Below are 57,671 nucleotides of genomic sequence, written 5' to 3'. Positions count from 1 at the left end.
TATATCTTGTTCTATTTTATATACTTATTGATAAAAAGAAAAGAAATTATGTATACGTATAATTTTATAAAAAAATTATTAAAGGTATAAATTATCTTTTTACATGGGGGAGTCAATTATGAGAGGAATCATTTTAGCAGGAGGAAGCGGAACACGCTTGTATCCTTTAACGAAAGCAACATCAAAACAATTAATGCCGATTTACGATAAACCGATGATTTATTATCCTATGTCCACATTAATGTTAGCAGGTATTAAAGATATTTTAATTATTTCAACACCAGATGATACACCACGTTTTAAACAATTATTTGGAAATGGTTCAGAATTAGGAATAAATTTAGAATTTAAAGTACAAGACCAACCGAATGGGTTAGCAGAAGCTTTTATTATAGGTGAAGATTTTATTGGAGAAGATTCAGTTTGTTTGATTCTAGGGGATAATATTTACTATGGTGGTGGGTTATCTAAATTATTACAACGAGCTGCTGAGAAAGAAAAAGGGGCAACAGTCTTCGGATATCATGTGAATGATCCTGAACGCTTTGGAGTGGTTGAATTTGATGAGCATATGAAAGCATTATCAATTGAAGAAAAGCCAGAAAAAGCTAAAAGTAATTATGCTGTAACAGGTTTATATTTCTATGATAACAAAGTTGTTGAGATTGCTAAAACTATCCAACCCTCTCATAGAGGTGAACTTGAGATTACAGATGTCAATAAAGCTTATTTAGAAGCTGGTGAATTGGATGTTGAAGTAATGGGTCGTGGCTATGCATGGCTAGACACAGGAACTCATGAATCATTATTAGAAGCAGGAACTTTTATTGAAACTATTGAAAAGCGACAAAATCTTAAGGTAGCTTGTCTAGAGGAAATTGCTTATCGTATGGGATACATATCTCATGAACAGTTAATTGAACTGGCACAACCATTGAAAAAGAATGGATATGGTCAATATCTGTTACGAATTGCAGAAGAAGATAGATAGAAAGGAGTTAAATAAAGTGAAAGTATTAGATACAAATTTACAAGATGTAAAAATCATCGAGATGGCTGTTTTTGGCGACCATCGTGGTTTTTTCACTGAAAGCTACACAAAAGAAAAATTTTTAGAAGCAGGAATCATTATTGATTTTATTCAAGACAATCACTCATTATCTGTTGAACCCGGAGTATTGAGAGGGATGCACTTTCAGACTCTTGAAAAAGCTCAAACAAAATTGGTACGTGCAACCACTGGTGTCATTTATGATGTTATTGTAGACATGCGCGTGGGGTCCCCAACATATGGACAATGGGAAGGATACATACTAAGCGAGTTTAACCATCGCCAATTATTAGTACCTAAAGGATTCGCTCATGCTTTTGTAACACTTACGCCAAACTGTAACGTGCAATATAAAGTGGATGAGTATTTTTCAAGTGAGCATGATGGGGGAATCGCTTTTGATGATCCAGCATTAAATATTCAATGGCCAATGCCTATCGATAAGCTAGTGTTATCTGAAAAAGATACTAAACATCCAAAATTAGCAGAGTTTAACAATCCGTTTGTTTATAAAAAATTTAAATTAGGAGATATATGTAATGAAAAATATGATTGTTACTGGTGGAGCAGGTTTTATTGGTTCAAATTTTGTCCATTATGTAGTTGATAACTATACTGATGTTCACGTTACGGTGTTGGATAAGCTGACCTATGCAGGAAATAAAGAAAATTTAGCAGGACTGCCAGCAGATCGAGTAGAATTAATCGTAGGAGATATCGTTGACGCTGAATTAGTAGACCGTCTTGTAAAAGATGCAGATGTCGTTGTGCACTATGCTGCAGAATCACATAATGATAATTCTCTTAATGATCCGTTTCCTTTTGTTCAAACGAATATTATGGGGACGTATACGCTGCTTGAAGCTTGTCGGAAGTACGATGTACGATATCATCATGTTTCAACTGATGAAGTCTATGGCGATTTGCCATTACGTGAAGATCTTCCTGGAAATGGAGAGGGACCAGGTGAAAAATTCACATCGGAAACTCCTTATAATCCATCTAGTCCATATTCATCCACAAAAGCAGGTTCAGATTTATTAGTGAAAGCTTGGGTACGTTCTTTTGGATTAAAAGCGACTATTTCAAATTGTTCAAATAACTATGGACCTTATCAACACATTGAAAAGTTTATACCTCGCCAAATTACAAATATCTTATCCGGTATTCAACCAAAACTTTATGGAGAAGGCAAGAATGTAAGAGATTGGATTCATACAAATGATCATTCTTCAGCTGTTTGGGAAATTCTAACAAAAGGCCGAATTGGGGAAACTTACTTAATTGGTGCTGACGGCGAAGAAAACAACAAGCAAGTTCTCGAGATGATTCTTGAACTATTGAATAAGCCAAAAGATGCATATGAACACGTAACAGATCGTGTAGGTCATGATTTACGTTACGCGATTGATTCAAGAAAGCTTCGTGATGAATTAGGTTGGACACCTCAGTATACTAATTTTCATGATGGCCTAGCCGATACGATTAAATGGTACACAGATAATAAAAACTGGTGGTTAGCTGAAAAAGAAGCAGTTGAGGCTAGTTATTCAAAAAATGGCCAATAATAAAATATAGTTAAAAAAGATAGGAGATTTCCTATCTTTTTTCATATAGAGGAGGAGATCAAATGATCTTAATTACAGGAGCAAATGGGCAACTGGGAACAGAGTTGAAAAAAGTATTGGATGAGAAAGACCTAACTTATGTAGCAACTGGTTCGAAAGAATTAGACGTTGCAGACAAGTCCGCTGTTCATCAGTTTGTATCGGCATTAAAACCGTCGGTGATTTATCATTGTGCGGCCTACACAGCAGTGGATGCTGCTGAAGAGGAAGGGAAAGAATTTAATCAGTTAGTAAATATCATAGGAACAAGAAATATAGCAGAAACTGCTGAAGAAGTAGGCGCTGAATTAGTTTACATAAGTACGGATTATGTTTTTGATGGAACCAACCAAGACGAATACAGAGTAGATTCGCTACCTAATCCTAAAAACGAGTATGGCCGTGCAAAACTTGAAGGCGAAAAAATTGTTCAAGAAATATCAACTAAAGCCTATATCATTCGTACATCTTGGGTTTTCGGAGAGTTTGGAAAAAATTTCGTGTTTACCATGCAACATTTAGCTGAAACACATTCTCGTTTAACAGTTGTCAGCGATCAAGTAGGACGACCGACCTGGACACGAACTCTTGCAGAGTTTATGCTACATTTGACAGCTACTCATCAAGAGTATGGACTTTATCACTTGTCAAATGAAGGGGAATGCTCTTGGTATGAATTTGCAACAGAAATTCTAAAAGATACATCGGTAGAAGTTGCACCCGTTACTTCTGAAGAGTATCCACAAAAAGCGTATCGGCCAAAACATTCAGTGCTGGATTTATCTAAAGCTAAATCTACAGGGTTTAATATCCCGACTTGGCAAGAAGCGCTAGAGGAATTTATGAATGTAATGAAGTAATGAAGTATAATCATTTTGAATTTCAAAACCATTATATTATTTTATCTATACAATAATTTTTCAACTAGATAGTACTGTAATTATATTCTATAAAGGAAGTACCAAATAGATTGAGGGATAAAAAATGATTGATTTACACTGTCATATTTTGCCTGGTATTGATGACGGAGCAAAAAATATGGCGCGAGAAGCTGTTTCAGAAGGTATTACTCATATTTTGACTACACCACATTATAAGAATGGACTTTAGGATAATGAAAAAAAGGTATTTTAATTCTAGTAGATGAATTGCAGAAAGAGTTAGATGAATGAGGCATTCCGTTAACTATTTGTCCTGGTCAAAAGGTCCGAATTAATGGTGAATTATTTGAAGAACTAGATGAAGATAAGGTACAATTTATTGTTGAAGGCAATCAATATGTTTTAATTGAATTTCCAACACCTGCTATACCTGCGTATACAGAATCACTATTCTTTGAATTACAAAAATAAGGTATTACACCAATAATTGTTTATCCAGAGCGCAACCGAGAAGTGCTGAAAGATCCAGACGTATTGTTGCCATTTGTTGAAAAGTGAGTTTTGGCTCAACTCACTGCTGCTAGTTATACAGGTGGTTTTGGAAAGAATATACAGAAGTTGAGTAAACAACTCATTGAAGCAAATTTAGTGCTGTTTTAAAAAAAATTATAGATTTAATTAATTTGTAGGACATTATAGAATTAGAAAAGGAATCTTTAGCTGCCACACGCAGTTTCGAATGGTTAAAAATTCACTTTTTATTTATTAGTATGTAGCCTATAAGGGATGTAACTATAAACAAAACTCCAGATGGGGAAACATCTGGAGTTTTGTTTAATTATCTCTAAATAAATTCTTCTGGAAAATAATGATCAAAATTAGTAAAATAATGGGTAATTAATTCATCGGGAGGTAGAGCTATTTTTTCAGCAAAGCTTAACATGAGTTGAATCTTTTCGGTAGTAGATTCACATATCAAAACGTATCCGGTAGCAAATTCTTTTTTAGGAACAACAATGGCTGATGCATTTGCCATATTTACTACACGTATCAATCCTTTTTTAGCTAATACTTGTTGTTCATGTGTTTGTTTTCCCATATGCCCAATAACCGTATCTCCAAAGCCGTGGTAATCTACAGGACCTTCTTCAGAAATGAGAAAATCACAGCTGGTTAGGTGTGCTTTTAGAAATGTAATTAATGGATTTCTAGGTCCATAAATAACTGGATGAGAAAGAGACGTCACGCTCTCACTCTTAAGTGCTGTAGCCAATTCAGAAGTACTATTTTGTTCATCTAGTGTAAAGATTGATAGTCGTTTAGCATTTTTTACTGGTAGTTGTAATTCAGAAAACGTAGCAGTTAATGCGCGTTGCATTTCTTGAAAAGTCCGGGTGATATACCCAATCGAAACCGTAAAAGAAATGTTATCTGTTGAACGATTTACGAATTGTTTTACATGTTCTTCTTCAATCAAATTGCTAATAAAGCCAAAAAGGTTTACGGACATTGCGGGTGCTAATACTGATCCGCCACCATCCGTACCAATACCTAAATCGTTGATACCAACTAAGACGTTGATTGCAGTACCACTTGAAGAACCAGTCATAGGCTTTCCACTAATAGGATTTTTTAAAGAAATATCAACGGCTCTTCCGCCTAAACTGTAAGCATCCAGTGTATGTAAGAGATAATCCTCGTTTTTTGTTAACTTATCTAAAAGTGAATGAGGAATGTGTTTTTTATTTTTTACACCGATATAATGGTAGTTTGCATTCTCTTTTTCAAAATGATTCAAGGCTTCTGGGAAAACTTTTATTACAGATTGATAAGGATTTTTTAAAGCAATAAAGCTTTTTTTTGCTGCGATTATAATAATATCTTTATTCATAGTTGGACTCCTTTTTTAGACTTTAGCTTTATAGTACCTCTAAAAATTAAATAAGCAAATAATAAATTATGAACTAATACTTGTATCTCTTTAAAATGTCCGCTATACTCTTTTTAAAGAGAACGTTTTCTTTACCAATATACAAAAAAATGTATATTGGGAATTGAAAGGGGAGAGAACAATGAAAAGGATTGTTATCGGAGGACAAATTGATAAAAAAGAAGTAGCGGCACTAGTAGAAAAATATGGAGAAGGAAAATTTACGATAGAAACTAAAAGTGATTTAGAAGCAGCGATGGCATTGAAAAATGGGTTAGCTGACTATTACTTTGGTGCTTGTAACACGGGAGGTGGAGGAGCTCTTGCAATGGCAATTGCTTTAGTTGGAAGAGATGCAACCGTTACCGTATCTATGCCAAGCAATCTTATGTCTGATGAAAAAATCAGAGAGAATGTTAATAACGGCAAAAAAGCATTTGGATTTACAGCTCAACATAAAGAGACTGTTATTCCAATTATCATGGATGAACTAAAAAAAATAAATTAAAAGTTTAAGGAGGAGAAAGAAAAGTGGATATTATTGAATTAGTAGTTGTAGGGGCATTGGGAGCACTAGCAGCCATGATGGCCAATAAAGGAATTGCTGTTTTTAATGATGGGTTACGTCCGGTTATGCCAGAGTATTTAGAGGGAGTAATTGGAAAAAAGGAATTAGCCGCAACAAGTTTTGCTGTTAGTTTTGGGTTGGTTATTGGTTTTGGAATCCCAGTTTCACTTGGTGCGAGCGTTATTTTAGTTCATAGTATTCTTTTAATGACAGATATTATTGGTACTTGGGCTCCAGAAGGAAAAAAAGGAACAATCATTGCTGGAATCATTGGAGCCTTGTGGGGAATTGGAATTACGATTGGGTTACAAGTTGTAGTGGATTTATTTGGCTTAATGCCAGTTAACTTCTTAGATGCTTTAGGAGCAGTTGGAACACCGATCGTGATAGGTTTTGCTGTTTTCCCAGCACTAGCTATTGCCTATCAACATGGGTTTACAAAAGGAGCACTTACTTTAGGATTTAGTACATTAGCTTTGGTCTTGGTTAAGCGATTTGGAATAATTACATTAGCAAGCGGAACTACTTTTACATTAAGTGCTGAAGGTATGGCCTTATTGGTTGGAATGGTCTTAATGGTATTCTTTGCTGTTCGTGTAAAAGGCGAAGGAACAGACAATCAAAATCTTGTTAGTATTTTTGTAGAGCGTGTGACAAGAATCAAAAAAAATGCTCTTTTATTATCGCTTACTGGAGGGTTAGTGGCTGCTGCAACAAGTTTAGTAATTATTGCAGGTGACCCCATTTCACTGAACTTGATGAGTGAAGGTAAATTTGGTGAAGCAGCATTAGCTGCATTTGCTCGTGGAATTGGTTTCATTCCATTAGTATTTTCTACCGCTATTGTAACTGGAGTATACAGTCCATCTGGAACTACTTTTGTTTTTGTTATTGGTATTTTATTACAAGGTCATCCTATATTTGCTTTCATTGCTGGAGCCATTGTAATGTTTCTTGAAATTATGTTATTGAATGGTGCTGCTAAAGGATTAGATCGTTTCCCGGGAGTTAGAGAAATGGGAGAACATATCCGTACTTCGATGAATCGTGTGTTAGAAATTGCTTTACTAATTGGTGGGGCGTTGGCAAGTGAGCAAATTGCACCAGGAATTGGTTATTTCTGGCTGATTGGGGCTTACTTATTAAATCAAACAGCTAAAAAACCATTGGTTAATATGGCTGTTGGACCTGTAGCTGCTATTGTATTAGGAATTGTTGTGAATATTTTATATGTACTAGGCCTGTGGGCGCCAGTTGCTGGATAATGAATAAAAGTGAGGTGCTAAATGATCTATTTGTTTAGCACCATTATCTTTAAATGAAAAAAGAGGAGAGATGGCATGCCTTTAAAAGAAGGAATAACATATGCTCATGAACATACAACAATAGACTTATCTTCTTTAAAAAAAACGGAAGATACAAATTTGAATTGCTTTGACGAGACAGTTGCAGAGTATAAAGAACTGTACAAAAAAGGCGTTCGAAATATCATTGATGTGACTGTGATGGGAATGAATCGCAATCCAGATTATGTGAAAAAAGTTGGTGAATTATCTGGTATAAATATCATCCAGTCAACCGGATGGTATCAAGATAAATTTCTTCCGTCTTTTGTAGATGAACATACGGTAGAAGAAATGGCAGAGGTTATGATACAAGATATTACGGTTGGAATAAATGGGACTGATAGCCGAGCTGAGTTAATAGGCGAAATTGCAACAAGTAAAAATCAAATGACTGAACGAGAACATAAGGTTTTTAAAGCAGCTGTTATTGCCCACCATCAGACAGGAGTTCCTATTACGACGCATACAACTCTAGGAACTCATGGAAAAGAACAAGTTCAATTCTTTAAAGAGAACAAAGTTGATTTAAAAAAGGTTGTGATCGGTCATGTTGATTTAACGGGTGATTCTAACTACGTGTTGTCTTTACTGAAAGAAGGCGTGTATGTTGAGTTTGACACCGTGGGAAAAGAAAACTATATGCCAGATGAGAAACGACTGGAAATGCTATTAGCGATAGAAGCAGCTGGATTTACAGATAAAATTTTCTTATCAATGGATATAACGAGGAAATCCAATCTGAAATATAAAAATGGCATTGGTTACTCTTATTTATTGGATACTTTTGTCCCAATGATTTTAAAAGGTGGTATTTCAGAATTATTTGTTGAGAAGATGTTGATCAAAAATCCACAACAATTTTATTTATAAAGCACTAACAAAAAAGGTGGGAAAAAATGAAGACGTATCCTCTTACTAGTTTAAACATAGAAGAAGCTACAAAAAAACAATTTTCTTTAATTGATGAGATCACTAAAGTCTTTAGAGGAAGCGATATTTTAACTCGTGGCGATTTAGGAGTGATTCCTGGCTTAAATCAGCCTAGAACAACGAACAAAGTTGAAAAAGTTCTAGAGAATTACTTTAATGCTGAAGCAACGATGCTGGTTCGCGGAGCAGGAACTATGGCGATCCGAATGGCTTTACATGCCACAATGAATATTGGAGATACATTGTTAGTACATGATGCTCCCGTTTATCCGACTACAAAAGTATCTATTGATACTATGGGATTAAAAACAATTGCAACGGATTTTAATGATTTAGAAAAATTGCAAGTCACATTAAAAAATCAAGCTATTGATGGGGTGTTGATCCAGATTACGCGCCAAAAACCGGATGATTCTTATGATGCAAAAGAAGTGATACAGTGTATCCAAAATTACTTGCCAAATACACCAATTGTAACAGATGATAATTACGCGGTGTTAAAAACGCCGGAAATAGGCTCACAAATGGGAGCTACTTTAGCGTGTTTCTCGACTTTTAAGTTGTTGGGTCCTGAAGGAATTGGGTGTATCGTTGGAAATGAAAAAGCTATTGAAAAATTGAAAGCAGAAAATTATTCTGGTGGATTGCAAGTGCAAGGTCATGAAGCAATCGACGTTTTGAGGGGAATGATTTATGCGCCAGTAGCGCTAGCACTCTCAGCTAAAGTACTTGAAGAAGTAAAAAATAGCTTGAATGCTGGAGAAGTAAAGGGCGTAAAACAAGCCTACATTGCTAATGCTCAATCGAAAGTGATTTTAGTTGAGTTAGATGAACCCATAGCAAGTGCTGTCCTAGAAGAAGCTGAAAAACTGGGAGCAGCACCTAATCCAGTTGGAGCAGAATCACAATACGAGTTTGTACCAATGTTTTATCGTTTATCTGGAACTTTTAGAGCAGCCAATCCAGATGCAGAAAGAACCATGATTCGAATCAACCCAATGCGAGCAGGTAGTGAAACCATCATAAGGATTTTACATGAATCGATTATAGCTGTATCTAAACAAAGCAGGTAATAGTTTGAAATTGAAAGGATCATAGCATTATGAAAGAAACATTTTATCAAAAAAAAGGATTAGCTATTGAGAAAGTAGCAGCAGAATTATTTTTGCTATCAAAAGATGACAGAATGCCCAATATCAGTGAACTGCAAGAAAAATATGAATTGTCTAGAGGAACCGTACAAAATGCACTTTCATTTTTAAAGGAAATAAGTGCAATTGAAACTGAAAGTAAAGGGCATTTAGGAACGTATATCAAAAAAATGGATTATCAAATTCTTCAATCATATGTTGTTAAAGATCAATTAACAGCTACCATGCCATTACCTTACTCAAAACTTTATGAAGGCTTTGCTACAGGTCTTTATTTAGCTTTTAAAGAAAGCGATATTAAGCTAAATATGGTGTATATTCGTGGTTCAGAAGATCGGATAGATGCTGTTAAAAAGGGATTATATGATATGGCAGTAGTTTCTAGATTTGCTGCCGAACATGAGATAAGGACAAATGGAACTATTGATATAGCTTTAAGGTTTGGACCAAAATCATACCTTTCAGAACATGTTTTGTTATTGGCTTCAAAGAAACATGAGTCCATTATTGATGGTATGAGAGTTGGCATTGACAGAGATTCACTAGATCACCTTATGTTGACAAATGAACATATAGAAGGAAAAAATGTAGAGCTGGTAGAGGTTCCAGCTAACCAGTTGATTTATGCCTTACGGGAAAATCAGATTGATGCCGGTATTTGGAACTATGATGAAATTATAGATAAAAACTATGAAGATTTAAATGTTCAATTCATTTCTTTGAAAGAACAACACAAAGCTATGAACGAAGCTGTCATTATTTGCCAAAAAGATAACTTAGTCATTGAATCTATTTGTAGAAAGAACATAGAAGTAGAAAAAATGTTGGAAACTCAAAATAAAATAAAAAATGGGTTAATGACACCTCGTTATTAAAAGGAGAGATCTTTAAGATGATTCAAGAAAAACTAACGATTTTAAGAGAGAATAATGTAATCAATGATTCAGTATATGATTATGCGCAAGAAGTGTTGAAATTTATGAAAGCTCAAAATATCATTAGTAATGAAGATGAAGCAGATACTTTTATTACTCATTTAGTGATGGCAACTGCACGACAATATACAGAAGAAACAATTAATTCGGTAGATCAAATGATAAATGAACAAATAAAAGCGGATCAAAAATATGACGAAGCTTTAAACTACTGGAATAAAATTGCAGCATTAGCCCCAGTTTCTTTTAGAGAAAATGAGGCAGAATATTTTCATTTGCATTTGGTAACATTATTGAATCATTAATAGAAGTTTAGGGGGGAAAAGCATGTTTATGGATGTTGTCAAAAAAAGAAATCCTAAACTTATCCAAGAAGCCATAACGCTGCATCAATCAGAAAAAATTCTTCCAGATACGTATGTGCTTGATTTAGATATTATCCGTGAAAATGCCAAGAAATTAATAGAGACAGCGAAGAAAAATGATATTGAACTATTTTTTATGCTTAAACAAATTGGAAGAAATCCGACTATTGCAAAAATGTTGGTTGAATTAGGAATAAAGAATGCTGTGGTAGTGGATTTTCGAGAAGCAAAGATTATGATGGAAAATAATATTCCTTTGGGAAATGTAGGCCACCTCGTGCAAATTCCACAGATGTTACTGAAAGATATCATGATGTATGGCTCAAAATATTTAACCGTTTATTCACTAGAAAAATTACAAGCTATTAATGGTTTGGCAAAAGAAATAGGCATTAAGCAAAAGATTTTATTAAGAGTAGTAAGCGATGAAGACGAACTTTATCCTGGACAATACGGAGGCTTTACACTTAAAGAGTTGCCTTCGTTAATCAGCTTGTTCAAGGAATTAAAATATATTGAAATCTCAGGAGTAACTTCATTTCCATGTTTTTTATATAATGCTGAAAAAGAAATATTGGAACCGACGCATAATACAGAAACTGTAAAAGCGGCTAAAAAATTACTTGAAAAAGAAGGAATCACTATCCAAGAATTGAATATCCCTTCAGCTACTTCTGTATACACACTTCCATTCATCAAAAAAATAGGGGGCACACAGGGGGAGCCAGGACATGCGTTAACAGGTACAACACCCATGCATGCTGAAAAAGAATTAGCTGAAAAACCAGCAATGGTTTATGTAAGTGAAGTTTCCCATAACTTTAAAAGAAAAGGTTACCTTTTTGGCGGTGGATTTTACAGAAGAGGGCACCTGAAAAATGTTTTAATTGATAATCATGGAAAACAAACAGAAGCTCATATAAATGCTCTTTCAGATGAGAATATTGATTATTATTTAGAAATTGATGAAACAGAACCCATTGGTGCTACAGCTATTATGGCCTTTCGGACACAAATTTTTGTGACGAGAAGTGAAGTTGCTTTAGTGAGTGGCATACAAGAAGGCAAACCAACAATAGAAGGTATATACGATAGTCAAGGCAACTATTTGAGAGGGTGAAAAAATGGGTAAATTTATCGTCATCGTACTAGATAGCTTTGGAGTAGGGTATATGAATGATGTATCCAAAGTTCGTCCAGAAGATGTGGGAAGTAACACGGCCTATCATATTATTGAAAGGAAACCAGACATTCAAATAAAAAATTTAGTTAGATTAGGTTTAATGAATGCCATTGGTAAAGAAACAGAAAAACTGAAAAAATCAAAAAAAGCTAATTGGGGAACTTCTAATTTAGCTCATCAAGGTGCGGATTCTTTTCTAGGGCATCAGGAAATTATGGGCACAACCCCTCCGATTCCTTTTAATATGCCTTTTAATGAAGTAATTGATGAAGTAGAACAACAATTGGTAAAAAAAGGCTATTCTGTTCGGCGCGAAGGAAAAAATTCTGAACCTAAAATCTTAGTCATCAACGAATGTGCAACTGTTGGAGACAATTTAGAGACAGATTTAGGGCAAGTATATAATGTATCAGCTTGCCTTGATATTATGCCTTTTGAAGAAGTCAAACGGGTAGGCAGAGCTATCCGTGAAGTGGTAAAAGTATCACGTGTAATAGTATTTGGTGGAGAACATATTGTGTTGAATGATTTATTGAAAGCCAGAAAAGTGAAACAAAATAAATTTGCTGGTGTGGATGCTCCGGAGTCCGGCGTATACGATCAAGGGTATCAAGTTATTCATTTGGGATACGGGATAAACCCTGAGGTACAAATTCCAACGATTTTGAATCATCAAAACATTCCAGTGGCATTGATCGGTAAAGCAGCGGATATCATTCAGACTTCAAGTACTCACCTCTATCCTGGTGTCGATACACAGCAATTGTTCAATTCCTCATTGCAAGAGATAAGCGAGATGGACAATGGTTTTATCTGTTTGAACGTACAAGAAACTGATTTAGCAGGGCACGGAGAAGACGTTAATCGTTATGCTGATCGTTTGGAAGTAAGCGATACAAATATTGGTGAGGTAATGAAACGGTTAGATGAAGAAGATCTTTTAATAGTTATGGCTGATCACGGAAATGATCCAACTATTGGACATAGTCAACATACTAGAGAACGAGTTCCACTGCTGATTTACCGTAAAGGACTTGAAGGAAGAGAAATAGGAGAAAGAGAAACGATGTCAGATGTTGCCGCTACAGCAGCAGAGTATTTTGGCGTTAAGAAGCCACAACATGGCGAATCATTTTTAGGGAAATTAAGATAATTTGATGGAAAACCATACAACTCTTATTGTAGTGAGAGGTGTATGGTTTTATAAGTTTATCTATGGGATAAAGAGAGGGATTAAAGAATGTTGCTATTTGTACCTCAACCAGTAAAACCTTTAATACTTCTGGGTTGATAGGATCTTATGCGTTAATGAATTGAATGTGTATATCTCTGAAAAATGAATTTTACGTTTGATTACTTGAAACAAAAAATTCCGGAGATTAAGTTCACTATTCCAGAATCAACATTTTTAGCTTGGCTAGACATAAGTGAATTCCCTTTTAAAATGGAGGAGATTCAGCAAGCCTTAGTTAACATAGGTGGAGTTGCCATTATGGATGGGTCGATTTATGGCGGCCCAGATTTTCTGAGAATGAATATAGGGTGCTCCAAAGAAAAGGTAATAGATGGATTAGAAAGATTGAAAAGAGCAATTGATTATTTAAAAGCGGATTTAAATGTATTTGAACACTAAGTAATATAATAAACAAGTGAAATTTTTTTTAAAATACCCTAGAGCAGCTAATAATTTAACTCTCTCGGGTATTTTTATTATTGAAAACTAATAGCTTAAACTTTTATGAAAAATAATGATTTACTAATTGTTTAGGAGACAGAGCAGCTTTTTCTGATGTAGTCTCGCATATTAAAACATGACCAGTAGCAAACACATTTTTAGGCACGACTATAGCTATTGTATTTGCCAAGCTCAGAAATACATCATTTATTTCTAGCAATTGCTGAACATATTTTTTTACCATATGTTCGATGGCTGTATATTTAAAATCTAAATAATCAATAGGTCCTTCTTCTATGATCAAAAAAGCTCAATTAATTAATTTAGTATCCAAAAAAAATTAAAGGTTCTCTAAGTTCATATACATTGGACGAAGTATAGATATTAATTTGTTGTTTCAGATAACTTTGTAGTAAATGTAGTAACATTATTTATAGGAAGCATTCAAGTTTATTCATTACCCTAAAATTCACTTAAGCACTATTGGTCCCAAAAGTGAGTCTATAAACTAGGGCCCAATAATGGTTTTAAAAGTAAGCGTTTTATCATAAGATGATAAATGAAAGGAGAAGAGTATGTTAAATAATGAGTCAGTTTTTTTTATTCATTCTTTGATGGAAAATGATGGACGGTCTGTATCAAATATTTCAGGTATTCTTCAAATTACTAAAAAAAAAATTTTGGCAGGAGCTTAATAAAATTAACTCTGAATTTATAATGATGAAAATTCCAGAAATAGTTTTAGAAGATGAAAAAGTTATTTTTTCTGAAGAATCAAAAGTAGCATGGAAAGCTGAAAAGAAGAAACTACGAAAGAAAGATTTAATTTTACAAGATGAAAGGGTATACATGATTATTTTATACACGTTTATAAAAACGGATATTATTTCCAATAATCATTACCAAGAATTCCTTCAGTTAAGTAAAAACTCAGTGTTATTGGATCTAAGGAAAGTGAAAGAAATTTGTGAAAGATACAAAATTGATTTGATTTATAGTAGAAATAGTGGCTACGAATTGAAAGGAGAAGAATATGATATAAGAAGCTTAGTTTCTTATTCGATAGGAAAAATATTATCTTTAACCATTGGAGAATGGTTAATTAACTATATTTTTGAATCTTGGGAATACACGTCTAATAAAGAAATAATTAATAAAGTGATTATAAAGCTTTCGAAAGAATACAATGTGACCTTTACCTACGATAGAATAAAAGAAGTTATTTACTTTTTTGATTTTTTACAGAAAAGAAAAAATTCATTTAAGCTTAATTTTGATGATAAAGATATAAAGTATTTAGAACAACACCCTTTATACAAAATGAGTCATTTTATTGTAAAAGATATTTTTTATAAAAATTGTGAAAAAGAAAAAATATATATAACAATAAGGTTGTTGAGTGCTCTTCAGGGAAATGAAAAGGTTTACGAAGAAGAATTTTTTAAAGAAGTTACAAAAAATATTATTGCAAGAGTTCAAGCTATTACGGGTATCGTCTTTGAAAATCCAAAAGAATTATTTGATAATCTTTTTGAACACTTAGTGCCAGCTTACTTCAGAATAAAATTCGATATTGTTTCTAAAAACCCATATACAGCTCAAATAATGGAAGAATACAATGAATTATATTACTTAGTTGAGAAAGGATTAGAACCTTTAGCAGAACTTACTGGTAAAGCAATACCAGAAGACGAAGTAGCTTACTTTACAGTACATTTTGGTGGCTTTTTGTCTCTAAATAGGGAAGAAAAAAGAACTTATAAAGGGTTGTCTATTTGTCCAAACGGAATAAGTTCTTCTTTAATTATGAGAACACAATTGAAAGAGTTATTTCCTTCGATTGTATTTAGTAGTGTGCATAGTTTGGAGGAAGCAAAAGCATTACGTATAGAAGATTACGATATGGTTTTTTCTACAACATATTTTCAAACAGAGAAGCAACTTTTTTTAACGAAGCCAATTTTAAATAAAGTAGAACAAGAGATCCTGAAGACTGAAGTAAGCCAAAATTTTGATATTGAAGTTGGAATCCAAAATTTAGATATACAAAAATTAATAAAAGCAATCGAACAACATGCAACAATTGAAAATAGAAAAGAACTTTATGAAAGTATTTCTAACATTCTCTATGAAACTGATAGAAATTATGAAGGAGGTAAAAACTTGACAGAGTTATTACAGGAAGACTTAATAAAATTCACTAATAAAAAAATGGAATGGCAAGAGGCTATTTCAATAGCTGCTGACCCTCTTTTAAAAGAAGGATACATTAATGGAAATTATATTAATGCAATGATCAGCATGGTAAAAAAGATGGGAGCATACATTGTTTTAGCTCCGAAAGTGGCTGTTCCTCATGCTAGACCTGAAGAAGGTGTAGCAAAATTAGGTGTAAGTTTGCTGCATCTTGACCAACCAGTAGATTTCAATATGGATAGTGAATACGATGAAGATAAAGAAGTTAAACTAATATTTATACTTGCTGCTGTGGACAGTACAGGTCATTTAAAAGCTTTAAAGCAATTATCTAAAATCCTAGAAGATGAAGAAAATATTACTGAATTAATTGATGCAACAAATGCTAGAGAGTTATTTAATAAAATAAACGAAATTTTAGAGAGATAACAAGGAGGAAGTTAGGTATGTTAAAAGTTGTTACTGTATGTGGAAATGGTATTGGCAGTAGTTTAATGCTGAAAATGAAAGTTGAAGAGTTAGCGAAAGATAATGGTATAGAAATTGAAGTGGAATCAATCGATTCAAATGCTGCTATAGGTAAAGACGCTGATTTATTTATTACAGTTAAAGAATTTGCCGACATATTTACTAAAGATCAGAAAGTAGTTTTTACTAGAAGTTATATGAATAAAAAAAAGATTAAGGAGGATGTACTCCAAACCTTATTGGAAATGTCAAAAAATAAAAATAGAAATGAGGAATAAATAATGGCTATACTAGATTTTTTTAGAGATATATTAAAGGAACCTGCATTTTTAATGGGTTTAATTGCAATGATTGGTTTGTTAGCTTTAAAATCTCCCGGACATAAGGTTTTAACAGGAACGTTAGGGCCTATATTAGGTTATCTCATGCTTTCAGCGGGTGCTGATGTTATATCAGGAAATTTAACTCCGTTATCACAAATGATTGAAACAGGATTTAATATTAGAGGAGTTGTTCCTAATAATGAAGCTGTAACTTCTGTTGCTCAAGAGTTATTAGGTGTAGAAACTATGTCAATACTTATTCTAGGCTTAGTTTTTAACGTACTTATTGCTCGATTCACTCGTTATAAATATGTTTTTTTAACAGGACATCATAGTTTTTTTATGGCATGTTTATTATCTGCAGTATTAGGTGCTATAGGATTTGAAGGGTGGCAACTTATCTTAATTGGAGGCTTTTTCCTAGGATCCTGGAGTGCAATATCACCAGCAATTGGGCAGAAATATACTCTCCAAGCAACAGACGGTGATGAGGTAGCCATGGGACATTTTGGCAGTATTGGTTATTATATATCTGCAGCAATTGGAAGTCTTGTTGGGAAAAATAGTAAAAGTACTGAAGATATCAAAGTACCAGAAAAATGGAGTTTCTTGAGGAATACAACAATTTCTACTGCATTAACTATGGTTATTTTCTATCTTATTGCTGCAATAGCAGCTGGGCCTGACTATGTTTCGACAATTTCAGATGGAACATCGCCTTATATATTTGCTATACTTTCAGGATTGAAATTTGCAGTTGGTGTAACCATTGTTTATGCTGGTGTTCGTATGATATTAGCTGATTTAATTCCTGCTTTCCAAGGAATTGCGACTAAAATTATTCCAAATGCAGTACCAGCAGTTGATGCTGCAGTGTTTTTCCCTTATGCACCAACAGCAGTAATAATTGGATTTTTAAGTAGTTTTGTAGGTGGACTTATTGGCATGTTTATTTTAGGTTATGCTGGTAGCATTTTAATTATTCCTGGATTAGTACCGCACTTTTTCTGCGGGGCAACAGCAGGAGTATACGGTAATGCAACAGGTGGAAGAAGAGGAGCAGTTATAGGTTCATTTATTAATGGTTTAGGACTAGCATTCATACCCGCTCTTTTATTACCTGTCCTTGGAGATTTAGGCTTCAATAATACTACTTTTGGAGATGTAGACTTTGGAATTATTGGGATACTTCTAGGTAAAACAGGTGAATGGATGGGATCAGCGGGGATTTATGTCATTATAGTTATAGTTTTAATAGCATTGATTTTACCAAGTATCTTGAGACCATCTAAAGTAGCGATAAACAATATTGAAATAGATGAAGATTAATAGGAGGATGTTAATAATGGAAAATTTAACTGTAAAAATTTATTCAGATGGTGCTGAAATAGAAAAAATGAAACAATCTTATAAAAGTGGCAGAATTACCGGATTTACTACCAATCCATCTCTAATGAAGAAAGCAGGGATTAAGAGTTATACAGACTTCGCTAAAGCTGTGGTAGAAGAATTTCCAAATGTATCGATATCTTTTGAAGTTTTTGCTGATGATTTCGAGACTATGAAGAAGGAAGCGTTAAAAATATCAAGATATGGGAAAAATGTGTTTGTAAAAATTCCGATTACAAATACAAAAGGTGAGTCGTCTATTCCATTAATTAAACAGCTATCAGAAGAAGGATTGTCGTTAAATGTTACAGCTATCCTAACGTTAGATCAAGTAGTAGAAACAGTTGATGCATTTAGAGAAGGAACTAATAACATTGTATCTGTATTTGCAGGACGTATTGCGGACACAGGAATTGATCCTATTGAGACTATGAAAAAATCTGCAGAAATTTGCCATAAAAAAACTGGAACAGATTTGTTGTGGGCTAGTTCAAGAGAAGTTCTTAACATTTTCCAAGCAAATGATGCAGGGGCAGATATTATTACTTGTGCTCCAGAAATAATTGGAAAATTAAATAATATCGGTAAAGATTTAAAAGAAATGTCTTTAGATACAGTTAAAATGTTTAATGAAGATATAAAAACATTAGGATATAGTATCTTATAAAAGTAGTTTGTTTTGATTATAAATTTCATATTTATTTAGAGATAGCATGCTTTTTATTGAAAGCATGCTATCTCTAAACTTTTTTTATACTATATAAGTTATGTTGTATCAGGCAATGTAAATAGATATTTGGGAACCTATTTATCCAAAGAGTCGAAATTTCATCTATAGTGATGGTAACTCTCATCCTTTCAAAAATATTTCTTTCTTGTGTTATACTAATTGAAAACACATTGACGAGGAGTAATAGCATGATAGTAGTGATTATAGGAGCTTCTTTTGCTGGGGTAGCAGCGGCTTTAGAAGTGCGAAAAAAACAGTCTAATGCAGAAATTATTTTGCTGGAAAAGCAGCCTACTTTAGGTTATATTCCGAATGGACTGCATTTGTACTGGGAAAATAAAATCGCTAATTTAGGTGCAGCTTACTTCATCACGAAAGAGCAATTGGAAAAGCAAAACATCCAGTGCTATTTAGAAGCAGCTGTTGAAAAAATTGATTCAATCCATAGAACAATTAACTATCTCCAACATGGAAAAGAAGAGACAATCAGTTATGATAAATTGATTATTGCAACGGGTTCGAGTCAGTTGTCGCAAAAAATCAGCGGCAGTGATGGCGAAAACGTCTTGAAGTACAAACGGCACCATGAAGCAGAAGATGCCTTATCTAAAATTGATGCTAGCAAAAGCGTAACCATTATCGGAGGCGGTCAGGTCGGAGTGGAAGCAGCTGATTTGCTAAGCAAGCAGCAAAAACATGTTACGCTGATTGAAAATATGGACTATGTGCTATTTAAATATTTTGATAAAGAAATGATTCAGCCACTGCAACAGAAAATGCTTGAACAGGGAATTGATTTGCGTTTGAACCAAACGGCCTCTTCGATTGAAGCAGAAGATCAACCGGTAACAATTCGATTTGGAAATGAAATGGTTAAGAGTGATGCCGTTATTTTAGGTGTGAATGTGAGACCGGACTTGCATTTTTTGGATGAGCATATCAGGCTCCACATGGACCAAACGATTGCCGTTGATCGCTATATGCGTACATCGGTAGAGGATGTCTTTGCCGTTGGAGATTGCATCCAGCTGACTTTTGGAGAAGACGATGAAACGGTTTATATTCCGCTTGTAAATAATGCTGTCCGTACAGGAATTGTGGCTGCTGCTAATCTTATCCAACCAAAAATGGTTTTCAAAGGCTCTTTGCGCACGATTGGGACATTTATATTCGGGTATTATATTGCTAGCACAGGTATAACAGAAGCTGAGAGTTTATTTACCAATCAAAAAGTGGAAACCTATCGTCAAGAAGTGCTCTTAACTAGTCTACCAAATAGTGCTACCGTAACGATTAAATGGGTATATGATGCAACTAGCCATACTTTGCTTGGGGCACAGATGATTTCAACTTCGGATATTTTAGAAAAAATCAATACATTAGCGTTAGCCATTCAAACGAAACAAACGTTGGAAGATTTGCAGCAAAAAGATTATTTCTTCCATCCATCGTTTACCCAAATGATTTCGGCTACCAATTTTGTTTCTTGGCCAGAAGTGAGGGATGACGGAAATGAAAATTGAACACTTCTTGGAGAAAAATGAGATCAGAGAAGTTACGATTTTTAAACAACTCGTGCTGAACGGCGGAAAACTCTCTTATACAGATATGTTGGAATATTTAGCTGTTGCAAGAGCCTCACTGGATAAAGATTTGGAATCCATTTCTTTTCGAATTCACTCTCTTGCAGATCAGGTGAACGTAAACTATGATGGACAATACATTTCTTTAACCATGAGCGATGAATTTTCTTTGCCGAAAATTCATCAGCTCTATTTGAATCAGTCAATCAAAGTGAACTTGGTCCGGTTTTTATTTAAGCATCAAGAGTTCTCGATTACTCAGCTGACACAAAAACTAATGATCAGCGATTCTTCTTTATTTCGCAAAATCAAAGAATTAAACAGCTATTTAAAAGAGTTTGGCATCAAAATCCGCAATGGGCAGTTGCACGGGGAAGAGTTGCAGATTCGGTATTTCTACTTTCAATTTTATAGCTATATCGAAAATAAAGAATCCCTTGTTGTTTCGCATAACGATAAGCAGATTACTCAATTGGTGCAGGCTATGGAAAGTTCCTTGCAAGTTACGATTGAACCAGAAAACAAACAACGCCTCGATATTTGGATGCTCATTAGTAAAACTCGTGTCACTAGCAAAGAGAAGAAGTATACAGACTTACGCGAACACATGCAGCCTTACTTAGAGGATACTCTGTATCAAAAAATCCGTATTATGGTTTTACGCTACTTCAGTCGTTATTCTATTGAAGTCGATGAAGAAGAAGCAATGCTACACTTTGCTTTTTTGCTAGCTTTTCCGATTCTGAATGAACACGATTTTCATGAATATACCCTAGAGCGTGACCGTCGTGCACCTATTGCGACGATGGATGCCTACATTGTGGAAACCATTATTATCCAATATAAGTTCCGCAGATTGCCTTACATGTTGGAACGTGACATGCATTATCATCTTTCTCATGTTCACACAAAACTGTACTTCTTCCAAGGAGAAATGGAAATTTATGATTATGAGGAAATGTTGGCTAAAGAAAAGCAATTTACCGGCAGAGACCTGGTTTCATTTGCAGAGACATTGATTGGCATCAGTACAAATAAATTTGGTATCAAAGAAGTAGAAGACAATAGTTTATTGAAAATAGGATTACTAAAATATATCAGTTTACTGGCTATTGTTACGTTGAAGATGACGACCATTTTGCAAGTGGGAATTGATTTGAAAATGGAAGCTATTTTTACCGATACACTGAATCAGTTACTTATACTAAATATGCGGCATATCAATGGCATCCATATCGAAACTTGTCAGCTAGGTAAAGGGTATGATCTCATTCTAACCAATGAACAACCAATCAATAAAAATCACTATGGTAAATCCAGAGTATACGTCCTTTCTGAAATTATGTCCTCTTTCGACATGAAAAATATCCAAACGGTTATCCAAGAAATCAATTCATAGAACAAGCTACAGTAAAATTACTGTAGCTTGTTTTTTATTTGAATTTTTTGAACTACAGTCCTGGCTAGATATTTTGCTGTTCACGCACAGATACAATTCTGTTCACTGCTTCTTCGATTTTAATTAAATCATTGACAGTAGGGACATTTTCAATGTAGATATTGCGTTTTGACTCTAACTTAGGTAGCGGAAAATTGGTCACAATAAAATCATAATTCAAATCCTCTAGCATGGATAAACTTAAATGATTATCCATATAGATGTCAACCACTAATTGTTCAGTAAATTCACTTTGAATAAAGTCTTTTAACATATCGGCATGTAAAATATGATGATTGCTAATGACTAAAACTTTTATTTTATCAAATTTTTTATGCAATTCGGGCACGAGGTTCTTCCAATAAGTAAATAGAGAACAGATAAAGAAATCTATTCCATCTTCCGTGATAGGCTTATCCTGCAACTTTCGATATGCTATCATCCCCTCGTACAAATCGTTATAAAAGACAGGGAATTTATAACGAATAGCTTCTGAAAAATATTTATTGTTATTGTAAAGAATATGTCCAGATTGTGGTTTTTGATACTCTAAATGAGTAGTGTTTTGCATTTCAAGAATGACTCTTTCTTTATTTACAAGTGGAATATCATTATCCGTAGAAAGTTTATCTAATAGCTTAATTAAAAGGGAAACTTCAGCTGCCATTGTTTTGTTCTCTCTAGTTTTCTCTATCAAGCGCTCGTAACTCAGTGAGAATCCTTCTTGTACAAAAGGAGTAAATAATTGATTAATGAGATCGTTATTAAACTTAACGCCTAAAGAGTCCTCAAAAGATTGAAAAATGTCCGCATAGATGCTTAAATCTGGAATGATTTCATCAAAATTGATTTCAAAATTATCGGTATCAACATAATGGTTGTTCTGGTATCTGATGAGATTAACTACCGTAACTAATTTAAAATCATTATAATGCGAAAAGTCAATAGGTAGTGGAACAAAATCAGTGAAAAAAATCAATAGTTTATCCAATGAATTTTCATGAATTGTTTTATATGGCCATTCAAGAGGAGAATGCTTTTCAAAAAAATACTGGTAAAAGAAATAACGAATATTTTTTTCTGATCCTATTATACGGCAAGGATTTGTTTCAATGAAACAATCGTATTGTCTAATACTGTCATTGATTTGATTAATTATACGATAAAGGGTAGATGAGCTTATAAAGAAACTATCTGCTAACTCCGAAATAGTTTTCCCCTCATCCATAAATATAATTTCCAGAAAATGATAAGCAACGGATTCAGTCAATATTTTCTGATAAAGCGAGCGTAACCCTTTGTTATGTTCAAAAATCAAACGAACACCATGATGTGAAGTTTGAACTTGAAAATCAGTAAAATTATTTTTTAAAAACACAATATCATCTTTTAACGTCCTATCAGAATAGTTAAGCTGCTGGGCTAATTCTGATAGGAGTGTCCAGTCCTCTTGTCTAGACAATATCTCTGCAAATTGAAGCCTTCTTTTTTCACTATTATTCAAAAAGTTTATTAACACAAAACTACCTCTCTCATTGCCAGAATTTATACTTCTATAATACACTAAAATCTTGCTTAAATGCATATTGTATTTTTTTGTCAAATAGCTCCCTGTTAAGACGTAAAGATGGAAGGGTTTAGAAATGCTAAACAATGTATAATAACGTGAGTCTTTGAACACTTTTACACTAAGTTTGCGATTTACGATTCAAAAAGAATAAATGTTGTATTGGTAAAAAAATGAAAAGGGGGAAACAAAAATGAATAAAAAGAAGTATATTAACCTAGTGCTTGTAACAATGATGTTATTAAGTACGATTTTAACTCCACAAACGGTCTATGCTATAGGAACAGCTGCGGATGAATTTGCAGAGACAAGTTCAGATGAAGCTGGATCTGACACAGAGGCAGAAGACAGTGTAAGTGGTGCAGAAGACCCAGCAGGAGAAAGTGAAGCCGTTGAGTTAACTGACTCGTCTACTGAAGACGAACCTATTGAAGATGAAAAAACAGCTCTAGAAGATGAGCCTGTAGTAGATGAAGGATTAGATACGCCAAAAGGTGAAAGCCCACCTGTGGAAACTGTTCCTTCAGAAGAAACTGTTCCTTCTGAAGAAATAGAAGACGCAGGAAGTACTATAGAACCAGCTACAGAAGCTAAGACATTCGCTGTGGCACCACGTACTGCAGTAGAGGAAAACCTAATAACATCATTTGAGTTTACTCTTAATCCTGGTCTTGCTAATGAAAAAGTTGTAGAAAATGGTGGATCTGAAACAGTAGATATAAATGAAATGAATGCTGTTCTCCTAGATTATGTATTTATTAAGCCAGATGATTTTATTATTGCAGCAGGCGATACTTATACAATTACTTTACCTGAAATTTTTATTGGAGTTGAAAAAAAAGATCAACCTATTACTATGAGTGATGGAGAGACAGTCGCAACATATAATATTGTAGGTAGTCAGTTAGTTATTACATTTAATGAATTAGCTAATAATTATGATAATGTTGGAATGCATGTAAATTTATCAGCGGAATTTAATAAAGAAATATTTGAGACACAAGAAGAATTTGTTGTGTCTGTTCCGTATGCGGATGGCACTTCATTTGAAGCGACAATTAAAGCTAACCAACAACAATATGTGGGAACAGATAAAAAAACTGCCGGTGCTCCTTACCTATTAAATGCGGATGGTACCCATCAAGCAACAGATAAAAATCCTACTCATGTTGATTGGACAGTAAGAGTTAATGATTCTGCTGAGAGCTTTGACAAGGCGACGATTATCGATGATTTAGGGGATAATTTAGAAATCGTTGAAGGCAGCTTCGTAGTAGAAAAAATTATTCGTAATTATAAAAATGTCGAAACTGGTCGTGAACCAGTTACTGATTTTACAGTAACAAATACGGGAAATGGTTTTGATCTTAACCTAGGTGACATTGAAGATGCCTATGAAATAACGTATACGACAAAATTAAAACGTCCTGATGGTGGTGGCTCGCTTACTATCAATAATAATGCTCGTATTACTTTAGATGGCACCGAGACAGCAGTAAAAGATGAAATTGACGTTACTTGGTCAAGTAATATACCTGAAATTACTAAGAGTGGAGTACTTGCTGATAGTAATACGATAAACTGGACTGTAGGGTACAACTATGGAAAGGAAGACCTGGGAATAGTGACTTTAACAGATGCACTTTCTAAAGGTGAAATTGATTTAAACTCAGTTGAAATTTATGAAGTGGACACAGATATTGATGGGAAAGTTACGTCAGTATCAAAAGAACCTGTCACAATAACGCCAGTATTTGATAACGATGGCAATGTTCAATTTCCTGGTCTTGATGCAGACGGAAAAGCGTATCGAATTGAGTTTTCTTCATCAGTACCAGTAGGTCTTAATGAAAGTATCCTTAATACAATCACAGACAATTTAGAACTACCTAACTCGGCAAATGCATCTGTCCCAGTTAACACGGTTCCTACAGGTGGTAAGGTAGGAGCGCAAGGTGTTGATGGTGAAGGTCGTCCATATATTGACTGGACGGTTACAATGAATAGTACTAAAGTTGATGTACCTACTATCAATGTAAAAGACGTTTTTAGTCCACTGCATCTAGAATTTGATGTTACTGATGAGTCTTTATATACTTTAACTAAAGATGGAGAAACGGTAGAAAACTTTGATATAAAATATTACGAACATACTGATGGTCGTACTGGTTTTGAATTAAATATCAATAACGCTGGAACCCATGAATATAAATTCGTTTACAGAACTTATTACACAGAACTTGGTATGAAGGAGACTGAAGTTGCCAATCAAGCTGAGCTAGTCTTTGAAGACGGTAAAGGTGTGGGGATTGGTGATATAATCAGACCTGACATAGGAGTAGAAGGTCCAAACGCTGGAATTACCAAATCCGGGAAATATGTTACCAATACTGCTAAAACAGAACAAGAAATTGAATGGACAATTAATTTTAATGAAAGTAAAATTTTATTAAATGCAGATTCAACAATTACAGATACGTTTACATCTGGTAACTATGATCTAATTACAAACTCTCTTTCTATTAAAAATACCGAAACTAATCAAATATTAGCAGTAGGAACTGATTATACATTAACTAGTGACACAGCTGGCTTTGTAATAACGCTTATCAAACCGACGAGTGCTAAATTACAGATTACCTATCGCACAACAGCGGATGATAAAAGTAACAAGGCTCAAAAAAATGACGTTGTTTTAAAATGGCTAGGTGGCGAAGAACCAGCTACAGCTACAGTGGGAAAACGTGAATCAGACGTTTCTAAAGCAGCTAAAGTAAACACGGATGCTTCAGGTAACAAGACGATCGATTGGACCGTTACTTTTAACAAATCAAAAAATGTTATCTATGATTTTGAGTTAGTAGATACTTATGTGCCTGCAACTGCAACAATCAGCAATATTCAAGTATTTAAAGACGGTACAAAAATGACAGCTGATGCGTACAGCTTAATAGATCCAGTCAATGGTGTTTTTACACTTGGGATTGATCAATTAGACGCTGTTCCATATACAGTTACTTACACGACCTCACTGTCACCAGAAGATGAGCGAGGATTAGTGAGAAATGAAGCAGCAATCACTTATAAAGGCGGAGATAAGAAAACAGGATTCACTGTTCCAAAACCAACATTAGGTGTTAAAAAAGAAGCAGTTGGTAAAGTTGTTCAAAATGAAGATTCAGATCTTATAAACTGGAAAACTACAGCAAATACAGATACTGCTAATCATTATGTTAACTTAGTCGGTGCTGTGTTGACGGATATTATTCCTTCAGACCAACGACTGATTGCAAATACAATTAAAGTTGTTCGTGTTGATAACAATAAAGATGTTACAGATTCTGTGATCATTGATAAAACGGACAATACGTTCAGTATTAATTTACCGGATGGTCCTTATCAGTATATCGTGACTTATCAAACAGAAATATTAGAGTATCCGTCTGCTAACACAAAGCTAGATAGATATACAAATACGACAACGTTAGCTAATACCGGTCATACTCCAGTATCAGCTAATGCATATATCGATTTTTTTGTAGGTGGTACAAATAATAACAGTACTAAAACAGGTCTTCAAAATGAGGATACTGAAAATATCGATTGGACCGTTACGTTAAACCCATTAGGATTAACCATTAATAACGCATTAATTACAGACAAATTAGATGCTCAACAAACATATGTTGCAGGTAGCATCATAATCACTGACCAATTAGGTGTTGTGATACCTGGAGCAACTGTAACTGTTGCTGACGATAATCGTAGCTTTGAGATTACCTTTGCTGGTGGTACGTTAAATCAACCAGTAAAGGTTACTTATTCAACCCGATTGAATGAAACCATGATTGGTAAATATACGGTCAAAAACAATATCCAAATTCTCGGCGGTACTGAACAAACAGCATTACACTCAGTAACAACAGCTACAACATCAAGCCAATGGTCATTTGGTGGTGGTGGAGAAGGTCGTACGGTTACTTTTACGCTTAATAAGCAACATCCAAATGGAACAAAAATTCCTGATGCAACATTTAAATTGGTACGTGTAAAAATGAATGGCTCTCTAGTAGAGAATCAGGACATTTCAGGAACTACTGTAAATGGTGTTTTTGAAATAACAGGTGCTAGAGCAGGTCGCTATATTGTGACCGAAGAAAGTGTTCCAGAAGCTTATGAGAAACTAACCGAACCAATTTATATTATTATTGGTTACGCATCTCCTGAAGAAAAAGCAGCTGGAGCTGGGGAGTATATCGTGCAAGTAACGGATTCTGAATGGAGTCCACTGGTTAGTGATGTTGCATCAGTTAACCCAGATATTAGCAATGCCTTAATTGTTAATAATGATGTGAAAAAAGGCTCTATTACTGCAACTAAAAACTGGATCGGTGGGTCAAGTAGTAGACCGACAGTTCATTTCCAACTTTATCGTCAAATTGAGAACGGTGAAGCAGAACTAGTTCCTGAAGCAGAACTAAAAACATTAACTGCGGGTACTACTGAAGTTAAATGGGACAAGATTGATCAATATACAGCTAGTGGAGAAAAATATGTGTTCTCTGTTAAGGAAGTAGATGCGGCGGGTAAAGATTTTACACCAGCTGGTTATATTAAAGATGAAGACGGACTGACAGTTTATAATACTGCTATCAATCCTGCTTTCGATTTTACAAAAAATATAAGTGGTCGTACTTTGAAAGATAAAGAATTCAAATTTAATTTGTACGGAGTAGATAAAAAAATAGCTGCTTCGGCTAATAACGATGCTCAAGGGAAAGTAACCATGAGCCCAACGTTAACAGCTGAACAACTGAGTACTTTGAAAGCTACTGGTTCGGTTAAAGTAGCCTATACGCTTTCTGAGGAAAAAGGAAGTTTGGGAGGAGTAACTTATGATACGAAAGAATTGTCAGTTGAGCTGACAGTAACTTATGATAAAACAAATCATAGTTATAAAGCTGAATTCGCATACCCAGATGGAACAGCAATATTTAACAATGAATATGCAACAACCAATGTTTCAGCTAGTTTAACAGCGAGTAAAACGTTAACTGGCGGTCAAACACTAACCGCAGGACAATTTGACTTTGAGCTAGTTGAAGATGGAAAAGTGATTGATACTAAGAGCAATAACGAATCCGGAGCGGTAACGTTTGCTGCAATTGACTACAGTAAAACTGGAACCTACTCATACAAAATTCGGGAAAAAATAGGCATACAAGGGCAAGATGGTATCAAATATGATACGAAAGAATTTAATGTCGATGTTGTTGTTACGGATGATGGAGCAGGGAAATTAGTAGCTACCTCGGTCTATCGTGATGGCCCAGCAGCATTCACTAATGAGTATGTCACTACTCCGGACACTGTTGTAATTCAAGGAACAAAAGCGTTATCTAATAAAGCTTTATTAGAAGGACAGTTTAAATTTGAATTACACGATAGTGAAGGTGGACTTGTGGACACTGCTTATAACAGTGCCAATGGTCAAATTAATTTTAAGGCATTAACTTATACTAAAGCGGGAGACTATAAATACACGGTTCGTGAAGTAGCAGGAAGTCAGACGGGCTACACATACGATGAAACGGTATTTGATGTTACCGTTCAGGTTACTGATGATAAAAAAGGGAAGCTTACGGCAAGTGTTCAGGATATCGATGGACCGATTATATTTGAAAATGCATATCAACCTAATTCTGATAGTGTTGTGATTACAGCAGCTAAAGAATTGGAAGGTAAAGTTTTAGTTGAAAATCAATTTGAATTTATCTTACGCGATGAAGATGGAACAGAAATTGGGAAACAAAAGAACAATGCAGATGGTTCAATAAACTTTGCTGAAATTCCTTATACTGTTGCAGGAACGTACAATTATACAATTGAAGAAGTAGATTCAGAACAGAATGGCATTGCTTACGATACTACACCTAGGAAAGTCGTTGTTAAGGTTTATGATGTCGAAGGTGAGTTAGAAGCCAAGGTTGAGTACGTTGGTGGTCCAGTCGTGTTTAAAAACACTTATACTGCTAAACCAGACAGCGTAGTGTTTGAAGCAAGTAAACTATTAGATGGTCAAATAATTAGAGATGGTCAATTTAAATTTGACTTAATTGACAAAAGCACGGACAAAGTAATCCAAACGGTATCGAACAATGCTGAGGGTAAGATTTACTTTGATGAAATTTCTTATGATACAGTAGGTAATTATAACTATACGATTCGTGAGGTTGAAGGTGTCCAAGGGGGCATGGCTTACGATAAGGAAGAATTTAGTGTTAACGTTGTAGTAGCAGATGATGGTGAAGGTCAATTAACAGCAACCGAAACTTATTCAGATGGCCCAGCTGCATTTAAGAATACTTATACAACTGATCCTGATACGGTTGTACTTGAAGCAAGTAAAGTATTAGAGGGGCAAATACTCAGAAACAAACAATTTATATTTGAGCTTGTCGATTCAACGAATCAAGTAATCCAAACAGCAACAAATAACGCAAATGGTCAAGTGCTATTCAATGAAATTTCATATACTAAAGTTGAAGAACAAACGTACACTATTCGTGAGGCTAAAGGATCTCAATTAGGCGTAACTTATGCGACTAATGAAATTACCGTTAAAGTAACTGTAACGGATAACGGTGAAGGAAAATTAACAGCCAAAGCAGTTTATGATAAGCCGGCAGTCTTTACAAATAGCTACACTCCTGAACCAAGTAAAGTCGTTATTGAAGCTAAAAAAGTGCTAGAAGGGCAAGAATTAGTAAATGGACAATTTAGTTATCAGCTGGTAGATGAATCTGGAGATACCGTTCAAACCGCAACGAACAATGCGGATGGACAAGTTATCTTTGATGAAATTAATTATAAAGCTGTAGGAAAATACACCTATATTATCCGTGAGGTTCAAGGTATCCAAGGTGGTATGACGTATGATGATGATACGTATGCAGTTGTGGTTGATGTGGCAGATGTAGAAGGTCAGTTAGTTTCTACAGCTAACTACATTAGTGGTCCAGCTACGTTTACAAATACGTATAAAGCTGATCCAAATAGTGTTGTACTTGAAGCAAGTAAACTTTTAGAAGGACAAACTCTAGTTAAAGATCAATTTACTTTTGAACTATTAAATGACAAGGGTGAATCTATTCAAACGAAAAAAAATAACGAAAATGGTCAAGTCATCTTTGATGAAATGTCCTATAGTAAAGTTGGAACTCACACTTACACGATTCGTGAAGTTGCAGGCACTCAAGGTGGAGTTGAATATGACTTATCAGTGTTTAATGTAACAGTTGAAGTTGTTGATGGAAGAGAAGGTCAATTGATTGCTACTGAAAGCTATAGCACTGGCCCGGCAGTCTTTACTAATAAATATACTACGGCACCAGATAAAGTTGTGATTGAGGCAGAAAAAGTCTTAGAAGGACAAAATTTAGTCGCAGGACAATTTGAATTTGAGTTAGTAAATACTGATGGAGATATTCTTCAAACAGTAGAAAATAATGCAAATGGCCAAATTATCTTTAATGAAATCATCTATAGTGAAGCGGATGAACACACGTATACCATTCGTGAGGTTAAAGGTGTTCAAGGTGGTATGGCTTATGATACGACTGAGTTTGAAGTAACGGTATCCGTTAAGGATGATGGCGAAGGTCAATTAACAGCTACTTTAGATAAAGGCAAGACACCATTAGTATTTACCAATAACTATACAGCAGCAGCAGATAGTGTTGTATTTGAAGCTGAAAAAGCCTTAGATGGTCAAATTCTAGTCGCAGGACAATTTGAATTTGAATTAGTGGATATTGATGGAAATGTTCTTCAAACAGTAGAAAATAATACGAATGGTCAAATCATCTTTGATCAAATCAGCTATAACGAAACAGGCAAACACACGTACACGATTCGTGAAGTTAAAGGTACTCAGGGTGGCGTAACTTATGACACAACTAAGTATGAAGTTGTTGTAACGGTAACAGATGATAAAGAAGGTAATTTGCACGCGGAAGTTGTATACAGTGATGAAAATGTTGTGTTCACTAATAGCTATAGCGCAAATGATGGCGTTGCAACAATCGAAGCTTCTAAGGAATTAGACGGACAAAAGTTACGTGCTGAACAGTTTGAATTTAACTTGTTGAATGAAAATAAAGAAGTTATTCAAACAGTAAAAAATGATTCAGAAGGCAACATTAGCTTTACTGAATTAACGTATACAGAACCGGGCGAGCATGTTTACTTTATTGAAGAAGTAAATGACAAGCTAGGTGGCGTAACGTACGATGATATACGTTACACTGCAACGGTTAAGGTAACAGACAATGGAAATGGTCAACTAGAAACAGTTATTAAATATAATGAAGAACCTCTATTTACGAACCATTACGCAGCAGCACCAGACAGTGTTGATTTAAGTGCTAAAAAAATATTGGAAGGTCAAAAGCTAGTAGCGGATCAATTTGCATTTGAATTAGTAAATGCTAAAGGAGATACTCTTCAAACCGTAAAAAATGATGAAGCAGGTCAAGTTGACTTTGACGAAATCACTTATACTGAAATAGGAGAACACACTTATACGATTCGTGAAGTCAAAGAAGACCTCGGTGGTGTGACGTATGATGGAACTTCATTCGTAGTTAATGTGATAGTTACAGACAATGGTGAGGGACAATTGATAGCTACTCAGAGATATGTTGACGGTCCAGCAGTATTTACAAATACGTATACAACTGAACCAGGCAGCGTAATTTTTGAAGCAGACAAACAATTAAATGGACAAAAACTTTCTGACGGTCAATTTGAATTTGAACTAGTAAATAGTGCAGAAGAAGTTATTCAAAAAGTAACTAATGATGCAACAGGTCAAATTATCTTTGACGAAATCAAGTATGACAAAGTAGGCGACCATACTTATACGATTCGTGAAGTCAAAGGCGATCAAGGTGGAGTAACTTATGACTCAGCTGAATTTAAAGTTGATGTAACAGTAATAGATGATAAAGAAGGCAATTTGCACGCAGAAATTGTATACAGTGATGAAAATGTTGTTTTCACTAACAGCTATAGTGCAAATGATGGCGTTGCAACAATAGAAGCTTCTAAGAAATTAGAAGGACAAAAGCTACGTGCTGATCAGTTTGAATTTAACTTGTTGAATGAAAATAAAGAAGTTATTCAAACAGTAAGCAATAACGCAACAGGTCAAATCATCTTTGATGAAATCAGTTATGCTAAAGTTGGGAAATATACGTATACCATCCGTGAAGTTAAAGGCAACCAAAAGTATATAACGTATGACGCTACTGATTATACAGTTATTGTGGATGTTATAGATGATAGCGAAGGAAATTTAGTAACTACTGTAACCTATACTAATGGATCAGCTAATTTTACTAATAAATATGTTCCAGCTAAAGTTAGCGTCGGCGATTATGTCTGGTTTGACAAGAACAAAGACGGTCTACGAGACAAAACAGATGTACCACTTAAAGGAGTAGTCTTAACGATTACTGACAAAGATGGCAATCCAGTAACGGATGTTTATGGTAATCTAGTAGGAGCAACCACAACAGACAAAAATGGCTTCTATATCTTTAAGAATTTGCCAATCAATAAAGAATACAGAGTCTTCATTGATCGTGTTGCTTCTGCGAAGGTTTTGGAAGGATATGTTCCAACAATCGAAGTTGGCGATGACAATTCTATTGACTCTTCAACATGGGAAGTCGCGTCACGCCTGTTAACTAAAGATGGAGAGCATGATCCAACGCTAGACTTCGGATTTGTCTTATCATCACCGGTTGTTCCTGTGGACCCTGAAGAACCAGGTGAGACAGCAGAAACGACAGAACCAAAGTATCCTTTAGACCCAACGGAACCAGTAGAACAAGAGGACCCGACGGAATCAAAGGATCCATCAAATTCAGCGGGACCTACAGATCCATTAGAATCAACTGATCCAGTGGAAACCAAAAATTCTGAAGAAGAGAATTTACCAAAAACTGGTGAAGCAGCAACATACACTGGTTTAGCGGCAGTATTGCTTCTAGCAGGTGTAAGTCTGTTTTACTATGAAAGAAAATCGGCAAAAGAAAAGCTAATAAGTAAGCGATAGTGATCGCTCTTATCAGGAAAAAGTAATGATCAGAGCAAAAAGAAGATTAGTCCATTATAGACTAATCTTCTTTTTTTGTTCTTATTTTATTGAATGAAACCTTATTGAGCCCACTCAAACGGAAAATGAATTTGAGTGGGACGAACCAAGTCACTGCCGCACCAACCACACTAACTTACCATCTATCTATATCTATTTACTTTATATCTAAATCGGTGTCAGCCAAATCTTTGGTATCAACTAGTTCACCAAATACAAAGTAGCGATCGCCCGAATTTTGACCATCTATGTAATAGCAATTCATTAATGAAATAACGGGCTTGCCATGTTCTTCAGCGACTGCGTCTTTAATCCATTTGCCTTCAGTGACGTCAACTGACCGAGTTTCATAAACTTCGTATTCATAGACTTTTTCGTTGTCTGTTAAGTAAATTTTATCTCCAAGTTCAACAGAAATCAGGTTGCCAAACAAAATATCTGGATCTGCAGAATAGTGGCCTGCAATTGGGAAATTACCTTTCCCCATCATTAAATCAGGACGCATAGTGCCTAAACCTGCATGTAAAATGGAATTTGAAAGGCCATTAAAGACTGTTAAATTCAGTTCTATGTTTGGAATGTAAAGACGGCCGATAATTAAGCTAGGGTCAATCATCTCTGGGGACAGCCAAGTACCTGATGTGCTGATTTCTTCAATGCTATCAAAATCAAAAATTGTCTTTGAATGTAGGTTGTTTTGCATGTCTTTGGCGGAGATTTCTTCCGCAATGGCAGCATTTTTTTCTGAGCGGTTGCCAATACGCCATTGATTTAATTGTGGCAGGACTAATAAGAGCAGACCCACAAAAATAAGCAGATAACTTAGCAATCGTAAAAATTTAGACTTTATCATTTTATTTCTCCTTTGGAATAGATTAAACTGTGAAGTAAGTAGCCATACACCCCATTATACTTATCTATTTTAGAGCAAATCAGTTATTTATGATACTGAATTTACTTGATCTGCTTAAGACGAAACTACTATCATACAAAAAACCTCTCAAAAAATTTCAAAAACTAAAAAAAGATGACGTTTTCTTTCGAAGAAAAACGGTTACAATAAGTTTATTAAGAAATCGCTTGCAAAAGCATAGGAGGAAATTTAACATGACAGAGAAAAAATATATTATGGCTATTGATCAAGGAACAACGAGTTCAAGAGCAATTATTTATGATAAAAAAACAAATACGATTGGGAGCTCACAAAAAGAGTTCACTCAAATTTTTCCACAAAGTGGTTGGGTAGAACACAACCCGAATGAAATCTGGAATTCAGTGCAATCTGTTATTGCTGGTGCGTTTATTGAATCCGGTGTCAAACCAGCAGAGATCGCTGCAATTGGGATTACGAACCAACGTGAAACAACAATTATCTGGGATAAAAAAACAGGTCGTCCAATTTACAACGCGATTGTTTGGCAATCACGCCAATCAGCACCTATTGCTGCTAAATTAAATGAAGATGGACATTCTAAAATGATTCATGAAAAAACTGGATTAATCATTGATTCTTATTTCTCAGCTACTAAAATCCGCTGGATCCTAGACCATGTAGAAGGCGCACAAGAGCGTGCTGAAAAAGGTGAGTTAATGTTTGGAACTGTTGACACATGGTTAGTATGGAAATTAACGGGTGGAGATTCATACGTTACGGATTATTCAAACGCCAGCCGTACAATGTTGTTCAACATTCATAAATTAGAATGGGATCAAGACATTTTAGACTTATTAAATATTCCAATTGTTATGATGCCAGAAGTGAAATCCAACTCAGAAGTTTACGGAAACACAACGAACTACCATTTCTATGGAGCGAACATTCCAATCTCAGGAATGGCTGGAGACCAACAAGCTGCTTTATTCGGTCAAATGGCTTTTGAACCTGGAATGGTGAAAAACACTTACGGAACTGGTTCATTTATCGTAATGAATACAGGAGAAAAACCACAATTATCAGAAAACAATTTGTTAACAACGATTGGATATGGAATTAATGGCAAAATTTACTATGCTTTAGAAGGAAGTATTTTTGTATCAGGATCGTCAATCCAATGGTTGCGTGATGGATTAAAAATGATTGAAAATTCAGCTGACTCAGAAGCACTTGCTAAAGCGTCTAAAAACGACAATGAAGTATTTGTGGTACCAGCCTTCACTGGCCTTGGAGCACCATACTGGGATTCAGATGCACGTGGATCTGTCTTCGGATTGAACCGTGGAACAACGAAAGAAGACTTTGTTAAAGCTACTTTACAATCTATTGCTTACCAATCACGCGATGTTATTGATACAATGAACAAAGACGCAGGCATTGATATTCCATTATTGAAAGTAGATGGCGGAGCTGCAAATAACGACTGGTTATTGCAATTCCAAGCAGACATCTTAGGAACTAAAGTCCAACGTGCACACAACTTAGAAACGACTGCTTTAGGTGCAGCTTACTTAGCTGGTTTAGCTGTTGGATTCTGGGAAAGCATGGACGAAATCAGAGATATGTATGAAGAAGGTGGTATCTTTGAACCACAAATGGGAGATGCAGAGCGCGAAAAACTATACAAAAACTGGAAACTAGCAGTTAAAGCTACACAAGTATTTAAGCCTGAAGCATAAAAGGAGGAAATAAATCATGGCTTTTTCGATTGAACGAAGAAAGCAAGATATCAAAGCATTAAAAGAAGAAACATTGGACGTTTTAATTATTGGTGGAGGGATCACAGGTGCTGGGACTGCTTTGCAAGCCAGCGCTTCTGGTCTTAAAACAGGGCTTGTTGAAATGCAAGACTTTGCTGAAGGAACCTCTTCACGCTCGACGAAATTAGTTCACGGTGGATTACGTTATTTGAAAAACTTCGATGTTGAAGTTGTAGCGGATACAGTTCAAGAACGTGCTGTCGTGCAAGGAATCGCACCTCACATTCCAAAAGCTGACCCGATGATCTTGCCAATCTATGACGAACCCGGTTCTACGTTCTCTATGTTCTCTTTAAAAGTAGCGATGGATCTATACGATCAATTAGCTAGTGTTACTGGAACAAAATATGCGAACTACACATTAACAAAAGAGGAAGTTCTAGAACGTGAACCGCAACTGAAAAGCGAAGGCTTACTCGGTGCAGGTGTGTATCTAGATTACCGGAACAACGATGCTCGTTTAGTAATTGAAAACATCAAACGTGCTGCTGCAGATGGCGGACACATGGTCAGTCGTATGAAAGTAGTGGGCATTTTGCATGATGAAAACGACAAAGCCAATGGTGCAAAAGTAGAAGACTTGTTAACTGGTGAAACATTTGATATTAAAGCTCGCGTTGTCTTGAATTCAACTGGTCCTTGGTCGGACACGATTCGTCAAATGGACGCTAAATTAGACGCTATACCACAAATGCGCCCAACAAAAGGGGTTCACTTGGTTGTAGACAGCAAAAAATTATACGTTCCACAACCCACTTATTTTGATACCGGTAAAAACGATGGCCGTATGGTATTTGTGATTCCTCGTGAAGAAAAAACGTACTTTGGAACAACGGATACAGATTACAAAGGTGACTTTGCACATCCAACTGTTGAGCAAGAAGACGTTGATTATTTACTAGAAATAGTTAATAACCGTTACCCTTCAGCTGAAATCACGATTGATGACATCGAATCAAGTTGGGCAGGATTGCGCCCGTTGATTTCGTCAAATGGTGGTTCTGACTACAATGGTGGCAATAGCCAACCAATCTCAGATGAAAGTTTTAACAATGTCCTTTCTACAATCGAACAATTCCAAAAGGGGGAAGTCGACCGTTATACAGTAGAAGACGCATTGAAAAATATCGAAACAAGCAACTCTGAATCAGAAGACAACCCTTCAGCGATTTCACGTGGAAGTGCGTTAGACATTGATGAAGACGGTATGATCACAGTAGCTGGTGGAAAGATAACTGACTATCGTAAAATGGCACTTGGCGCGATGGAAGCTGTGATTGAGATCTTGCAAAACGATTTCAACATCTCTTATGAATTGATTGATTCTGCTAAGTACCCAGTATCTGGTGGAGAAATCAGCCCGCAAGAAGTGGATGAAGAAACAGAAAAATTAGCCCAAATGGGTGTTGAAAAAGGCTTAAGCGAATCCGAAGCCATGTACCTTGCTAACCTTTATGGATCCAACGCTCCTGACGTATTTGCTTTGCTTGATGAAGTAGAACAAGTAGAGGGGTTAACTCTAGCAGATACACTAAGCTTATGGTATGCTATGAAGGAAGAAATGGCGCTTACACCAAATGACTTCTTAATCCGTCGCACAAATCATATGTTATTTATGCGCGACACTTTAGATGGTATAATAAAACCAGTGATTGCTGAAATGGCCCGCTATTATGGCTGGACAGATGAAGCAAAAGCTGCTCACATAGTAAAATTAAACACTGCAATTGCAGAGTCTGATTTAAAAAAATTAAAAGGAGATGGAAATAGATGAGTGGAGATATGTTACAAATTTTCAGTGAGTTCTTAGGAACAATGATGCTAGTGTTGCTTGGGGACGGAGTATGTGCGGCAGTTAACTTGAAAAAAAGTAAAGCTGAAGCATCAGGATGGGTTGTCATTGCACTTGGATGGGGAGCAGCCGTAACGATTGCAGTATATGTTGCAGGATCTATGGGACCAGCACATTTAAACCCAGCTGTAACACTTGGGATGGCTATTATTGGTAATTTTGATTGGGCATTAGTATTGCCGTTTATTATTGCTCAAGTACTTGGAGGTATTCTGGGAGCTGTTTTAGTTTGGTTAACTTACTTACCACACTTTAAAGAAACAAAAGACCAAGCTAGTATTTTAGGAACTTTTGCAACAGCACCAGCTATTCGCAACACTGTTGGTAACATAATGTCAGAAACAATTGGTACTTTCGTATTAGTATTTGCACTTATGATGTTCGGAAAAAATACATTTACTGATGGATTAAACCCATTAGTAGTTGGGGTATTAATTCTGTCAATTGGTCTTTCTCTTGGAGGATCAACAGGGTACGCAATCAACCCTGCACGTGACTTAGGTCCGCGTATTGCTCATCAATTTTTACCTATCGCAAACAAAGGGAATTCAGACTGGGGTTACTCATGGATCCCAGTAGTAGCACCTATGCTAGGCGGAGCTATCGCTGCATTCCTTTATATAATCATTACCTAAATTATAGTCAACAAGATGTCTCATGTTTCTACAATTAGTTTGTAGAGATGTGAGGCTATTTTTTTTGAAACAATTAAGAAATTAAATCTAGTAATTTTATTTTTTTGGATGTATTCATAGTTAAGAAAAAACAAGAAGAATCTGACCATCTAGCTTTTTTTAAAAGTTTGATTTATAATTAGCTATAATTTAAGTGAGCAAAACTAAAGGAGAAAAACACATGATTGATTTACATTGCCATATTTTACCAGGTATAGATGATGGAGCAAAAGATATGGAAGATTCTATGGACATGGCGCGCGAAGCTGTAGCCGAAGGAATCACACATATTTTAGCGTCACCCCATTATAAAAATGGACATTGGGATAATGAAAAACAAGATATTTTGAGCTTAGTCGATGAAGTGCAGCAAGAACTAGATGCTAGAGGTATTCCACTAACCATTTTCCCTGGACAAGAAGTTCGCATCAATGGAGAAGTTTTTGAAGATATTGAAGAAGATAAAATCCAATTCATTGATGAAGGAAATCAATATGTTTTAATCGAGTTTCCGACACCAACAATTCCACAATATGCTGAAACGCTTTTTTTTGAAATGCAAAGAGAGGGCATCACACCGATCATTGTCCATCCAGAACGGAATCATGCGGTACTGAAAGATCCTAATAAATTGTTGTCGTTTGTTGAAAAAGGTGCTTTAGCACAAGTAACAGCTGCTAGTTACACTGGAGGATTCGGCAAAGAAATCCAAAAAGTCAGTAAACAATTGATTGAAGCAAATTTAGTGCATTTTATCGCTTCGGATGCACACAATATTAGATCACGTTCATTTCATATGAAAGAAGCGTATCAAAAATTAGAAAAAGAATTCGGTTCTGAAAAAGTAGCAGAGTACCATCAAGTTACTAAAGACTTGATCAATGGTGAACTCATTCATACTGCAACACCTAAACCAGTAAAAAAGGTAAAAGTTTTTGGATTGTTTTAAATGAAGTGGTTAGGTTGTATGACAAATGGTGTGGATGCTTCAAAATAAAATTTCTTCTGGAATAAACGGGTTTTCTTGTGGAGCCATGGGACCGCCTGTAAGCCTGTAGTCTTACAGACTTTCAAGCTTCAAATAAACTGTAATCGCTGAAGCGCTAACGGTTTATAATTCTCATTGAATCCTCTACAGGGCTACAAGCAACCCTATTCCTCCAGAAATTTTTAGTGAGTATTTTAATTCATCTATCAACACTAAAAATTATAGATCCAAAGGTTATATAATATAGTAAAAATAGTATATCAATTCAAAAGAGCGTTTATTGCATTTGATGTGATAAGCGTTTTTTACATTTAGAGAAACGTAGATTGAATAAGTGAGCTGAAAATTGGAAGCCATTTTTTAAAATACACTAGTCAATTAGTCGAAATTTTGTCTTATTTTACTGCTGTAAAACATGGTATACTGCATGGACTAATAGTTGGAGGTTTTTACTATGAAACTAACAAATAAAATACAACAAAAAAAGTGGATCTTTGGCATAGTTATATTGTTGGTAGCTATTTTTATCTTCTTTTTTAATGCTACTCAAAAAAATAAAACGTTAGCTAAAGTAACTGAAAATTATCAATTGTCCGATACATACATGCAAGAAAGTTTGTTAGATCGTTCAAAATTTGTAACGGAACGAGATGGAGAAGTGACTATCGTTGTTTTAGGCAGTAGTGTAACCTTTGGAAAGGGTGCGACTGAAACACAACCTGTGTGGGGTAAGTTACTCGAAAATAATTTAAATGAGCGAGATAGCATCAAAGCAAGAGTGATCAATCACGGTTACAATGGCTATAGCACAGCTGATCTGATCTCAAGAGAAAAAATTGAGGAAGTTGTCAAAGACAACCCGGATATTATATTTTTTGAGTTGTGTTTAATTAATAATAATCGCTATCCGCAAAATAATGTCGATCAAACAAAATTAGATATTCAATGGATCATGGATCGCTTCAATGAGGAGTTGCCAGATACATTGGTCATTTTGCAAACGGCAAATCCTACTCTTTTTAATGATATATTTCTAGAAGATGGTAAAGTGACTTACGAACAATACAATAATGAGATTGCTGAATTTGTAACCGCGCAGCAATGGCCTTTTATTGATACCTATCATTTGATGCAAACAAAGATGGAAGATAAAAATCTAACAATTGAAGAAGTCTTAGCAGATGATGTTCATCCAAATGGATTAGGTTATGGTTTGTGGTTCGAATTATTGAATGAACGAATTACTGTACCAGTAAAGATGTTGCACTAATAAAAAGAAAGGCTCACGAATTTCTATTTTTGAATCTTTCTTTTTTTGTATGGATTATTTGAGCCTTAGTTTTATCAACTCAAAGCCATTTTTTATTTGAGTTGATGTAACTGAGTCTTAGTTCGATCAACTCAAGGCTGATTTCGATTTGAGTTGAAGCAACGAGCTTTAGTTCGATTAACTCAAATCCGATTACTGTTTGAGTTGAAGCAACAAGTCTTAATTCAATCAACTCAAAACAGAATACACGATTGAAATTGCCCAATTTAAGAGATATTGTCAAAATGAACTTGATCTGATGATACTCGTCTGGTGACGAGTATCTACGTCTTTTACAAGGATTTTTTATTCATAATAGGAACCATATGTGGCTCCGCAAATCTTATATTTTTTTACTAATATCTTTCGGATTCTTGCTATTGGAATAGTGGAACCGAGCCAGTCATACATAGTAGGAGTAGTTACTTTCGAATCAGGAAATAACAATTTGAAATCCTCTACTTGATGCAATGCTATTTCTTCGACTGATGTTCGATGACCGCACACTTTGCAGAAACTGGTCCGTTGGGTAATTGTTATATTAGGCGAGTTGCATTTGATACACCATAATCCTTTTTTGAGCTTATCATAAGTGTAATTCGGAAACTTCTGTTGAAAAGCGGATTCGTTCTGATACTCTTTCATTATTTTATCCGCAAGATAGTATTGTTTTTTCGACAATGGTAAGGCACTCTTATTCATTTGGGAAAAGTGTTCCCGAATTTGTGTGGGGAAAATAATTGGGCTATCGATTGGTGTGTTATAAAGTGTGAAAGTAGGGTTTACAAAAATCAGGGTAGAATCAAGTTTTTGGTTAACATTCCATTTACTCAACAGTTGCCGCATTTTGATAGAAGTCTCGTCCAATTTATTCAATGGGTTAACGATTTCTTTACCGGAAAATGTTGAAAAATGATGCGAGTTGAATTCAAAACTTCCTGCATAATTTTTCACCTCAAACAACAAGATTTTGGCACCTGTCAGAATCAATGTATCGACTTGAAATGTGCTGCCTTTTTCTGTAAACAGTAAATCATTTAGCACCAGTGAATCTAAGTCTAAAAATTCTTCCACTTGTGAATCAAACAAAAGCTCTCCTTCAAATCCTTTTTGCATATTTAACAAATGAAGTTTTTCCTCATCTGTAACTCTCATCCGTCTATTTAAAGCTTCTAAGGTGCGTAAATAATTCGATTTGTTTCGCTTCTTGACTACTATCATAATTTCCACCTCCTCTTAAATAAGATACGTAAAAATATAATATTTCTAACTATGAAGTTATAACAGCTACTTTTTAATAAATATAAGGTTAAATTGACATTTCGTTTTATTATTTCATTTTATTTATATTTATATTGAAATAAAATTCCGGTTAAGTTATACTCTATTGAAAGGGGATACATAATTATTTCAAGATGTTGATAAGGAGGATAGCAATAGGAGCATAAAAGGAAATAAGTTTGAAGTTAGTCATAAAGTATCCTTAACAAAAATTTAGTTTAATTCGATAGTAGGAGGAAAAAAGATGAAAGTTATTATGGTTTGTTCAGGTGGAATGTCAAGTGCAATAGTGGTTAAAGCAATCAAAGCGGAAGCTGCGAAGCAAGATTTTGATTTAGATATGATTGCAGTAGGTTCTGGAGCAGTAGAAGAAGAATTGAAAGATGGCGACTACAAACTGTTATTAGTAGCACCTCAAGTCAAACATCAATTTGGGACATTTGAAAAATACGCAAATGAAAACGGTGTACCGATTGAAAAGGTTGAACCGATGGGCTATACCCCTATTGGAGCACCTAAAACGTTAGAGTTGATTAAGAAATACCGTTAATTTTTTTACTTAAGATGTGCACTTGTTTATTATTATGGATCATTAAGGAGAGTAAATATGACGAATTTTTTAAATTGGCTTGAAACGAAATTCATGCCGCCTTTAGCTAAGCTTTCTGAGCAAAAACATTTAAAAGCCATCCGTGATGGAGTTATCTCGACATTATCTTTGATTATTATTGGGTGTTTCTTCTTAGTTATTGGAAATCCACCGATTGCCTCTTGGGCAGAAGCGATTGCACCATATGCTGCTCAAATTGCCATACCGTTTCGTATCACAACTGGGCTGATGTCTCTATATGCAGCTTACGGGATGGGTTATAGTTTATCGAAATCATATAAATTAGATGGAGTTACCGGTGGAGTTCTTTCGTTAGCAACCTTTTTAATGTTAACGGTTCCAGTGAATGTCGATGCATCTTTGCCTGAAGGAGAAGCAATTGGTTGGGTTCTTCCAATGGGAAATCTGGGCGGATCAGGAATGTTTTCAGCTATTTTAGCTATGATCTTTGCCGTTGAAGTACTGCGTTTATTTAAACAAAAGAACTTGATGATTAAAATGCCAGAACAAGTACCGGATTCAGTTGCCAGAAGTTTTGAAGCATTGATTCCTGGTACATTTGTCATTGTGTTTGTTTGGATCATCCGTATCTTACTTGGCTTTGACATAAATCAAATTTTGATCAATATCTTTACACCATTAAATAATATTTTAGGAAATAACCTGTTGGGCGTCTTATTACCAGTAGTCTTGATCACAATGTTATGGGCAGCTGGAGTTCACGGTGTGAGTGTAATTGGCTCAATCGTTCGTCCAATGTGGTTAGTAATGCTTGAAGCAAATGGGCAAGCTATGGTTAGTGGGACACCAAGCAACGAATTGCCATATATTGCACCCGAACAATTCTACCAATGGTTAGTATGGATTGGTGGATCAGGAGCAACGTTATCATTATGTGTTTTATTATTATTCACAAAATCAGCTTACCTAAAACAAGTTGGACGTTTTTCAATTATTCCTTCTATTTTTAATATTAATGAGCCATTGATATTTGGGACACCGATTGTTATGAATCCAATTTTAGCGATTCCATTTGTTGTGGCACCATCTGTGACAACAACAATCAGTTATTTTGCAGTGAAGTTCGGTATTATTAATGGATTCTCTGTGAATGCTCCTTGGACACTGCCAGCTCCAATTGGCGCGTTTTTATCAGCTGGAAACGATTGGAAAGCAGCGGCTTTAGTTTTGATTAATATGACGATTGCTGGATTGATCTACTATCCATTTGTTAAAGTTTATGATAAGAAAATGGTAGAAGAAGAGCACTCTGAAATGGAAGAGAAAAAAAATATGCAAGTTGATACTGCAGCGGTTTAAAATGTGAAAGAAAGGGCTGTTTAGTTAAGATACTAGTCAGTCCTTTCTTAGTTTGATAAAAGGAGGATCTCAATATGCGAATTGCACTCATTATTTTTCTAATTGTATTTGTATTAGCCGGTGTCAAATTAGTCGGATTTTTACAGAAAAAAAACATTTATATCAATCGGTGGATTTTTGGGTTTGCAGCTTTTTTAGTGGTCTTGATTCCAACCATTCTATTTCAAAATTTGCCAACAGCAGTGAATTATAGTTTGTATTTGTTGTCAGGATTATGCGCCATTATGTTTTTTGAAACAGGTCGCATCATGATTGAAAAGAACCAAGTAAAAGGTTTGATTCGTGCGAACCAGTTTCCGAAAAAGAAAAAGTAGGTAGAAGAATCGTTCAAACCATTCTTGAACAGAAGAGGGTGAAGATATGAAGTACGATTATCGTTTGATACGAGAAGATGAAATCAATCAAATCGTGAAAATTAGAGACTATTGTTTTCGTTATCAATACACCGGGAATTACCTAGAAGATTTTCTTCACTGGGCTAAAATCTGCAAGACGATTGGCGCTTTTGATGGAGAAAAATTAGCAGGACAAGTGATGGTATTTCCACTAAACATGACGATCCATCATCAACCGTTTGTTATGGGAGGAATATCATTTGTCGCTACTTATCCTGAGTACCGAAATGCAGGTGTCATGAAGCACTTATTGATAAGATGCTTAGAAGAAATGAGGAAACAAGGCCAATTGATATCGGTTTTGGGCCCTTTTTCAGTTTCTTTTTACCGTCATTTTGGCTGGGATTTATTCTTTGATAAAGTCCATTATACATTTCCAATTGATCTGTTTAACACGAAAAAAGGTGACATGGGTCACTTGGAACGCTTTAGCTATACTGAGAACCGTGAACAATTGGAACTCGTAAAAGAGCTGTACCATACGTATGCTCTTCAAACGAATGGGATGATGATCCGTAATGAAGACTGGTGGAAACGCTTGGAATTAAGGCAGCCAGATGCATCATTTGCTTTAAGTATTGCTGAAGATGGACAGCCTCAAGGGTATATCCGTTACATTATGAACGGCCAAACATTTGAAGTACTGGATCAAGTTGCGCTTAATCTAACAGCTGAACAAGCTTTATGGGAATTTATCAAAGTTCACCGTTCTAATTTCACTCAGGTAACGGGTACGGCAGCTGTTCATCAGTCCTTTGGTACTCAATGGGATGATCCGCAATTCAAAAAAGAAATAGTACACGACAAAATGATTCGTATTGTAGATGTTGAACGCTTTTTAGCCGTTTATCCATTTCAAGGATTGACCAAGCGATTGTATTTAAAAGTGAGGGATGCATTTGCTCCTTGGAATGAAGGGGTTTATAGGATTGATTCAAAAGAAGTGACCAGAGTGAGTGAGAAAGACGTTTCATTAGATGAGTGTTTAATGATGGACATATCGAGTTTGTCATCGTATTTAGTGGGCTACCACGCTCTTAAGTGGTACCAGTATCAAGGAAAAGCAAGTGGTTCGGAACATGTTTTAAAAGAATGGGACAAAGTAATTCCAAAAAATCAACCACAATTCTATGGCCATTTTTAAATTTAAAGAAATGAGGAAAGAATACATGAGAAAATTAGGCATTTCGGTTTATCCAAACCATAGTTCAGTATCAGAAATCAGAGACTATATTGATTTAGCAGCGGGTTACAACTTTAAACGGGTATTTACGTGTTTATTATCCGTAGAAGGCGACAAAGAAACGATCGTTCAAGAATTTACCGATGTGATTTCACATGCTAAAGAAAAAGGGATGGAAGTTATTGCAGATGTGAGTCCAAAAGTTTTTGGCGAACTAGGCATCAGTTACAATGACTTAACATTTTTTAAAGAAATTGGTGCGGACGGTATTCGTCTAGACATGGGCTTTACTGGAAATGAAGAATCAATTATGACATTTAATTCGCAAGAGTTGAAAATTGAATTGAATATTAGTAGTGGAACTAAATATTTAGATAATATCATGAGTTATCAAGCCAATGCGGATAACTTAATGGGGTGTCATAATTTTTACCCACACCGCTATACAGGATTAAATTACGATCATTTTATCGAAACCAGTAAGCAATACAAAGCACATGGGATAGTGACAGCTGCTTTTGTCAATTCACCTTCTGCACATATTGGACCATGGCCTGTCGACGAAGGGTTGTGCACGCTTGAAATGCATCGCGAGTGGCCAATTGAAGTTCAAGCCAAGCATTTATGGGCAACCGAAGTTATTGATGACGTGATCATTGCTAATGCATTTGCTAGTGAAGCAGAGCTGAAAGCCTTAAGTGAAATCAACCCTTATCAACTAACGCTTACGTGTGAATTAGAAGAGAGCATTCCTGAACTGGAAGAAAAAATCGTCGTAGAAGAATTCCATTTTAACCGCGGAGATGTATCGGATTATGTGGTTCGCTCAACTCAAAGCCGTGTGAAGTATAAAGGCCATGAATTTGCGGCATTCAACACACCGGATATGAAAAAAGGCGACATTATTATTGAGACATCATTATATGCTCATTATGCAGGTGAATTGCAAGTCGCCTTGCAGCCGATGAAAAATTCTGGCAAATCGAATGTTGTTGGACATGTTGTAGAAGAAGAACAGTTCTTATTGGACTATTTAAAACCTTGGCAGAAATTTCAATTTAAACTAAAATCAAACGATTAAAGGAGCAGAAAAAAATGGCAGATTTGGAAATGATTATTTTTGATATTATCGGACACGGAGGAAATGCTCGTGCATTGGCCTATGAAGCACTCGAAAAAGCTCGTGCGGGGGAATATGACGAATGCGACAAATTAATGGAAGAATGTAAAAATGAAATGAATTTGGCTCACAATACGCAAACAAAATTAGTTCAAGACGAAATTCGTGGTGAAGATATCAAAATCAGCTTATTGTTGATTCACGCGCAAGACCAATTGATGACGTCAATGGCAGAACAAACCTTAATCATGCAAATGATCGAAATGCAAAAAGAATTGAATGCGTTAAAAAACTAAACGAGGTGATAGAATGGCCTTTGCAGTCGGAATTATGTCAGGTACATCTCTAGATGGCGTTGACGCCGCATTAGTAGAGATTCATGGAACCAATACCGATACAACTGTTCAATTAGTGGAATTTACGACTTATCCATTAAGTACTGAAATAGTTGGAAAAATCAAAGAGGTTTTATCAATTGAAACCTCTTCAGTGGATAAAATTTGTAGTTTAAATGTTGAATTAGGGTATGTCTTTAGTGAAGCAGCTAAAGCAGTGTGTGAAAAAGCAGACTTCCCACTTGATCAAGTCGACTTTGTAGCTTCACATGGTCAAACGATTTATCATTTGCCAGTTCCAGGATCTCATCAATCAGCTTCTACTTTGCAAATTGGGGAGTCCGCTATTATAGCGGAAGAAACTAAAACAATGGTTGTATCCGATTTTAGAACACGAGACATGGCCGTAAACGGTCAAGGTGCTCCAATTGTGCCGTATTCTGAATTTATCTTATATCGAGACGCTGAACGGACGCGTTTATTGCAAAATATTGGCGGAATCGGAAATGTGACGGTTATTCCTAGTGGAGCGCAAATGGAAGAAGTCATTGCATTTGACACTGGTCCAGGCAATATGATCATTGATGAATTGTGCCAGCACTTTTACCAAGAAGCTTACGACAACAATGGTGAGCATGCTTCTAAAGGGATAGTAGACCAAGGAATGTTAAGCGAGATGATGGCTCATCCTTATATTGAAAGAAAACACCCTAAAACTACCGGAAGAGAAGATTTTGGAGCAGAGTATACAGCAAATCTCATTGGACAATGGCAAAATAAGGTAGCGCCAGATGACTTCATTGCAACAGCCACTCAATTTACAGTTCAGTCTATTGCAGCAAATATACGCCCATTTATCAATCAACAGACCGATCTTATTATTGGAGGTGGAGGAAGTTACAATCCTACTTTAGTTAAAATGATTAAAGAACAGTTGCCTGAAATAACGGTGCTTATCCAAGAAGAAGTAGGCTTTTCTTCTGAAGCTAAAGAAGCGATTGCAATGACTATATTAGCGAACCAGACCATTCATCATTTGCCAAGCAATGTTCCAAGTGCTACAGGCGCAACGAAACCTGTTATACTAGGAAAGATAACGTATTATCATTAGATTGCTTTCTCTTGAATATTCCTGTATCTTTTGATTATACGAGGTGAAACAACATGATTAGAAATAATATTCTAGGTCGAATTAAAAGTGTCCTTGATGATTTGCCTAATTCTGAAAGGAAAATTGGCGAGTACATACTTAAAAATCCTGAAGAGACCATTAAAATGACAACAGCACAATTGGGGATAGCCGCTGATTCAAATTCGACGGCTGTTATTCGGTTGTGCAATCGAATTGGCGTTAACGGATTTACAAAACTAAAAGTAAACTTATCTGCAGAAATCGTATCAGTGGATGAATCTGGTTATGCGGAAATAGAGGCAGAGGAAAAAAGCAGCACGATCAAAAGCAAACTATTAGCTAATGCCTTTAAATCAATGGACGAAACCATTTCATTGATGAATGAGTTTGATATTGAGCGAGTCGTTGAATTGATTGAAGCTGCTCCTATAATTTATGTGTATGGTGTTGGGAATTCACGGGTCATTGCTGAAAATATGGTGCAAAAGTGGAGTAAAGTAGGCAAAGTATTCATTTGCCCTACCGATAATCATCAATTGGTATCTATGCTAGGAGCAGCTCCAAAAAATGCTCTTTTTTTCGGCATCTCTAATTCAGGGGAGACAAGGGAAATTATCGAGCTGATCAAACTAGCCAAAAAAAATTCCATAAAAACTGTAGGATTGACTCAGTTCGGACAAAATAGCATAGCGAATAAAGCCGATTATACAATACAGACTGTCAAAACAATTGAAACAGATAATCAATTTATTTCGAGCGCGCTACATGCTCAAATGATTGCCATTGATGTCATTTTTTATACATTCCTGTCTAAAAACTATATAGCCGGTACTGAAAGAATCAAACAATCCCGTGAAGAGATGGATCAATATAAAAAGAGGTAGCAAGATTCATGATTTTATAAAATTTAGTTAGAGAGTACTTGAGAGTGATTCTTGGGTATTCTTTTTTATTTAATTAAAATTAGTTAACTTACAAAGTACAATTATTTACGAATTTGTCTTTTAAATAAGGTAAGCTATACTAATAAAGAAGACTTTATTTCGCTGTGTAATTATTAAATAGATGGAAATAGGAGAATAGTTATGAAAAAACGTGAATTTGTAGTGCAAGATATTTTAAGTAAAATTTATCAAGAACATTATTCAGATGGTAAGTTGCCTACACAAAGAAGTTTAGCTACTCAGTATGAAGTTTCACGATATACGATACAAGAAGCTATCAATAGCTTAAGCGATATTGGAGTGGTTAAAGTTATTCAAGGATCAGGAATTTTTATCCGCAAAGATGCTAAACAAAATCCTTTAATTTATAACTCGTTGACAAGAAATTCCTATAATAGAATTAGCTCAAAAATAGTTTTTTTGGAGAAACAACCTGCTTTAGAAGAGGATCGTCAGATTTTTGAATTAGATGATGAACAATATGTTTGGGTATTTCAGCGTATTCGTATAGTAAATTATAAAATAACACAAATTGAAACGTCGAAATTACCTGTTTCTCTCTTCCCCGATTTAACTTCTAGTATTGTTGAAGATTCTATTCAAAAGTATGTACAGCAATCAGGATATGACATTTCACATTATATAACGAGTTATACTCCTGTTTTAATCACTAAGAAACAAGCTGAATTATTGCTTTGCAAGAAAGGTACTCCAGCAATGAAAATCATTAACCGTGGTATTTTGAAGAGTGGACAAGTTTATGAATATAGTGAAGTAACAGCTATTGATTACTCATGTACGTATATTATTCCCTTTAATAAGGAAAGCCATCAGACTAGACAAAATGATTGACTGAAAAAGACCTTACCACATATTTTTGTATATGTAGTAAGGTCTTTTTTAGTTTTTGATTAAGGTGTAACGATTGTGCCATCAGGAGTACGACTTTGTGTCCATTCATGAGGACGGTACTCAATTGGATATTCTTCAGCTAATTCTTCATTGAAATCAACACCAATCCCAGGTTTATCAATAGGGTAAAAGTAGCCTTTTTCAGCTACTGGTACATGTGAAAAGAGGTTGGCTGTATTTTCAGGAACTACTATATTTTCTTGTACAGCAGCATTGTGAAGATGGATATTCAAGTGAGTATTTACAGCAATTCCAATGGGTGTAATATCAGATGGAGTGTGCCATGCCATCCGTATCCCCATAGCGTCACAAAAATGAGCTAATTTGATGGCAGGCGTTATTCCGCCTAATTGTGAGACATGTGCACGCATATAATCTATTTCACGGTTTTTGACTAAAGACTGCCATTCCATAGGGTTGTTAAATAATTCACCGGTAGCAATTGGCGTAGACGACTGAGAACGAATCTGTTTCAGCCATTCATTTTGATCAGGTGGCAATAAATCTTCTAAGAAAAATAAATTAAATTCTTCAGATTTCTTAGCAAATTGAACGGCTTGGTTAGGATAAAGACGTTCATGGACATCATGGAGCATTTGGAATGAGTTGCCATATTTATTTCGAATAGCAGCAAACATTTTCAAGGTTGTATCCATATATTGGTATTGATCGAAATAAGAACCTTCAGAAGTGTTTTTAGGTGTATTCAGTTCAGTAGCTGGACCACCATAGAAACCTAATTGACAGCGGATATATTGATAACCTTCAGCAAGGATACTGTCGATCTCTCCATAGAGATCCTCTAAATTATCTGCAACGGCATGAGTATAACTGGCAATAGCGTCTCTAGATTTTCCACCTAATAACTGATAAAGGGGCATATCGCATAATTTTCCTTTAATATCCCAAAGAGCCATATCCACTCCGGAAATGGCATTGTTAATTACTGGTCCGTTTCTCCAGTAAGAATTAACGGTCATCATTTGAAACAAATCTTCAATATTGTTAGCATCTTTACCAATTAATAATGGTTTTAAATACTCGTCAACCATACCTTTAACTGCTAATGGGCGTTGTTGGAAAGTTGCACAACCATAACCCGTGACCCCTCTATTTGTCTCTACTTTTACTACTACTAAATTATGGCGATCTGGTTTGATGGTATAACTTTTAATAGCTGTGATTATTGTTGGTTTCATGTCCAAACCTCGTTTCCTTTTTTTAAGACTACAGGTATATTGAAACATGTAATAGGAACGACTGTCAATTTGGTATGAAAAGATAGGTGTATATGAATAAAAACCAGTCCAATTTTAAATTTAAAACCAACAAACGTTGTTATATCAAAGCTTAAAGGGTGTTTTTCTGATTTTAGGACTGTTTTTATAATTTAGAATATTGTGCTATTATTCAAGTTGTAAACGGAAACAAAAACTAATCAAAGGAAAAGGGTGGGAAATCAAGTGAAAAAAGAAGAGGTTGCAAAACAAATTGTTCAACATGTTGGCGGCAAAGAAAATATAAACAATGTTTGGCATTGTATGACTCGTTTAAGATTCAATCTTAAGGATAAAGAAAAAATAAATTATAAAGAATTAGAAAAAATACCCGGTGTAGTTGGTACAAAATACCAAAGTGATCAATTGCAAATTGTTATTGGGACAAATGTAGTTGATTATTATGAAGTATTAGCTAAGGAATTAGGTATTGAGAATGAATCAGATAGTAACGATAGTCAAGGTAGTGAGAAAAAAGGACTAGTTTCTCTATTTATGGATACGGTTTCTGGCGTTTTTGGTCCAATTGTTCCTGCAATTGCTGGAGCTGGTATGATCAAAGGATTGATGGCTGGTCTAGTTGCTTTGAATGTTATTTCTAATGAAACACCGACTTTCCAAGTAATTGATATGTTAGCTAGTGGAGTATTCACGTTCTTACCATTTTTTGTAGCAGCTTCTGCAGCACGCATTTTTAAAACTAATCAATATTTAGCTATCGCAATTGCTGCAACATTACAATTTCCTACGATGACTGCAACTGCAGCCGCAGGAGAAATCTCAAACTTCATGCTTTTCGGTATCCTTCCTGTACCCGTATTTAATTATGCTGGAACGGTCATTCCTATTATTTTTGCAATTTTAGCATTGAGTTATATTTATCGGTGGGTTGACAAAGTCTTACCAGAAATCTTACGCACCGTATTTACGCCGACAATTTCATTATTTGTTGGAGGATTATTTGCTTTAACAGTAATAGGACCTATCGGAATCTATGCGGGTAATCTCCTTGCTGAAGGAGTAAGTTGGTTGTTTACCATTTCGCCAATTTTAGCGGGTGTGGTAGTTGGGTTGATCAGACCAATTGCGATCCTTACGGGATTACATCATGCTATGACGCCAATTGCGTTACAAAATTTTGCTAATCAAGGTTATGACATGTTAATGCCGATGATGTTTATGGCTAACATGGCTATAACTGGTGCAACGATTGCTTTATATAAAAAAGTCCAAACAAAGGAAGAAAAATCAATCATCATATCAGCTGCTTTTTCAGGTCTTTTAGGTATAACTGAACCTGCTTTATTCGGGGTTTTAACAAAATATAAAAAAGCGTTCCTTGCAGCAACAATTGGTAGTGCAGTTTCGTCAGCTTTCATAAGTTTCTTTGGAGTAAGAATTTATGGGTATATTCTATCTAGTATTTTCAGTCTACCGGCATATATTGGACAATATTTTATCTATGCCGTCTTAGGAATCGTCATTGCAATTGGAATTTCGTTTGCTATTACTAGTTTCTTAGTACCGAAGCAAGCAGTAGAGTACACCTCAAATGAAGTTCAATTGAATGCTGTTACTGATGGTATGTATGTACCTCTAGAAGATGTGAATGATGATGTGTTTTCTACGAAAATGATTGGCGATGGGTATGCTATGAAATCTACATCGGGAGACATTTACTCACCAGTTTCTGGTACAGTTCAAACTATTTTCCCAACAAAACACGCAATTGGTTTAGTAACAGGAAATGGTCTTGAAATTCTTGTTCATATGGGAATTGATACTGTTAGTTTAGGCGGAGAAGCATTTGATATCTTTGTGAAAGTAGGAGAATCCGTAACACCTAAGACAAAGATTGCTCATGTTAATCTAGAAAAAATTAAACAAGCACAAAAGGATGACACGATTATTGTTGTCGTAACCAATATGGATAAAGTTCAAAGTTTATCTGGTGAACAGAATCTTGAAGGAGAACATCTTGCAGGAAGTACTCTAGGAAATGCTATTTTATCTTAAAAATTAAAGGGTAAATACTATTTAAAGGGGTTTAAAGAATGAAAAAAGTGAATATTTTGCAAAGAATAGAAGAAGCGGGAGTCATAGCTGTTCTTAGAGGCGAGACGAAAGAAGAAGTTTTAAAAACGGGTCATGCGGTTATTAAAGGGGGAATAAAAAGCATAGAATTAACTTTTACTGTTCCAGAAGCCAATGAAATCATAAAAGAACTAGCCGTTCACTATAAAAATCAAGCTGAAGTTGTCATAGGAGCTGGAACGGTATTAGATGCAACAACAGCCCGCCTAGCTATTATGGCTGGTGCTCAATATATTGTCAGTCCAAGTTTTAATCCGGCTACTGCAGAAATGTGTAACCTTTACCAAATCCCTTACTTGCCAGGTTGTATGACAATCACTGAAATGGAAACAGCTCTTAAAAGCGGTGTTGATATTGTCAAATTATTCCCTGGAAGTGTCTATGGTCCCAGTGTGGTCAAGGCGTTTAAAGCACCTTTACCATATCTAAATATCATGCCTACTGGTGGAGTAAGCATAGATAATATGGCAGAATGGTTCAATGAAGGCGTAGTAGCTGTTGGAGTGGGTGGGAATTTATTGGAGCCAGTAAAAAATGGAGATTTTGATAAAGTAACGGAGTTAGCAAAGCAATATATGGATAAATACTATGAAATAAAAGGAAAAAAATAATATGGGTAAAGTTGTAACACTTGGTGAAATCATGATGCGACTCTCAACAAATCCTGGAAAACGATTATCACATGCTCAACAATTTGAGGTTTGCTATGGAGGTGGAGAAGCCAATGTTGCTATTTCACTTGCTAATTATGGTCATGAGGTATCATTTGCCAGTAAAGTTCCCAATAATGATTTAGGTCAATCCGTTAAAAAATTTCTAAATGGTTATGGAGTATCCACTTCACAGTTACTTTTTGGTGGTCAGCGTTTAGGATTGTATTACATGGAAGCAGGAGTAGGAAAGCGTTCAGCAAATGTAATTTATGATCGAGTGGGTTCCAGTTTTGGGGATATGAAAAAAATTGAGTGGAATATAAATACTCTTTTTGAAGATGTTGATTTATTCCACATCTCTGGAATTACTTCTGCACTTTCAAAAGAATGGAAGAATCTGACAATAGACTTAATCAAAATGGCTAAAAAAGCTGGAGTTAAGATCAGTTTTGATATCAACTACCGTTCTAAAATGTGGAGTTTAGAAGAAGCAAGAGAGACAATTAAATTAATTCTACCATATGTAGATTACTGTTCAGCTGGAGATATGGATGCCAGATATATTTTAAATATTTCTAAGTATAGTGGAGATATTGACGATAAAAATGAAATGGTTTATTACTATCAAGAAATGCAGAGACTGTTCCCTAATATTGAAGTTTTTTATTCAACCAAAAGGATAACCCATTCAGCAACTGAAAATGATTTAACTGGCAATATATGGATGGGTAAACACTACTATGAATCTAATTGCCATAATATAAATCCTATTGTTGACCGAATAGGAGGAGGCGATGCCTTTTCCGGTGGGGTATTGCATGGTCTTTTATGCCAATATGATCCTCAAATGATTATAAAATTTGCAACAGCAGCATCTGCATTGAAACATACAGTCTATGGTGATTGCAATCAATTTAGTGTTTCTGAAGTAAACGATTTTTTAGAAACAGGAATTGGAAAAATAAATCGTTGAAGTTAGACATTTCTTTAATAATCTATCTTACAAGAAAAGAGACATTTACATGCATTCTATAATTGAATAAATCCAATCATGAAGAGATAGGAAATTAGTAAAAAGTACCTACCACATATAAATTTGCGGTAGGTACTTTTTTGTTATTTCTGATAGAGTGATTTTTAAAGTATCCCGAATGAAGGTCATATAAGCTTTTTCTATCAACCATTTAAGACGAAATTTGGAGTAATGGCTGATCTATCGGACAAAGTTGATACGAAGATTAAGTCTATTATTAGCTACAGAGGTACTTCCTCATAATAGGATACGAAAACCAGTTCGAATTGTGTACTAGAAGTATCCTACCTCATAATTTGATATAGGAATTTGAGCAAATTATGAAGTATCAGAGTCCTAGCTCATTATTGGATAAGAAATGGAAATAATTTTATTAGCTAGAGGCTACCTAGCTAATAATTGATACTAGAAATAGCCATTGATTAGTTGTTAGAAGTGGTTTACCTCATAATCAGGCTCAAAAGTGAGTTTGCATTATGAAGTAGTTTGTCATTTAATCGAAAAACAGCTTAAATTACGTATTATATATATGAGAAATAAAAATCAAAAATTAGGAGTGTTGAATTGATGGCTTTTAAAGAGAGAGAAAAACCGTTTCGATTATTAGTCATGGAGTCTTTGGCGAATCGAATGAATTTGTCAAAAGAAGACCGTAATAAATATGCGAACTGGGTCAAAGGATACGATGGGGAAGTGAAGTTTGATTTCATAACTGAACAATTGAAATGTGAGAGCCTAGTTTTAAATGATTTGTATTTAATAGTGAGAGGAAAGAAATTTCAACTTGATACTTTGGTGATTACTGCAAAGTGTCTTTTTGTATATGAAGTGAAAAATTTTGAAGGTGAATATTATTATGAAAATGAAAAGCTGTAATTTGAACGAACCAAAAAGGAGGTATTTGATCCTCAGTATCAAATCAAAAATGCGGAATCAGCATTGCGTCAACTAGTGGATCAAATGGGATATAATTGGAATATTAAAAAACTCGTTGTCTTTATAAATAACGATTTTACTTTATTTCAAGCTCCAAGAGATAGTGGAATAGTGTTGCCGGGAATGTTGAAATCGCACTTTTCAATGGTTAATGGGATTTCGGGAAGACTAAATCAGAACCATTACCGTTTTGCAGAAGAAATCAAACCGATGCATATGGAAGATTTTTCTTTACATAATGTTCCTTATTATGAAAATGAATTGTTAAAGAAAGGAGTTACTTGTTTTTATTGTGGATCTTTTATAGAGTATTTTACAAAAAATAGGACATGTATATGTAAATACTGTAGTAAAGAAGAGGTCATTTCACAAACCGTTATTCGGCATGCACAAGAATATATACGATTATTTCCAGAGCAAAAAATTACTACAGCAGATATTTGTAAATGGTGTGATAATCAGTTATCTACTTGCCGAATCAGATATATTTTCAACCAACATTTAACAGCTAAAGGAACAGGTAGATGGAGATATTACGAGCTGAAAAGTTAGACGAATTTTTAGTATGAAGAAAATTGACTTATAATGATAGATATATTTTAGGAGTTGAAGTTAACTGATGAGTACGGTTACTTTTTTGGTTGCATTAATTTTTATTTATGATATTATAATTGAGTAAACGATTACTCAGATGAAGTGAGGTAGCTATGAAAAAGCAGCTTTCTATAAAGGATATTGCAAAATTAAGTAATGTATCTACTGCAACGGTATCAAGAGTTTTGAATGATAATGGAAGATTTTCAGAAGAAACTAGAAAAAAGGTATTAGATGTCGTAAAAGAATTTGGGTATTCTACTAATTCTGTAGCAAAAACGTTGCGTGAGCAGAAGTCACATACAATTGGCATGATTGTCCCAGATATCAGTAATGAATTTTTCTCTTCTTTGATCACGCAAATTGAAAGTTATTTCTTTGATAAAGGGATTTCTACGATCATTTGCAACACGAACAAAGATGCGGAAAAAGAAAAAGCTTACTTGAAATCGCTCGATTCTAAACTAGTGGACGGACTTATTTGTATTTCAGGACAAGAGGCAATTGATGAAACGCAACTTTCAAGAGATATTCCGATTGTATGTATTGACCGTAAGCCTAAAGTGGCTAGTAATATAGCCATTGTAGGTTCGGATCATTCTGAAGGTGGATATAAGGCAACACAATTTCTGATTGAAAAAGGTTGTAAAAGAATTTTACTTTTAACTAAAGACAATAATACAACTTCTAGTAATGATCGAATAGCTGGCTATAAAAAAGCGCTCAAAGATGCCAATTTAAAATTGGAGTCTGAATTAATTATTCATGCATCTTCAAGTAGTCTATCGAAATTTGAA

The 57,671-nt window shown here is 35.2% G+C and carries 48 protein-coding genes (2 of these 48 cut by a window edge); 42 read left to right on the top strand and 6 right to left on the bottom strand.

Annotated features, from left to right (window positions below):
- The 6 genes from CAR_RS07690 to CAR_RS07665 form a co-directional block, all read left to right on the top strand.
- On the top strand, positions 1 to 90 hold the end of the coding sequence (locus tag CAR_RS07690) for an oligosaccharide flippase family protein (RefSeq protein WP_013711143.1). Its footprint begins 1,332 nt before the window's first position; only the last 90 of its 1,422 coding nucleotides appear in the window; its start codon lies off the left edge, out of view; it ends in the stop codon at positions 88 to 90.
- 28 nt (positions 91 to 118) lie between these two features.
- The gene (rfbA, locus tag CAR_RS07685; protein WP_013711142.1) at positions 119 to 991 is read left to right on the top strand and encodes a glucose-1-phosphate thymidylyltransferase RfbA; all 873 of its coding nucleotides are present in this window, start codon (positions 119 to 121) and stop codon (positions 989 to 991) included.
- A 16-nt stretch (positions 992 to 1,007) separates the two neighbouring features.
- Positions 1,008 to 1,658, top strand: coding sequence for a dTDP-4-dehydrorhamnose 3,5-epimerase (gene rfbC, locus CAR_RS07680; protein ID WP_013711141.1), 651 nt, complete (start codon positions 1,008 to 1,010; stop codon positions 1,656 to 1,658).
- Entirely contained in the window at positions 1,591 to 2,619 is a 1,029-nt protein-coding gene (rfbB, locus tag CAR_RS07675) for a dTDP-glucose 4,6-dehydratase (RefSeq protein WP_041556422.1), read from the top strand. The genes rfbC and rfbB overlap by 68 nt, the downstream gene beginning before the upstream one ends.
- A gap of 62 nt (positions 2,620 to 2,681) precedes the next feature.
- Complete coding sequence (rfbD, locus tag CAR_RS07670; RefSeq protein ID WP_013711139.1) at positions 2,682 to 3,518, top strand: dTDP-4-dehydrorhamnose reductase; 837 nt, start codon at positions 2,682 to 2,684, stop codon at positions 3,516 to 3,518.
- Positions 3,519 to 3,642: 124 nt separating this feature from the next.
- Complete coding sequence (locus CAR_RS07665) at positions 3,643 to 3,768, top strand: CpsB/CapC family capsule biosynthesis tyrosine phosphatase (protein WP_013711138.1); 126 nt, start codon at positions 3,643 to 3,645, stop codon at positions 3,766 to 3,768.
- A 615-nt stretch (positions 3,769 to 4,383) separates the two neighbouring features.
- Here CAR_RS07665 and CAR_RS07660 read toward each other — a convergent pair.
- A complete protein-coding gene (locus CAR_RS07660) occupies positions 4,384 to 5,430 on the bottom strand; it encodes an amidase family protein (protein ID WP_013711137.1) in 1,047 nt (348 codons plus the stop codon).
- 181 nt (positions 5,431 to 5,611) lie between these two features.
- On the opposite strand from CAR_RS07660, the gene CAR_RS07655 reads away from it, so the two are divergent.
- The 9 genes from CAR_RS07655 (at position 5,612) to CAR_RS07615 (ending at position 13,580) form a co-directional block, all read left to right on the top strand.
- Entirely contained in the window at positions 5,612 to 5,977 is a 366-nt protein-coding gene (locus tag CAR_RS07655) for a DUF2620 domain-containing protein (protein ID WP_013711136.1), read from the top strand.
- 23 nt (positions 5,978 to 6,000) lie between these two features.
- Entirely contained in the window at positions 6,001 to 7,302 is a 1,302-nt protein-coding gene (locus tag CAR_RS07650; protein WP_013711135.1) for a YhfT family protein, read from the top strand.
- A gap of 75 nt (positions 7,303 to 7,377) precedes the next feature.
- Positions 7,378 to 8,253 (top strand): phosphotriesterase family protein, encoded by an 876-nt coding sequence (locus CAR_RS07645; RefSeq protein WP_013711134.1) that lies wholly within the window; start codon positions 7,378 to 7,380, stop codon positions 8,251 to 8,253.
- Positions 8,254 to 8,279: 26 nt separating this feature from the next.
- Complete coding sequence (locus CAR_RS07640; RefSeq protein WP_013711133.1) at positions 8,280 to 9,386, top strand: aminotransferase class V-fold PLP-dependent enzyme; 1,107 nt, start codon at positions 8,280 to 8,282, stop codon at positions 9,384 to 9,386.
- 29 nt (positions 9,387 to 9,415) lie between these two features.
- Entirely contained in the window at positions 9,416 to 10,339 is a 924-nt protein-coding gene (gene yhfZ, locus CAR_RS07635; protein WP_013711132.1) for a GntR family transcriptional regulator YhfZ, read from the top strand.
- A gap of 17 nt (positions 10,340 to 10,356) precedes the next feature.
- Positions 10,357 to 10,704 (top strand): hypothetical protein, encoded by a 348-nt coding sequence (locus tag CAR_RS07630; RefSeq protein WP_013711131.1) that lies wholly within the window; start codon positions 10,357 to 10,359, stop codon positions 10,702 to 10,704.
- 22 nt (positions 10,705 to 10,726) lie between these two features.
- The gene (locus tag CAR_RS07625; RefSeq protein WP_013711130.1) at positions 10,727 to 11,884 is read left to right on the top strand and encodes a YhfX family PLP-dependent enzyme; all 1,158 of its coding nucleotides are present in this window, start codon (positions 10,727 to 10,729) and stop codon (positions 11,882 to 11,884) included.
- Positions 11,885 to 11,888: 4 nt separating this feature from the next.
- Positions 11,889 to 13,100: a phosphopentomutase gene (locus tag CAR_RS07620; protein ID WP_013711129.1), complete on the top strand. Its 1,212-nt coding sequence runs from the start codon at positions 11,889 to 11,891 to the stop codon at positions 13,098 to 13,100.
- A gap of 183 nt (positions 13,101 to 13,283) precedes the next feature.
- Positions 13,284 to 13,580, top strand: coding sequence for an aminotransferase class I/II-fold pyridoxal phosphate-dependent enzyme (locus CAR_RS07615; protein WP_013711128.1), 297 nt, complete (start codon positions 13,284 to 13,286; stop codon positions 13,578 to 13,580).
- A gap of 103 nt (positions 13,581 to 13,683) precedes the next feature.
- Here CAR_RS07615 and CAR_RS07610 read toward each other — a convergent pair whose 3' ends face one another.
- Positions 13,684 to 13,926, bottom strand: coding sequence for a hypothetical protein (locus CAR_RS07610; RefSeq protein ID WP_013711127.1), 243 nt, complete (start codon positions 13,924 to 13,926; stop codon positions 13,684 to 13,686).
- 320 nt (positions 13,927 to 14,246) lie between these two features.
- Here CAR_RS07610 and CAR_RS07605 point away from each other — a divergent pair, with 320 nt between their 5' ends.
- The 6 genes from CAR_RS07605 to CAR_RS07580 all read left to right on the top strand — a co-directional run bounded on the left by CAR_RS07605 (position 14,247) and on the right by CAR_RS07580 (position 21,710).
- Complete coding sequence (locus CAR_RS07605; protein ID WP_158305248.1) at positions 14,247 to 16,247, top strand: BglG family transcription antiterminator; 2,001 nt, start codon at positions 14,247 to 14,249, stop codon at positions 16,245 to 16,247.
- Positions 16,248 to 16,264: 17 nt separating this feature from the next.
- Positions 16,265 to 16,564 carry a PTS sugar transporter subunit IIB gene (locus tag CAR_RS07600; RefSeq protein ID WP_013711125.1) on the top strand — a complete coding sequence of 100 codons (300 nt, stop codon included), beginning with the start codon at positions 16,265 to 16,267 and terminating at the stop codon, positions 16,562 to 16,564.
- 3 nt (positions 16,565 to 16,567) lie between these two features.
- A complete protein-coding gene (locus tag CAR_RS07595; RefSeq protein ID WP_013711124.1) occupies positions 16,568 to 17,938 on the top strand; it encodes a PTS ascorbate transporter subunit IIC in 1,371 nt (456 codons plus the stop codon).
- Positions 17,939 to 17,954: 16 nt separating this feature from the next.
- Entirely contained in the window at positions 17,955 to 18,665 is a 711-nt protein-coding gene (locus tag CAR_RS07590) for a transaldolase (RefSeq protein WP_013711123.1), read from the top strand.
- Positions 18,666 to 18,916: 251 nt separating this feature from the next.
- Positions 18,917 to 20,251: an FAD-dependent oxidoreductase gene (locus tag CAR_RS07585; RefSeq protein WP_013711122.1), complete on the top strand. Its 1,335-nt coding sequence runs from the start codon at positions 18,917 to 18,919 to the stop codon at positions 20,249 to 20,251.
- The gene (locus CAR_RS07580; RefSeq protein ID WP_013711121.1) at positions 20,241 to 21,710 is read left to right on the top strand and encodes a helix-turn-helix domain-containing protein; all 1,470 of its coding nucleotides are present in this window, start codon (positions 20,241 to 20,243) and stop codon (positions 21,708 to 21,710) included. Before CAR_RS07585 ends, CAR_RS07580 begins: the two co-directional genes overlap by 11 nt.
- Positions 21,711 to 21,774: 64 nt before the next feature.
- On the opposite strand, the gene CAR_RS07575 is transcribed toward CAR_RS07580, so the two are convergent.
- Positions 21,775 to 23,268 (bottom strand): helix-turn-helix domain-containing protein, encoded by a 1,494-nt coding sequence (locus CAR_RS07575; protein ID WP_013711120.1) that lies wholly within the window; start codon positions 23,266 to 23,268, stop codon positions 21,775 to 21,777.
- Positions 23,269 to 23,509: 241 nt separating this feature from the next.
- Between CAR_RS07575 and CAR_RS13090 the strand changes: the two genes are divergently transcribed.
- Positions 23,510 to 33,439, top strand: coding sequence for a Spy0128 family protein (locus CAR_RS13090; protein ID WP_041556418.1), 9,930 nt, complete (start codon positions 23,510 to 23,512; stop codon positions 33,437 to 33,439).
- 196 nt (positions 33,440 to 33,635) lie between these two features.
- Here CAR_RS13090 and CAR_RS07565 read toward each other — a convergent pair whose 3' ends face one another.
- Entirely contained in the window at positions 33,636 to 34,331 is a 696-nt protein-coding gene (locus tag CAR_RS07565) for a class A sortase (protein ID WP_041556416.1), read from the bottom strand.
- Between the two features lie 254 nt (positions 34,332 to 34,585).
- Here CAR_RS07565 and glpK point away from each other — a divergent pair, with 254 nt between their 5' ends.
- The 5 genes from glpK (at position 34,586) to CAR_RS07540 (ending at position 40,956) form a co-directional block, all read left to right on the top strand.
- Entirely contained in the window at positions 34,586 to 36,091 is a 1,506-nt protein-coding gene (gene glpK, locus CAR_RS07560) for a glycerol kinase GlpK (RefSeq protein WP_013711117.1), read from the top strand.
- A gap of 16 nt (positions 36,092 to 36,107) precedes the next feature.
- On the top strand, positions 36,108 to 37,946 hold the full coding sequence (gene glpO / locus CAR_RS07555; RefSeq protein WP_013711116.1) for a type 1 glycerol-3-phosphate oxidase: 1,839 nt from the start codon (positions 36,108 to 36,110) through the stop codon (positions 37,944 to 37,946).
- Complete coding sequence (locus CAR_RS07550; protein WP_013711115.1) at positions 37,943 to 38,659, top strand: MIP/aquaporin family protein; 717 nt, start codon at positions 37,943 to 37,945, stop codon at positions 38,657 to 38,659. The genes glpO and CAR_RS07550 overlap by 4 nt, the downstream gene beginning before the upstream one ends.
- A gap of 220 nt (positions 38,660 to 38,879) precedes the next feature.
- A complete protein-coding gene (locus CAR_RS07545) occupies positions 38,880 to 39,647 on the top strand; it encodes a tyrosine-protein phosphatase (RefSeq protein WP_041556415.1) in 768 nt (255 codons plus the stop codon).
- A 493-nt stretch (positions 39,648 to 40,140) separates the two neighbouring features.
- Positions 40,141 to 40,956 (top strand): SGNH/GDSL hydrolase family protein, encoded by an 816-nt coding sequence (locus CAR_RS07540; protein WP_013711113.1) that lies wholly within the window; start codon positions 40,141 to 40,143, stop codon positions 40,954 to 40,956.
- 345 nt (positions 40,957 to 41,301) lie between these two features.
- On the opposite strand, the gene CAR_RS07535 is transcribed toward CAR_RS07540, so the two are convergent.
- A complete protein-coding gene (locus tag CAR_RS07535) occupies positions 41,302 to 42,216 on the bottom strand; it encodes a nuclease-related domain-containing protein (protein WP_013711111.1) in 915 nt (304 codons plus the stop codon).
- Between the two features lie 304 nt (positions 42,217 to 42,520).
- Here CAR_RS07535 and CAR_RS07530 point away from each other — a divergent pair, with 304 nt between their 5' ends.
- From CAR_RS07530 to CAR_RS07490, 9 genes are all read left to right on the top strand, one after another.
- Positions 42,521 to 42,826: a PTS sugar transporter subunit IIB gene (locus tag CAR_RS07530; RefSeq protein WP_013711110.1), complete on the top strand. Its 306-nt coding sequence runs from the start codon at positions 42,521 to 42,523 to the stop codon at positions 42,824 to 42,826.
- Positions 42,827 to 42,883: 57 nt separating this feature from the next.
- A complete protein-coding gene (locus CAR_RS07525) occupies positions 42,884 to 44,206 on the top strand; it encodes a PTS sugar transporter subunit IIC (RefSeq protein WP_013711109.1) in 1,323 nt (440 codons plus the stop codon).
- Between the two features lie 74 nt (positions 44,207 to 44,280).
- A complete protein-coding gene (locus CAR_RS07520) occupies positions 44,281 to 44,580 on the top strand; it encodes a hypothetical protein (protein WP_013711108.1) in 300 nt (99 codons plus the stop codon).
- A 46-nt stretch (positions 44,581 to 44,626) separates the two neighbouring features.
- On the top strand, positions 44,627 to 45,805 hold the full coding sequence (locus CAR_RS07515; RefSeq protein WP_013711107.1) for a GNAT family N-acetyltransferase: 1,179 nt from the start codon (positions 44,627 to 44,629) through the stop codon (positions 45,803 to 45,805).
- A 25-nt stretch (positions 45,806 to 45,830) separates the two neighbouring features.
- Positions 45,831 to 46,925, top strand: coding sequence for a DUF871 domain-containing protein (locus tag CAR_RS07510; RefSeq protein ID WP_041556413.1), 1,095 nt, complete (start codon positions 45,831 to 45,833; stop codon positions 46,923 to 46,925).
- Between the two features lie 14 nt (positions 46,926 to 46,939).
- Positions 46,940 to 47,260 carry a PTS lactose/cellobiose transporter subunit IIA gene (locus CAR_RS07505; protein WP_013711105.1) on the top strand — a complete coding sequence of 107 codons (321 nt, stop codon included), beginning with the start codon at positions 46,940 to 46,942 and terminating at the stop codon, positions 47,258 to 47,260.
- A 13-nt stretch (positions 47,261 to 47,273) separates the two neighbouring features.
- On the top strand, positions 47,274 to 48,410 hold the full coding sequence (gene anmK / locus CAR_RS07500) for an anhydro-N-acetylmuramic acid kinase AnmK (protein ID WP_013711104.1): 1,137 nt from the start codon (positions 47,274 to 47,276) through the stop codon (positions 48,408 to 48,410).
- 53 nt (positions 48,411 to 48,463) lie between these two features.
- A complete protein-coding gene (locus CAR_RS07495) occupies positions 48,464 to 49,315 on the top strand; it encodes a MurR/RpiR family transcriptional regulator (protein ID WP_013711103.1) in 852 nt (283 codons plus the stop codon).
- A 201-nt stretch (positions 49,316 to 49,516) separates the two neighbouring features.
- The gene (locus CAR_RS07490; RefSeq protein ID WP_013711102.1) at positions 49,517 to 50,227 is read left to right on the top strand and encodes a GntR family transcriptional regulator; all 711 of its coding nucleotides are present in this window, start codon (positions 49,517 to 49,519) and stop codon (positions 50,225 to 50,227) included.
- Between the two features lie 59 nt (positions 50,228 to 50,286).
- On the opposite strand, the gene CAR_RS07485 is transcribed toward CAR_RS07490, so the two are convergent.
- On the bottom strand, positions 50,287 to 51,486 hold the full coding sequence (locus CAR_RS07485) for an enolase C-terminal domain-like protein (RefSeq protein ID WP_013711101.1): 1,200 nt from the start codon (positions 51,484 to 51,486) through the stop codon (positions 50,287 to 50,289).
- Between the two features lie 264 nt (positions 51,487 to 51,750).
- Here CAR_RS07485 and CAR_RS07480 point away from each other — a divergent pair, with 264 nt between their 5' ends.
- The 6 genes from CAR_RS07480 to CAR_RS07455 all read left to right on the top strand — a co-directional run.
- Positions 51,751 to 53,580 carry a glucose PTS transporter subunit IIA gene (locus CAR_RS07480; RefSeq protein WP_041556411.1) on the top strand — a complete coding sequence of 610 codons (1,830 nt, stop codon included), beginning with the start codon at positions 51,751 to 51,753 and terminating at the stop codon, positions 53,578 to 53,580.
- Between the two features lie 38 nt (positions 53,581 to 53,618).
- Positions 53,619 to 54,269 (top strand): bifunctional 4-hydroxy-2-oxoglutarate aldolase/2-dehydro-3-deoxy-phosphogluconate aldolase, encoded by a 651-nt coding sequence (locus CAR_RS07475; protein WP_013711099.1) that lies wholly within the window; start codon positions 53,619 to 53,621, stop codon positions 54,267 to 54,269.
- Position 54,270: 1 nt separating this feature from the next.
- Positions 54,271 to 55,284 carry a sugar kinase gene (locus CAR_RS07470; RefSeq protein ID WP_013711098.1) on the top strand — a complete coding sequence of 338 codons (1,014 nt, stop codon included), beginning with the start codon at positions 54,271 to 54,273 and terminating at the stop codon, positions 55,282 to 55,284.
- A 627-nt stretch (positions 55,285 to 55,911) separates the two neighbouring features.
- Positions 55,912 to 56,220 (top strand): nuclease-related domain-containing protein, encoded by a 309-nt coding sequence (locus CAR_RS07465; protein ID WP_041556410.1) that lies wholly within the window; start codon positions 55,912 to 55,914, stop codon positions 56,218 to 56,220.
- An 84-nt stretch (positions 56,221 to 56,304) separates the two neighbouring features.
- Positions 56,305 to 56,832, top strand: a complete 528-nt coding sequence (locus CAR_RS07460) for a hypothetical protein (protein ID WP_148229397.1) — start codon at positions 56,305 to 56,307, stop codon at positions 56,830 to 56,832.
- A gap of 155 nt (positions 56,833 to 56,987) precedes the next feature.
- Positions 56,988 to 57,671, top strand: partial view of a LacI family DNA-binding transcriptional regulator gene (locus CAR_RS07455; protein WP_013711097.1) — the 5' portion only. It continues 330 nt past the right edge of the window; 684 of the gene's 1,014 nt are visible here — the first part of the coding sequence; its start codon is at positions 56,988 to 56,990; its stop codon lies beyond the right edge, outside the window.

It is taken from the genome of Carnobacterium sp. 17-4 (assembly GCF_000195575.1).
In the GTDB taxonomy this organism is placed as follows: Bacteria; Bacillota; Bacilli; order Lactobacillales; family Carnobacteriaceae; genus Carnobacterium_B.
The sequence above is the reverse complement of the archived record's forward strand: the minus strand, read 5'-3'. Positions and strand labels throughout refer to the sequence as shown.

What these genes read in the sequence shown, in the direction of transcription:
- rfbA (WP_013711142.1), top strand. Translation starts at nt 119, where the DNA reads ATGAGAGGAATCATTTTAGCAGGAGGAAGCGGAACACGCTTGTATCCT.
- rfbB (WP_041556422.1), top strand. Translation starts at nt 1,591, where the DNA reads ATGAAAAATATGATTGTTACTGGTGGAGCAGGTTTTATTGGTTCAAAT.
- rfbD (WP_013711139.1), top strand. Translation starts at nt 2,682, where the DNA reads ATGATCTTAATTACAGGAGCAAATGGGCAACTGGGAACAGAGTTGAAA.
- CAR_RS07665 (WP_013711138.1), top strand. Translation starts at nt 3,643, where the DNA reads ATGATTGATTTACACTGTCATATTTTGCCTGGTATTGATGACGGAGCA.
- CAR_RS07660 (WP_013711137.1), bottom strand. Translation starts at nt 5,430, where the DNA reads ATGAATAAAGATATTATTATAATCGCAGCAAAAAAAAGCTTTATTGCT.
- CAR_RS07655 (WP_013711136.1), top strand. Translation starts at nt 5,612, where the DNA reads ATGAAAAGGATTGTTATCGGAGGACAAATTGATAAAAAAGAAGTAGCG.
- CAR_RS07645 (WP_013711134.1), top strand. Translation starts at nt 7,378, where the DNA reads ATGCCTTTAAAAGAAGGAATAACATATGCTCATGAACATACAACAATA.
- CAR_RS07640 (WP_013711133.1), top strand. Translation starts at nt 8,280, where the DNA reads ATGAAGACGTATCCTCTTACTAGTTTAAACATAGAAGAAGCTACAAAA.
- yhfZ (WP_013711132.1), top strand. Translation starts at nt 9,416, where the DNA reads ATGAAAGAAACATTTTATCAAAAAAAAGGATTAGCTATTGAGAAAGTA.
- CAR_RS07630 (WP_013711131.1), top strand. Translation starts at nt 10,357, where the DNA reads ATGATTCAAGAAAAACTAACGATTTTAAGAGAGAATAATGTAATCAAT.
- CAR_RS07625 (WP_013711130.1), top strand. Translation starts at nt 10,727, where the DNA reads ATGTTTATGGATGTTGTCAAAAAAAGAAATCCTAAACTTATCCAAGAA.
- CAR_RS07620 (WP_013711129.1), top strand. Translation starts at nt 11,889, where the DNA reads ATGGGTAAATTTATCGTCATCGTACTAGATAGCTTTGGAGTAGGGTAT.
- CAR_RS07615 (WP_013711128.1), top strand. Translation starts at nt 13,284, where the DNA reads ATGAATTTTACGTTTGATTACTTGAAACAAAAAATTCCGGAGATTAAG.
- CAR_RS07605 (WP_158305248.1), top strand. Translation starts at nt 14,247, where the DNA reads ATGGACGGTCTGTATCAAATATTTCAGGTATTCTTCAAATTACTAAAA.
- CAR_RS07600 (WP_013711125.1), top strand. Translation starts at nt 16,265, where the DNA reads ATGTTAAAAGTTGTTACTGTATGTGGAAATGGTATTGGCAGTAGTTTA.
- CAR_RS07595 (WP_013711124.1), top strand. Translation starts at nt 16,568, where the DNA reads ATGGCTATACTAGATTTTTTTAGAGATATATTAAAGGAACCTGCATTT.
- CAR_RS07590 (WP_013711123.1), top strand. Translation starts at nt 17,955, where the DNA reads ATGGAAAATTTAACTGTAAAAATTTATTCAGATGGTGCTGAAATAGAA.
- CAR_RS07585 (WP_013711122.1), top strand. Translation starts at nt 18,917, where the DNA reads ATGATAGTAGTGATTATAGGAGCTTCTTTTGCTGGGGTAGCAGCGGCT.
- CAR_RS07580 (WP_013711121.1), top strand. Translation starts at nt 20,241, where the DNA reads ATGAAAATTGAACACTTCTTGGAGAAAAATGAGATCAGAGAAGTTACG.
- CAR_RS13090 (WP_041556418.1), top strand. Translation starts at nt 23,510, where the DNA reads ATGAATAAAAAGAAGTATATTAACCTAGTGCTTGTAACAATGATGTTA.
- CAR_RS07565 (WP_041556416.1), bottom strand. Translation starts at nt 34,331, where the DNA reads ATGATAAAGTCTAAATTTTTACGATTGCTAAGTTATCTGCTTATTTTT.
- glpK (WP_013711117.1), top strand. Translation starts at nt 34,586, where the DNA reads ATGACAGAGAAAAAATATATTATGGCTATTGATCAAGGAACAACGAGT.
- glpO (WP_013711116.1), top strand. Translation starts at nt 36,108, where the DNA reads ATGGCTTTTTCGATTGAACGAAGAAAGCAAGATATCAAAGCATTAAAA.
- CAR_RS07550 (WP_013711115.1), top strand. Translation starts at nt 37,943, where the DNA reads ATGAGTGGAGATATGTTACAAATTTTCAGTGAGTTCTTAGGAACAATG.
- CAR_RS07545 (WP_041556415.1), top strand. Translation starts at nt 38,880, where the DNA reads ATGATTGATTTACATTGCCATATTTTACCAGGTATAGATGATGGAGCA.
- CAR_RS07540 (WP_013711113.1), top strand. Translation starts at nt 40,141, where the DNA reads ATGAAACTAACAAATAAAATACAACAAAAAAAGTGGATCTTTGGCATA.
- CAR_RS07535 (WP_013711111.1), bottom strand. Translation starts at nt 42,216, where the DNA reads ATGATAGTAGTCAAGAAGCGAAACAAATCGAATTATTTACGCACCTTA.
- CAR_RS07530 (WP_013711110.1), top strand. Translation starts at nt 42,521, where the DNA reads ATGAAAGTTATTATGGTTTGTTCAGGTGGAATGTCAAGTGCAATAGTG.
- CAR_RS07525 (WP_013711109.1), top strand. Translation starts at nt 42,884, where the DNA reads ATGACGAATTTTTTAAATTGGCTTGAAACGAAATTCATGCCGCCTTTA.
- CAR_RS07520 (WP_013711108.1), top strand. Translation starts at nt 44,281, where the DNA reads ATGCGAATTGCACTCATTATTTTTCTAATTGTATTTGTATTAGCCGGT.
- CAR_RS07515 (WP_013711107.1), top strand. Translation starts at nt 44,627, where the DNA reads ATGAAGTACGATTATCGTTTGATACGAGAAGATGAAATCAATCAAATC.
- CAR_RS07510 (WP_041556413.1), top strand. Translation starts at nt 45,831, where the DNA reads ATGAGAAAATTAGGCATTTCGGTTTATCCAAACCATAGTTCAGTATCA.
- CAR_RS07505 (WP_013711105.1), top strand. Translation starts at nt 46,940, where the DNA reads ATGGCAGATTTGGAAATGATTATTTTTGATATTATCGGACACGGAGGA.
- anmK (WP_013711104.1), top strand. Translation starts at nt 47,274, where the DNA reads ATGGCCTTTGCAGTCGGAATTATGTCAGGTACATCTCTAGATGGCGTT.
- CAR_RS07495 (WP_013711103.1), top strand. Translation starts at nt 48,464, where the DNA reads ATGATTAGAAATAATATTCTAGGTCGAATTAAAAGTGTCCTTGATGAT.
- CAR_RS07490 (WP_013711102.1), top strand. Translation starts at nt 49,517, where the DNA reads ATGAAAAAACGTGAATTTGTAGTGCAAGATATTTTAAGTAAAATTTAT.
- CAR_RS07485 (WP_013711101.1), bottom strand. Translation starts at nt 51,486, where the DNA reads ATGAAACCAACAATAATCACAGCTATTAAAAGTTATACCATCAAACCA.
- CAR_RS07475 (WP_013711099.1), top strand. Translation starts at nt 53,619, where the DNA reads ATGAAAAAAGTGAATATTTTGCAAAGAATAGAAGAAGCGGGAGTCATA.
- CAR_RS07470 (WP_013711098.1), top strand. Translation starts at nt 54,271, where the DNA reads ATGGGTAAAGTTGTAACACTTGGTGAAATCATGATGCGACTCTCAACA.
- CAR_RS07465 (WP_041556410.1), top strand. Translation starts at nt 55,912, where the DNA reads ATGGCTTTTAAAGAGAGAGAAAAACCGTTTCGATTATTAGTCATGGAG.
- CAR_RS07460 (WP_148229397.1), top strand. Translation starts at nt 56,305, where the DNA reads ATGGGATATAATTGGAATATTAAAAAACTCGTTGTCTTTATAAATAAC.